Source organism: Pseudomonas quasicaspiana (assembly GCF_021147825.1).
Lineage (GTDB): Bacteria > Pseudomonadota > Gammaproteobacteria > Pseudomonadales > Pseudomonadaceae > Aquipseudomonas > Aquipseudomonas quasicaspiana.
In genome coordinates this window covers 1-57,671 of the sequence record NZ_JAGTPI010000025.1, presented here as the reverse complement: position 1 = coordinate 57,671, position 57,671 = coordinate 1, and the positions used below count along the sequence as shown (strand labels likewise).

The 57,671-nt window shown below is 56.4% G+C and carries 44 protein-coding genes (1 of these 44 running past the window's edge); 31 read left to right on the top strand and 13 right to left on the bottom strand.

Translation table 11 applies throughout. The annotated features are described in order from the left end of the window. On the bottom strand, positions 1-5,881 hold the 5' portion of the coding sequence (locus KDX30_RS16030; RefSeq protein ID WP_231676883.1) for a hypothetical protein. 491 nt of this gene lie to the left of the window's left edge; only the first 5,881 of its 6,372 coding nucleotides appear in the window; the start codon lies at positions 5,879-5,881; its stop codon lies beyond the left edge, outside the window. Between the two features lie 408 nt (positions 5,882-6,289). Between KDX30_RS16030 and KDX30_RS16025 the strand changes: the two genes are divergently transcribed. After that, positions 6,290-6,892 carry a class I SAM-dependent methyltransferase gene (locus KDX30_RS16025; RefSeq protein ID WP_122705383.1) on the top strand — a complete coding sequence of 201 codons (603 nt, stop codon included), beginning with the start codon at positions 6,290-6,292 and terminating at the stop codon, positions 6,890-6,892. Between the two features lie 197 nt (positions 6,893-7,089). Here KDX30_RS16025 and KDX30_RS16020 read toward each other — a convergent pair whose 3' ends face one another. Beyond that, complete coding sequence (locus KDX30_RS16020; protein WP_231676882.1) at positions 7,090-8,001, bottom strand: class I SAM-dependent methyltransferase; 912 nt, start codon at positions 7,999-8,001, stop codon at positions 7,090-7,092. A gap of 220 nt (positions 8,002-8,221) precedes the next feature. Here KDX30_RS16020 and KDX30_RS16015 point away from each other — a divergent pair, with 220 nt between their 5' ends. The 3 genes from KDX30_RS16015 to KDX30_RS16005 are packed head-to-tail and all read left to right on the top strand — an operon-like array spanning position 8,222 to position 12,116. After that, on the top strand, positions 8,222-9,238 hold the full coding sequence (locus tag KDX30_RS16015) for a glycosyltransferase family 2 protein (protein ID WP_231676881.1): 1,017 nt from the start codon (positions 8,222-8,224) through the stop codon (positions 9,236-9,238). After that, positions 9,214-9,573, top strand: coding sequence for an EamA family transporter (locus KDX30_RS16010; RefSeq protein ID WP_231676880.1), 360 nt, complete (start codon positions 9,214-9,216; stop codon positions 9,571-9,573). The genes KDX30_RS16015 and KDX30_RS16010 overlap by 25 nt, the downstream gene beginning before the upstream one ends. After that, positions 9,570-12,116: a DUF7657 domain-containing protein gene (locus tag KDX30_RS16005; RefSeq protein ID WP_231676879.1), complete on the top strand. Its 2,547-nt coding sequence runs from the start codon at positions 9,570-9,572 to the stop codon at positions 12,114-12,116. Before KDX30_RS16010 ends, KDX30_RS16005 begins: the two co-directional genes overlap by 4 nt. A gap of 2 nt (positions 12,117-12,118) precedes the next feature. Here the strand turns inward: KDX30_RS16005 and KDX30_RS16000 are convergent, their stop codons facing one another. From KDX30_RS16000 to KDX30_RS15985, 4 genes are all read right to left on the bottom strand, one after another. Then, positions 12,119-16,480, bottom strand: coding sequence for a glycosyltransferase (locus tag KDX30_RS16000; protein WP_231676878.1), 4,362 nt, complete (start codon positions 16,478-16,480; stop codon positions 12,119-12,121). After that, positions 16,446-17,840 (bottom strand): ABC transporter ATP-binding protein, encoded by a 1,395-nt coding sequence (locus KDX30_RS15995; protein ID WP_231676877.1) that lies wholly within the window; start codon positions 17,838-17,840, stop codon positions 16,446-16,448. Before KDX30_RS15995 ends, KDX30_RS16000 begins: the two co-directional genes overlap by 35 nt. Continuing rightward, the gene (locus KDX30_RS15990; RefSeq protein WP_231676876.1) at positions 17,830-18,576 is read right to left on the bottom strand and encodes an ABC transporter permease; all 747 of its coding nucleotides are present in this window, start codon (positions 18,574-18,576) and stop codon (positions 17,830-17,832) included. Before KDX30_RS15990 ends, KDX30_RS15995 begins: the two co-directional genes overlap by 11 nt. A 121-nt stretch (positions 18,577-18,697) precedes the next feature. Further along, a complete protein-coding gene (locus tag KDX30_RS15985) occupies positions 18,698-19,597 on the bottom strand; it encodes a glycosyltransferase family 2 protein (RefSeq protein WP_231676875.1) in 900 nt (299 codons plus the stop codon). A 507-nt stretch (positions 19,598-20,104) separates the two neighbouring features. Between KDX30_RS15985 and KDX30_RS15980 the strand changes: the two genes are divergently transcribed. Beyond that, positions 20,105-20,896, top strand: coding sequence for a substrate-binding domain-containing protein (locus KDX30_RS15980; protein ID WP_231676874.1), 792 nt, complete (start codon positions 20,105-20,107; stop codon positions 20,894-20,896). A gap of 135 nt (positions 20,897-21,031) precedes the next feature. Here the strand turns inward: KDX30_RS15980 and KDX30_RS15975 are convergent, their stop codons facing one another. Next, the gene (locus tag KDX30_RS15975) at positions 21,032-21,490 is read right to left on the bottom strand and encodes a metallophosphoesterase family protein (RefSeq protein WP_231676873.1); all 459 of its coding nucleotides are present in this window, start codon (positions 21,488-21,490) and stop codon (positions 21,032-21,034) included. Positions 21,491-22,128: 638 nt separating this feature from the next. On the opposite strand from KDX30_RS15975, the gene KDX30_RS15970 reads away from it, so the two are divergent. The 8 genes from KDX30_RS15970 to KDX30_RS15935 all read left to right on the top strand — a co-directional run bounded on the left by KDX30_RS15970 (position 22,129) and on the right by KDX30_RS15935 (position 30,503). Continuing rightward, a complete protein-coding gene (locus KDX30_RS15970; protein ID WP_027900142.1) occupies positions 22,129-23,382 on the top strand; it encodes an OprD family porin in 1,254 nt (417 codons plus the stop codon). A 281-nt stretch (positions 23,383-23,663) separates the two neighbouring features. Next, a complete protein-coding gene (locus KDX30_RS15965) occupies positions 23,664-24,491 on the top strand; it encodes an NAD-dependent epimerase/dehydratase family protein (RefSeq protein ID WP_231676872.1) in 828 nt (275 codons plus the stop codon). 35 nt (positions 24,492-24,526) lie between these two features. After that, positions 24,527-25,414 carry a glucurono-1,5-lactonase gene (locus KDX30_RS15960; protein ID WP_231676871.1) on the top strand — a complete coding sequence of 296 codons (888 nt, stop codon included), beginning with the start codon at positions 24,527-24,529 and terminating at the stop codon, positions 25,412-25,414. A 54-nt stretch (positions 25,415-25,468) separates the two neighbouring features. After that, positions 25,469-26,479 (top strand): TRAP transporter substrate-binding protein, encoded by a 1,011-nt coding sequence (locus tag KDX30_RS15955; RefSeq protein WP_122705407.1) that lies wholly within the window; start codon positions 25,469-25,471, stop codon positions 26,477-26,479. Positions 26,480-26,554: 75 nt separating this feature from the next. Continuing rightward, positions 26,555-27,082 carry a TRAP transporter small permease gene (locus KDX30_RS15950; RefSeq protein WP_231676870.1) on the top strand — a complete coding sequence of 176 codons (528 nt, stop codon included), beginning with the start codon at positions 26,555-26,557 and terminating at the stop codon, positions 27,080-27,082. Next, positions 27,083-28,363 (top strand): TRAP transporter large permease, encoded by a 1,281-nt coding sequence (locus KDX30_RS15945; protein WP_027900137.1) that lies wholly within the window; start codon positions 27,083-27,085, stop codon positions 28,361-28,363. Between the two features lie 324 nt (positions 28,364-28,687). Then, positions 28,688-29,602, top strand: a complete 915-nt coding sequence (locus KDX30_RS15940) for an EamA family transporter (protein ID WP_231676869.1) — start codon at positions 28,688-28,690, stop codon at positions 29,600-29,602. A gap of 31 nt (positions 29,603-29,633) precedes the next feature. After that, positions 29,634-30,503, top strand: a complete 870-nt coding sequence (locus KDX30_RS15935) for an aldose 1-epimerase (protein WP_231676868.1) — start codon at positions 29,634-29,636, stop codon at positions 30,501-30,503. 148 nt (positions 30,504-30,651) lie between these two features. On the opposite strand, the gene KDX30_RS15930 is transcribed toward KDX30_RS15935, so the two are convergent. Continuing rightward, positions 30,652-31,365: a cupin domain-containing protein gene (locus KDX30_RS15930; RefSeq protein ID WP_231676867.1), complete on the bottom strand. Its 714-nt coding sequence runs from the start codon at positions 31,363-31,365 to the stop codon at positions 30,652-30,654. A 15-nt stretch (positions 31,366-31,380) separates the two neighbouring features. Continuing rightward, complete coding sequence (locus tag KDX30_RS15925; protein WP_231676866.1) at positions 31,381-32,244, bottom strand: GNAT family N-acetyltransferase; 864 nt, start codon at positions 32,242-32,244, stop codon at positions 31,381-31,383. 207 nt (positions 32,245-32,451) lie between these two features. On the opposite strand from KDX30_RS15925, the gene KDX30_RS15920 reads away from it, so the two are divergent. The 11 genes from KDX30_RS15920 to argE all read left to right on the top strand — a co-directional run bounded on the left by KDX30_RS15920 (position 32,452) and on the right by argE (position 45,791). After that, complete coding sequence (locus KDX30_RS15920) at positions 32,452-33,924, top strand: aldehyde dehydrogenase family protein (RefSeq protein ID WP_231676865.1); 1,473 nt, start codon at positions 32,452-32,454, stop codon at positions 33,922-33,924. A gap of 466 nt (positions 33,925-34,390) precedes the next feature. Next, positions 34,391-35,059: a haloacid dehalogenase type II gene (locus tag KDX30_RS15915; protein ID WP_231676864.1), complete on the top strand. Its 669-nt coding sequence runs from the start codon at positions 34,391-34,393 to the stop codon at positions 35,057-35,059. A gap of 48 nt (positions 35,060-35,107) precedes the next feature. Beyond that, on the top strand, positions 35,108-36,382 hold the full coding sequence (locus tag KDX30_RS15910; RefSeq protein ID WP_231676863.1) for an NAD(P)/FAD-dependent oxidoreductase: 1,275 nt from the start codon (positions 35,108-35,110) through the stop codon (positions 36,380-36,382). Positions 36,383-36,476: 94 nt separating this feature from the next. Continuing rightward, positions 36,477-38,114: an ABC transporter substrate-binding protein gene (locus tag KDX30_RS15905; protein ID WP_231676862.1), complete on the top strand. Its 1,638-nt coding sequence runs from the start codon at positions 36,477-36,479 to the stop codon at positions 38,112-38,114. 34 nt (positions 38,115-38,148) lie between these two features. Next, positions 38,149-39,105, top strand: a complete 957-nt coding sequence (locus KDX30_RS15900) for an ABC transporter permease (RefSeq protein ID WP_231676861.1) — start codon at positions 38,149-38,151, stop codon at positions 39,103-39,105. Continuing rightward, the gene (locus KDX30_RS15895; RefSeq protein ID WP_122706587.1) at positions 39,102-39,977 is read left to right on the top strand and encodes an ABC transporter permease; all 876 of its coding nucleotides are present in this window, start codon (positions 39,102-39,104) and stop codon (positions 39,975-39,977) included. Before KDX30_RS15900 ends, KDX30_RS15895 begins: the two co-directional genes overlap by 4 nt. A 1-nt stretch (position 39,978) precedes the next feature. Continuing rightward, positions 39,979-41,823: an ABC transporter ATP-binding protein gene (locus tag KDX30_RS15890; RefSeq protein ID WP_231676860.1), complete on the top strand. Its 1,845-nt coding sequence runs from the start codon at positions 39,979-39,981 to the stop codon at positions 41,821-41,823. Continuing rightward, the gene (locus KDX30_RS15885; RefSeq protein ID WP_231676859.1) at positions 41,820-42,128 is read left to right on the top strand and encodes a (2Fe-2S)-binding protein; all 309 of its coding nucleotides are present in this window, start codon (positions 41,820-41,822) and stop codon (positions 42,126-42,128) included. The genes KDX30_RS15890 and KDX30_RS15885 overlap by 4 nt, the downstream gene beginning before the upstream one ends. Continuing rightward, a complete protein-coding gene (locus KDX30_RS15880; RefSeq protein ID WP_231676858.1) occupies positions 42,110-43,486 on the top strand; it encodes an FAD/NAD(P)-dependent oxidoreductase in 1,377 nt (458 codons plus the stop codon). Before KDX30_RS15885 ends, KDX30_RS15880 begins: the two co-directional genes overlap by 19 nt. Beyond that, positions 43,483-44,637, top strand: coding sequence for an NAD(P)/FAD-dependent oxidoreductase (locus KDX30_RS15875; RefSeq protein ID WP_231667356.1), 1,155 nt, complete (start codon positions 43,483-43,485; stop codon positions 44,635-44,637). Before KDX30_RS15880 ends, KDX30_RS15875 begins: the two co-directional genes overlap by 4 nt. Further along, positions 44,634-45,791, top strand: a complete 1,158-nt coding sequence (argE, locus tag KDX30_RS15870) for an acetylornithine deacetylase (RefSeq protein ID WP_122394613.1) — start codon at positions 44,634-44,636, stop codon at positions 45,789-45,791. Before KDX30_RS15875 ends, argE begins: the two co-directional genes overlap by 4 nt. Before the next feature lie 155 nt (positions 45,792-45,946). Here the strand turns inward: argE and KDX30_RS15865 are convergent, their stop codons facing one another. From KDX30_RS15865 to KDX30_RS15850, 4 genes are all read right to left on the bottom strand, one after another. Then, positions 45,947-46,873 carry a 2-hydroxyacid dehydrogenase gene (locus KDX30_RS15865; protein WP_027901151.1) on the bottom strand — a complete coding sequence of 309 codons (927 nt, stop codon included), beginning with the start codon at positions 46,871-46,873 and terminating at the stop codon, positions 45,947-45,949. Between the two features lie 422 nt (positions 46,874-47,295). Continuing rightward, the gene (aroA, locus tag KDX30_RS15860; RefSeq protein ID WP_231676857.1) at positions 47,296-48,558 is read right to left on the bottom strand and encodes a 3-phosphoshikimate 1-carboxyvinyltransferase; all 1,263 of its coding nucleotides are present in this window, start codon (positions 48,556-48,558) and stop codon (positions 47,296-47,298) included. A 52-nt stretch (positions 48,559-48,610) separates the two neighbouring features. Beyond that, the gene (locus KDX30_RS15855; protein WP_099268999.1) at positions 48,611-49,564 is read right to left on the bottom strand and encodes a GGDEF domain-containing protein; all 954 of its coding nucleotides are present in this window, start codon (positions 49,562-49,564) and stop codon (positions 48,611-48,613) included. A gap of 3 nt (positions 49,565-49,567) precedes the next feature. Continuing rightward, positions 49,568-50,566, bottom strand: a complete 999-nt coding sequence (locus KDX30_RS15850) for a response regulator (RefSeq protein ID WP_231676856.1) — start codon at positions 50,564-50,566, stop codon at positions 49,568-49,570. A 646-nt stretch (positions 50,567-51,212) separates the two neighbouring features. Between KDX30_RS15850 and KDX30_RS15845 the strand changes: the two genes are divergently transcribed. The 7 genes from KDX30_RS15845 to KDX30_RS15815 all read left to right on the top strand — a co-directional run bounded on the left by KDX30_RS15845 (position 51,213) and on the right by KDX30_RS15815 (position 57,401). Continuing rightward, positions 51,213-52,178: a glycosyltransferase family 2 protein gene (locus KDX30_RS15845; RefSeq protein ID WP_231676855.1), complete on the top strand. Its 966-nt coding sequence runs from the start codon at positions 51,213-51,215 to the stop codon at positions 52,176-52,178. 2 nt (positions 52,179-52,180) lie between these two features. Next, positions 52,181-52,897: a class I SAM-dependent methyltransferase gene (locus KDX30_RS15840; RefSeq protein WP_231676854.1), complete on the top strand. Its 717-nt coding sequence runs from the start codon at positions 52,181-52,183 to the stop codon at positions 52,895-52,897. A 34-nt stretch (positions 52,898-52,931) separates the two neighbouring features. Further along, a complete protein-coding gene (locus KDX30_RS15835) occupies positions 52,932-53,327 on the top strand; it encodes a GtrA family protein (protein ID WP_264760298.1) in 396 nt (131 codons plus the stop codon). A gap of 57 nt (positions 53,328-53,384) precedes the next feature. Next, a complete protein-coding gene (locus KDX30_RS15830) occupies positions 53,385-54,887 on the top strand; it encodes a hypothetical protein (protein ID WP_231676853.1) in 1,503 nt (500 codons plus the stop codon). Between the two features lie 344 nt (positions 54,888-55,231). After that, positions 55,232-55,972, top strand: coding sequence for a PAS domain-containing protein (locus KDX30_RS15825; RefSeq protein WP_231676852.1), 741 nt, complete (start codon positions 55,232-55,234; stop codon positions 55,970-55,972). 12 nt (positions 55,973-55,984) lie between these two features. After that, positions 55,985-56,758, top strand: a complete 774-nt coding sequence (locus KDX30_RS15820; RefSeq protein ID WP_231676851.1) for a sensor histidine kinase — start codon at positions 55,985-55,987, stop codon at positions 56,756-56,758. Beyond that, positions 56,748-57,401 (top strand): response regulator transcription factor, encoded by a 654-nt coding sequence (locus KDX30_RS15815; RefSeq protein WP_231676850.1) that lies wholly within the window; start codon positions 56,748-56,750, stop codon positions 57,399-57,401. The genes KDX30_RS15820 and KDX30_RS15815 overlap by 11 nt, the downstream gene beginning before the upstream one ends. Positions 57,402-57,671: the final 270 nt, after the last annotated feature.

The window sequence follows — 57,671 nt, the reverse complement described above, 5'->3', positions numbered from 1 at the left end:
TACCCAGGTCGCTCAGGTGGAACATCTCGCCCTTGTCGCTGATGCCATCGTTGTTGGCATCGACCCAGACCTGCAGCGACGCGAAGAGTGCGTCAGAACTGTTGACGACACCATCGTGGTTGCTGTCCAGGCTTTTCAGTGCTTCGAAGCCGTCTTTGGCCAGCGAACCATCCGCCAGTTTGAACGAAGAACCGAACAGCTCGGAACCATCGTTGACCTTGCCATCGCCGTTCAGGTCGATGGTCAACAGACCATCACCACCGGCAGTCCAGCCAGTCGTTTCCTTCACGCCATCAGCGTTCAGGTCGAACTTCACGCCTGAGGTCAGGTGCGAGGTTTGCACTCCGTCACCGTTGAGATCCAGAACCAGCGGCGTGGACAGGGCCAGCGCGTCGATCTGGGTGGCAGTCATCGCTTGCAGTTGTGCCGTGGTGAACGAATCGACCTGAGTCATATCCAGGTGCGACAGTTGCGCCGTGGTCAGAGCCTGAACCTGAGTGGTGGTCAAGGCGGCGACTTGAGCGGTAGTCAGCGCCGCCATGTCTGTCGTCTCGATCGCCGCGACCTGAGCCGTGGTCAGGGCCGCCACATCGGCGGTTTCCAGTGCGCTGATCTGGGTCGGTTTCAGTGCAACGATCTGCGCAGTGGTCAGTGCTGCAACCTGAGCCGTGGTCAGTGCAACCAGTTGAGCCGAGGTCAGCGCACCGATATCGGCAGTTTCCAGAGCCGCCACTTGCGTGGTGGTCAGGGCTGCTATTTGCGTTGGCTTCAAGGCCGCGACTTGTGCAGTGCTCAAGGCCACGATATGCGCTGTGGTCAGGGCCGCTATATCAGCAGTTTCCATGGCCGCGATCTGAGTCACTTTCAGCGCTGCAACCTGAGCAGTGCTCAGAGCAGCCACTTGAGCGGTGGTCAGGGCTACGACACCTGCAGTAGTCAGGGAGTCGATATCCGCTGTCTCCAGAGCCGCCACTTGCGTGGTGGTCAGGTTGGCCACCTGAGCGGTGGTCAGCGCTGCAACCTGGGCAGAGGTCAGGGCCACGATTTGCGCCGTGGTCAGGGCCGCCGCTTGAGCAGTGGTCAGGGCTGCAATGGAGGTCACTGGCAGCGCGGCAATATCAGCAGTTTCCAGAGCCGCCACTTGCGCGGTGGTCATGGCTGCGATTTGCGTAGCTTTCAGAGCCGCTACCTGTGCGGTGGTCAGTGCCACGATCTGACCGGTGGTCAGAGCCGCCACATCTGCGGTTTCCAGAGCTGCGATCTGAGTCACTTTCAGCGCTGCAACTTGTGCAGTGGTCAGGTTAGCCACTTGTGCGGTGGTCAACGCGACGATGCCGGCGGTGGTCAGTGAGCCGATGTCGGCAGTCTGCATGGCTGCCACTTGCGTGGTAGTCAGGTTTGCAACCTGAGCCGTGCTCAACGCTGCCACTTGAGCGGTGGTCAAGGCCACGATCTGGTCGGTGGTCAGAGCAGCAGCATCAGCAGTTTGCAGGGCAGCAATCTGGATCACGGTCAGTGCGGCAACCTGAGCGGTGGTCAGCGCAGCAACTTGAGCAGTAGTCAGCGCTACGACGCCGGCAGTGGTCAGGCCAACGATGTCGTTGGTCTGCAAGGCCGCCACTTGCGTGGTGGTCAGGTTAGCCACTTGAGCAGTGGTCAACGCTGCAACCTGAGTAGAGCTCAGAGCCACGATTTGCGCCGTGGTCAGGGCCGCTGCCTGAGCAGTGGTCAACGCTGCAACCTGTACCGCTGTCAGCGCTGCAACATCAGCAGTTTCCAGAGCCGCCACTTGTGCGGTGGTCAGGGCTGCGATTTGCGTAGCTTTCAACGCCGCTACTTGTGCGGTAGTCAACGCCACGACCTGACCGGTGGTCAGAGCCGCCACATCGGCAGTTTCCAGAGCTGCGACCTGAGCCACATTGAGCGCTGCAACTTGTGCAGTGGTCAGTGCAGCTACTTGGGCAGTAGTCAAAGCCACGATGCCTGCGGTAGTCAGTGAGGCAATATCGGCCGTCTGCATGGCTGCCACTTGAGTGGTAGTCAGGTTTGCAACCTGAGCAGTGGTCAATGCCGCCACTTGAGCGGTAGTCAACGCAACGATCTGGTCGGTGGTCAGCGCAGCGGCATCAGCCGTTTGCAGTGCTGCAATCTGAGTCACTTTCAACGCTGCAACTTGTGCAGTGGTCAGGGCTGCTACTTGAGCGGTGGTCAAAGCAACGATGCCAGCAGTGGTCAGGCCGCCGATATCGGCAGTCTGAATGGCCGCCACTTGCGTGGTGGTCAGGTTAGCCACTTGGGCAGTCGTCAATGCTGCGATCTGGGCAGAGCTCAGCGCTGCGACTTGCGCAGTGGTCAGGGCCGCCGCTTGCGTGGTGGTCAACGCTGCAACTTGCACCGCTGTCAAAGCTGCTACATCGGCAGTTTCCAGAGCCGCTACTTGCGCGGTGGTCAGGGCTGCGATTTGAGTAGCCTTCAGCGCTACGATCTGGGCCGTGGTCAATGCCACAACCTGGCCGGTGGTCAGAGCGGCCACATCAGCGGTTTCCAGGGCTGCGATCTGAGTCACTTTCAACGCTGCAACCTGTGCCGTGGTCAGAGCTGCGACTTGACCGGTGGTCAAGGCCACGATGCCTGCGGTGGTCAACGAACCCACATCAGCTGTTTCCAGGGCTGCCACTTGAGCGGTAGTCAGGTTGGCAACCTGAGCGGTGGTCAAGGCTGCTACTTGGCCAGTGGTCAAGGCAACGATCTGGGCGGTGGTCAACGCTGCTACATCAGCAGTTTGCATCGCCGCGATCTGGGTCACTTTCAGAGCTGCGACTTGCGCCGTAGTCAGGGCCGCGACTTGATCGGTGGTCAACGCCACGATACCAGCAGTGGTCAGGCCGCCGATATCGGCAGTCTGAATGGCTGCTACCTGCGCAGTGGTCAGGTTAGCCACTTGAGCAGTGGTCAGTGCGCCGACCTGGGCAGAGGTCAGGGCCACGATCTGAGCGGTGCTCAACGCTGCCGCTTGAGCCGTGGTCAGGCCTGCGATTTGTGCAGTAGTCAAAGCTGCGATATCAGCAGTTTCCAGAGCCGCCAGTTGCGCGGTGGTCAAGGCTGCGATTTGCGTGGCTTTCAGCGCAACGATTTGTGCTGTGGTCAGTGCGACGACTTGAGCGGTAGTCAGGGCCGCTACGTCAGCGGTTTCCAGTGCGGCAATCTGAGTAACTTTCAGAGCACCAACCTGAGCAGTGGTCAGGGCAGCTACCTGCGCGGTGGTCAGAGCCACTACGCCAGCGGTGGTCAGGCCGCCAATATCAGCAGTCTGAATCGCCGCCACTTGGGTGGTGGTCAGGTTGGCGACCTGAGCGGTCGTCAGCGCTGCAACCTGGGCAGAGGTCAGGGCCACGATTTGTGCCGTGGTCAGAGCCGCTGCTTGAGTGGTGGTCAGAGCTGCAACAGAAGCTGGAGTCAGCGCGGCGATATCGGCAGTTTCCAGGGCCGCCACTTGCGCAGTGGTCAGGGCTGCGATCTGCGTAGCTTTCAGCGCAACAACTTGTGCGGTAGTCAGAGCCACGATTTGCGCAGTGGTCAGGGCTGCCACATCAGCAGTGGTCAAGGCCGCGATCTGAGTCGCTTTCAGTGCAGCAACCTGTGCAGTGGTCAGCGCTGCTACTTGAGCGGTGCTCAATGCGACAACACCAGCCGTAGTCAGCGAAGCGATGTCAGCTGTCTGCATGGCTGCCACTTGAGTGGTAGTCAGGTTGGCAACCTGGGCGGTGGTCAACGCCGCTACTTGAGCGGTAGTCAACGCAACGATCTGGTCGGTGGTCAACGCAGCAGCATCAACGGTTTGCAGTGCAGCTACCTGAGTCAGGCTCAGTGCGGCAACCTGAGCAGTCGTCAGCGCAGCAACCTGAGCAGTGGTCAACGCCACGATGCCTGCGGTGGTCAAGCCGATGATGTCGTTGGTCTGCAAGGCCGCCACTTGGGTGGTGGTCAGGTTGGCGACTTGAGCAGTCGTCAATGCAGCCACTTGAGCCGAGCTCAAGGCAACGATCTGTGCAGTCGTGAGTGCAGCAGCCTGAGTAGTGGTCAGACCAGCGATCTGAGCAGGGGTCAGCGCTGCAATGTCAGCCGTTTCCAGTGCTGCCAGTTGAGTGGTGGTCAGCGCGGCAATTTGCGTGGCTTTCAGAGCGCCGATCTGGGCGGTGGTCAAAGCAACGATTTGCGCGGTGGTCAGGGCCGCTACATCAGCGGTTTCCAGCGCGGCAATCTGAGCGACTTTAAGTGCTGCAACCTGTGCAGTGGTCAACGCAGCTACTTGAGCGGTGCCCAACGCGACAATGCCAGCCGTAGTCAGCGAAGCGACATCAGCTGTCTGCATGGCTGCCACTTGAGTGGTAGTCAGGTTGGCAACCTGGGCGGTGGTCAGCGCCGCTACTTGAGCGGTGGTCAGCGCCACGACCTGGTCGGTGGTCAGCGCAGCAGCATCAGCGGTTTGCAGTGCAGCAACCTGAGTCACGCTCAGTGCAGCAACCTGGGCGGTGGTCAGGGCAGCAACCTGAGCGGTAGTCAGGGCCACGATGCCAGCGGTGGTCAAGCCGATGATGTCGTTAGTCTGCAGGGCAGCCACTTGAGTAGTGGTCAGGTTTGAGACTTGAGCGGTGGTCAGTGCAGCCACTTGAGCGGAGGTCAAAGCGACGATCTGTGCAGTGGTCAGCGCCGCTGCTTGAGTCGTGGTCAGGCCTGCGACTTGTACAGGGGTCAACGCTGCAATATCAGCAGTTTCCAGAGCCGCCAGTTGCGTAGTGGTCAGTGCTGCGATTTGGGTGGCTTTCAATGCAACCACTTGGGCAGTGGTCAGGGCCACGATTTGCGCAGTGGTCAGGGCCGCTACATCAGCGGTTTCCAGCGCGGCAATCTGAGCAACTTTAAGTGAAGCAACCTGAGCGGTGGTCAGAGCAGCCACTTGAGCGGTAGTCAGCGCCACGACGCCAGCAGTGGTCAGGCCACCGAGGTCAGCGGTCTGCAAAGCAGCCACTTGGGTGGTGGTCAGGTTGGCTACTTGCGCAGTCGTCAGCGCGGCAACCTGAGCAGAGGTCAGTGCGACGATTTGTGCGGTAGTCAGAGCAGCCGCTTGAGCGGTGGTCAAGGCTGCAACTTGCACGGCTGTCAAAGCCGCTACATCAGCAGTTTCCAGAGCCGCCACTTGCGCAGTGCTCAGGGCAGCAATTTGCGTAGCCTTCAGAGCCACTACCTGAGCAGTGGTCAGCGCGACGATTTGATCTGTGGTCAGAGCCGCTACGTCAGCGGTTTCCAGCGCGGTGACTTGGGCGGCTTTGAGTGCAGCAACCTGAGCAGTGGTCAGGCTTGCCACTTGTGCAGTGGTCAGCGCCACGACCTGGGCGGTAGTCAGCGAGGCAACATCGGCAGTCTGCATGGCCGCCACCTGGGTGGTGGTCAGCGCGGCGACTTGAGTCACTTTCAGTGCTGCTACTTGTGCAGTGGTCAGCGCCACGACCTGAGCGGTGGTCAGCGCGGCAGTCTGTGCAGTGGTCAACGCGGCGACGGCTGTCACGGTCAACGCAGCGACATCGGCTGTTTCGAACGCTGCCACTTGAGCAGTGGTCAGGTTAGCCACCTGAGCGGTGGTCAGCGACGGGATTTGTGCAGTGGTCAGCGCAACAATCTGACCTGTGGTCAGCGCTGGAATTTGCACAGTGGACAGAGCGGCAACGTTTGCCTTGGTAATCACAGCGATCTGCGCAGTCGTGAGCGCTGCAACCTGAGCTGTACTCATGGCTGCAATGTCAACGGTACCGAGTCCCGCAATGGTTGTTGTACTCAAGGCGGCAATTTGCGCGGTGGTCAACGAAGAAATAAAACTAGCCATATTCGTATCCTGTTTAGGTCATTAACCGCGCTGCCAGCGACGCCGCCGTAGCCTCGAAAACGGGCCGGGGAGCCCATGTGTCATCAATAGCGACCGTCCGTGGAAAATCCTTAAGAATATTTAAGGGTGGCGTTGTGCCTTTTTTGATCTTTTAGTTATTAGCACGCCCTCTTTTAGAGGCTGAGCTCATAAACAGTGACATCATATAGCCACCTTAAAAATTTGTTCACTTTACTTTTATTACTGCCGATAAACGGTGTACGCCCCGGTAACCTTGACCACTCAAGGGACTTAACCTAGTGTGCGTTTGACCTCCCAAGCGCCGCCGACCACCTCGTCCGGCCTGACGGAGAACGCTTCCACGCCCCCCTTTGGCACGTGCAAAGGGCCTTGATCGAGTAACTGATTGTGAAAACCTTCCTCCATGTAGGTTGCGGTCCAAAGAACAAAAGCGGCACGACCAAGGGCTTCGCCTCGCCGGAGTGGCAGGAGCTGCGTTTTGATATCGATGAGAGTGTGAATCCGGATATCGTGGGGACGATGACCGACATGTCCCAGGTTAAAGACGCGTCGGTGGATGCCTTGTTCTCAAGCCACAACATCGAGCACCTCTACCCTCATGAGGTGCCAGTAGCGTTGGCAGAGTTCAAGCGCGTGCTCAAGCCAGGCGGCTTCGTCGTCATCACCTGCCCGGACCTGCAATCGGTCTGCGCGCTAGTGGCCGAAGACAAACTGACCGACCCGGCCTACATCTCGCCAGCCGGCCCGATTGCGCCGATCGATATCCTGTACGGACATCGTCCGGCCATGGCCAATGGCAATGTGTACATGGCGCACCGTTGCGGTTTCACCAAGAAAGTCCTGACCGGCAGCTTCCAGGCAGCTGGCTTCGACCTGGTGCTGCCCATCCAGCGCGCTCACCCGGCCTACGACCTATGGGCAATCGCAGCCCTTGCTCCGCTCACCGAGCAGGAAGTCGTGGACATTGCCAACCAGCACTTCCCGGCCTGATATGCGAGGTTAGTCGGGGGTATTGGGAACTCAGAGTGACGAGCGGAAGTTGTTTCGCTCGTTTGCTCAATCGAGCCAATCGATGTGCTGGTAAGCTAGCTGCAATATGAAACGCGTCAACCTTCAACAAACAACTCAGCCATCCCGCAAGCTTTTCCCAGGCCAGCGACTGCCAAGGTCCTTTGCTGAGCATCTGCTCAACATTTGCGCGCAATCACGTAGATGATATCGCTTGGGAGCAACTTCAAAATCGGTAGCGAAATAGCCACTGCGCAGTAAATGAACACTTTCGAAAGCCTTCCCATTTTTCCAGTGTAGGAAATCCGAGTGTACAGACCTGCCAGGCTCAACACAGGCAGCCTGCCTCCAGCTACGCTCACAAATCCGTAGCATTTGAGGAGCTCTGCAAGATTAGACTCGTTGAAGTAATGGACATGAGGCGACGGCAGCCCCTTCTGCCAGAGCCGGTCGAAGAAACCTGTATATCCAGCGCTAGCGAAAAGTCTGGAAAGCCGATAGAACACGCCACTGCTGCTGGGCAAATTCACGACCAGATAGCCCCCATCGTTCAGTCGGTCATGGCACGCATTCAGCACATCAACAACAGGCGGAATATGTTCAAGGACGTCATTAAACACAATGACATCGAATTTTTCTGACGCGATCAGTACATCCGGAAAATAGCCATTGCGCACAGGCAGACCCCGCGCAGCCGTTGATTGATAAATGGCTTCATCGGGCTCGATCCCAAGCACCTCAAATGCAGGCATGGCGGTTTCAATAAACCAGCCGTGGGCACAGCCCACGTCCAGCAACCTCCCTCCCCCAGGCTTGAGCGTTCTGATGGCACTCAACAATGTTCTGAAATTACTGACTCGAAGCTCCCGTAAACCGGTCTCCCTCGCGGACTCATCGATATTTTCATGAGCGGAATGTTCATTGATAGTGGGCGCTAGCGTAGATTTTTCATAGGCGCATAGCGGGCATGAAAAGTGCCATTCCTGAACAGTTTCTTTTAAGCCTCCTGAGCAAACAGGACAATGAGAGATCAGCACTGGGCATTTTCCTTTCTGTAAAGATAGAGTATAAAAACGCGCCTGGATCAGCACTGTAAATCCAGCGTTACAATTAAGACCTGCGCCCTGTATTTGCTGTAATAAATATGGACACAACCCTCATCTAAAATTATCTTGCGCTCCCGTCGCCGGTTGCTACACCGGCAATACACCCCGTATAGTAATAACGTACTACACAGACTTTCGCTCATCAGTATTAGCGTTGTTTTTTCTGGATCGGTTATTGATCATTTAGCAGAAGGCAGCCAATACAATGACGTCAAATCTGGTTTATCTGGATCCAAGAGTCGCGGTAGTCATTCCTTGCTTCAACGTTTGCAAACACATACTGACCGTCATTCAACTGATTGGCCGTGAAGTAACCCGCATTTATGTCATTGATGACTGCTGCCCGGAGGGCACCGGCCAATTCGTCAACGATCGGTGTACCGACCCTCGTGTGAGAGTGATTTTTAACGCCGAAAACCAAGGCGTTGGAGGCGCCGTAATGACCGGTTATAAAGCAGCCCTGGCCGAAGAGATGGATATCATCGTCAAAGTTGACGGCGACGGACAAATGAATCCCGCGCTGATTCCTGACTTCATCGCGCCTATTCTTTCCGGGGAAGCGGATTATACGAAAGGCAACCGCTTCTTCGACCTGGAAGAAATACGGCAGATGCCCACCACTCGCCTCCTGGGAAACACTGCGCTTTCTTTCATGACCAAACTGTCCTCAGGCTACTGGGATCTCTTCGACCCCACCAACGGTTACACCGCGATTCACTCAGATGTCGTTCGCCACTTGCCTCTTAACAAAATCAGCACCCGCTACTTTTTTGAAACCGACATGTTGTTTCGTCTTAATACCCTCAGGGCCGTCGTTGTCGACGTTCCGATGGATGCACAATACGCTGACGAAGTCAGCAACCTGAAAATTTCCAGAGTCGCAGGCGAGTTTCTGGCAAAAAATATTCGCAACACAACCAAGCGTATCTTTTATAACTATTACCTTCGCGATATGTCATTAGCGTCCTTCGAACTGCCTGTGGGCATCGGATTATTAGTATTTGGAACAGGCTTCGGCATAGGGCACTGGATTGATTCAATTAACACAGGCATCGTGACCTCCGCTGGCACTGTCATGCTCTCTGCTCTGCCTGTTTTGCTAGGCACACAGTTGATACTCGCTTTCATTGGTTATGATGTTCAGTCCATCCCCAAGCGCCCCCTTCACTTAAAACATCACCACTTCAATAAGTCCGAATGGAAAAGAACAATCCAACCATGACCTACTTTATTGCGTTTCTCTGTGTCCTGGGTCTCGCAGCCGGGCAAGTCCTTTTTAAACTCAGCGCCACTGCATTGAATAAAACGGGATCTGTCACTGACCCGACCGCGATGAGTTATTTTTTTGTCGCACTTGGCTTATATGGCCTGACGACAATCGGGTGGGTATGGATACTGCAGAAAATTGAACTGGGCCGCATTTATCCATTCATGGCATTGGCGTTCGTGATTGTGCCCATGGCGAGTCATTTACTGCTGGGTGAGAAGTTTCAACCCCAATACTTCATCGGTGTCGCACTCATCATCGCGGGTATTGTGATTGCGGTGCGAGCATGAAAACAAAAAAGGGACCGCTAATGCTCCGCTCCTACGCCGCCCTGTTTCAGGGTCCTCTCAAGACTTTATGTACACCGTGCCTGGTCATACTTAGTCTATTTCTATCTGGTACGAGCTGGGCATCCTCTCCCCCAACCGAAACAAAAGTCATTGGGTATGGCCATGTCGACTCTGTCACTTTCGACGGCCAGCGTGTTACCGCATTAGGGTGGGCGGCGGACGTTCAGGTTGACCAGCCCATCAACATGATAAATATCTTCCTTAACGGCCAAGCGGTGTATATCGGCTCCTTTGAGCGCTTTCCCAGGCCAGACGTCGCTAGCGTGACAAGCAGACCTGACTGGCTTAACTCAGGATGGAAAGCGTCTTTTGAGTTACCCGATGAGGTAGAACCTGGCGAATATGCTGTTTCCGCCAATACCCGTACTAGAGTCGGTGAGTCGTTTGTGCTGGTCCCCTCTGCCGCTGCGCAAACACTTTCCATTCCGCAAACTCACAAGAATCACAAAAAGCTGGTCCTCACAGTGAAGCTGACCCTGCTCGGAGGAATTCTTTTCCTGATCGCAGGTTTCATCAAATCGGCGGTTAGCACCCAAGGGATTAATCGAAGGTTTTCTACCGGCCTATCTGAGCCCGCCATGTTCACTGCATTGGTGCTGCTCGTCTCATGCCTCTTCGTGGGCATGGGATTGACAGGGTCCTCATTATCACTGGGCCAGGCCAGCTCACCGATTATAGAAATGGATGGCACCAACATCATGGGCCAGGATCAACCAATACGCAGCGATGAGTGGATGGTTCAAACCCCTTTGGCGATTGCCCAATTCAACCATGTACCACGATTTCCGGTGGTCAATAGAAACATTGGCGAAGATGGCCAAAACATGATGGTCACCAGCATGACCAGTGTTCCTGTCGCTCATATCACAGCACTGGCGAAACCAGCGACATGGGGATTCTTCGTTTTCGACTTGAGGCGCGCGCTGTCATGGAACTGGATCTTCCCGATTGTCAGCTGCTTCCTTGTTCTGGCGTTTGTACTCAATAGGCTTTCAGAAACGCACTGGAAACAAGGCTTCCTGTTTTCAGCTCTGTTTTGTTGTGCGCCTTACGTCGTCGCGTGGTCATTTTGGCCGGCCTACACAGTGTTCTTCCCTTGTGTGATATTTCTCTGCGCACTGAAAATCCTCACGACCTCGTCTGTCAGCAAACTGATCACACTGGGCGTGTTGTCAGGCATCGCAATCGCCGGATTCTTTTTGATTCTGTACCCGCCCTGGCAAGTTTCGGTCGGCTACGTGTTCGTCGCGCTGACCTTGGGGGTTTTAATCAGGGACAAGCTTTATAAGCGACTGACCATGCCGAGAGTAATCACCTATCTATCTTCCGCCGGGGTAGCCGGCATCATCATCGCGGCATGGTGGCTAGATGCGAGCGAGACCGTTCAAGCAATGGCTCAAACGGTCTATCCGGGGCAACGGCTGACAGTCGGTGGAACGGCGACGCTCCCTTTGGTACTGAGAGGTTTTACAAATATTCCGACATTGCTGCAGTTGAACAGCCTGATGAGTAATCAAAGCGAGATCGCCAGCTTTTACTATCTGCTATTGCCATTGGCTGCGCTTGTAGCACTACGAGCGGTACAGAATAGCCTCTCAGCCGTTGAGTGGTCGCTCACAGCTATATGCGGCGTATTGCTTTATTACATGTTTGTCGGGCTACCGGCGAATCTCGCTAAATACTCATTATGGGGAAGCTCATCACCCTATCGGGCTGACCTGGCCTTAGGCTTGGCCTGCTTGATGCTTACTCATCTTTTACTGAATAAAAAAAATCAGCCGGAGGAGGCAACTCAGACCACTCAGGTCTTCGCCTTTGTAGTGTCCACTGCATGGGTCTACGTCGTATATCGCAGCCTGAGCCAACTGGACAGCTCGCTCACGTCGGGTATGCCGTCGAGCCTGACCATACTGATACTGCTCGTCACTGCAGCCCTTGGCTATACGTTGCTGACCAATCAATTCAAACCTTTCATCCTTATGAGCCTGGGACTTTCACTGGCCACCACCGTGAGTTTTCACCCCATTAACATTGCACCCGCCAAAGCTGGTCTGCAGGCAACGCACGCAGCCGCGAATACATTGACCAGCACGCTGAAAGGTAAAAGGGTCGTTGTTCTGGAGAGCACGACGCCCGCCATGTTTCTCATCGCATCTGGAGTAGCCGTGATAAACGGGGTGAATTACGTCCCACAGAAGACACTGTGGAGCAGGATGGACCCAGAAGGAAAACAGAGCAGTATTTACAACCGATACCAGCATCTCGCATTCACTGGAGCTCAGGCTCCGACCGAACCCTACCGACTCAGTAACCCCCATCCTGATATCGTCATGGTGACCCTGAATCTGGCAACGTTCGATTTTCGTCTGACGGGTGCCAACGTTGTCCTCGCTCCTGAGAACGACAAATCAAGACTTGATGAAAACAAAGGGCTTTCGTTTGCAGGTACAGCCACTGGCTGGAGCTGGTTCACTGTCAAATAAAGCTAAACCCGCGGCGGCCACGCCAGGCCAAAATCTTCGTGGTCCAGAGTCAAATTGGGGTTGTAGGCATAGTCCGCTTTGATCTCTGGCCACCTTGAGAGCATGTAATCGACTTCCTGCTTGAAGCGCTTTTTCTTGAGCCGTGTATCTTCTGCGCCGCGAGTGGCCGACTCGTGGTGATATAGCTCTGCGAACGGCGTAAACACATTTACATAACCGGCTTCCCGCAGACGCAAACAGAAGTCGACGTCATTGAAAGCGACTTTAAGGCTAACTTCGTCCAGCCCGTTTACCTGCTCGAAAACCGACTTCCTTATGACCATGCACGCTGCGGTCACCGCGGACATTTCCTGAATCAAGGAGGCACGACAGAAATAACCGTACTCGCCTCTGGGCAAGCATTTATGGGAGTGTCCGGCGACCCCACCAATACCGACGATGACGCCACCATGCTGAAGCCGGTCATCGGGATACCAGAGTCGAGCGCCCACCGCTCCCACACCAGGCAGCAGCGCAAATGAGACCATTTCATCCAGCCATTCGGGACTGATGACCTCAATGTCGTTATTGATCAGCCCCACCAGTTCGCCACGTGCCTGGCTCACCGCGAGGTTATTCAGCGCCGAATAATTGAACGGTCGCTCATCGCGTATCACCAGCACATCAGCCTCGCCTTCAAGCTCCGCAAAGTAGCGAAGCGATTCATCGTCGTCAGAGCCGTTGTCCACGAGAATGATTTCGTAGTTTTCATAGGTCGTCAGCAGCCGAATGCTCTCGATGCACTGCTTGACCAGTGCATGCGCATTGCGCGTTGGGATGATGAGACTGACCAATGGCAAAACCTCTGGCAACCGATGACGAACCCGATACAACCCCATGGGCAGCAATTCTGCGTGAGCAGCCATGGCTTGACGTTGCAAATGTTCATTCAGCGCCTTGAGGCCAGCCTCTGCAGCATAAGGCTTTTGATCACCCCCTTGGGCAGTGCTGCCCGGATGGATGCGCCAGTGATAAAGCACTCGTGGGATATGGATGATCTGTCCGGGCTGCAATTGCTCCGTGCAGCGCATGGCCAGGTCATAATCCTGCGCGCCCTCGAACCCCAGGCGAAAACCTCCGACCCGCTCGACAATGTCGCGCCGGTAGACGGCCAAGTGACAGATCATGTTTTGCGAGCGAAACAAAAAAACGTTCCAGTCAGGCTTGAAATAAGCGCTGCTGCGGTTGCCCTGCAAATCGATCTTGTCTTCGTCCGAATAGATCAGACCCACTCCTGGACTTTCCAGAATAGTGCGTGCCACCCAGTACAGAGCGTGCTCTGCGATCAGGTCATCGTTGTCCATCAGCGCAAGGTACTCGCCGCTGGAGAGCTCTATCGCTGAGTTACTGGCCGCGCAGATGTGGCCATTGTGTTCGCGAAAAACCACCTTGATCTGTGGGTCATCAAGCTGTTCAAGGTATCGCCGGACATCTGCACGGGTAGAAGCGTCATCTGCAATGCATAGCTCCCAATGGGGATAGAGCTGATAGCGGACGCTCGCAATGGCCGCGCACAGTAAATCCAGTGGCGGATCGAATACTGGCATGATGATGGAGATCAGCGGCAGTTTTTCCCACGTACGAATATGCTCGGTTATTTCCCAGCGCGACTGAACAGTCAAGGTGTCATAGCGCTTGATCCAGGCGGCATAGTCATGGCGGCCGGGCACTTCTGTACCTGGCGGCTTTTCGCCCTGTCCGTGATCCGTACTGCTGAACCAGCGTACGCGGTCAGCGAGCCCCTTTAGCCCGTGCTGCATGAGGACGCGAATAACCCTGGCCATGGTGGCCGACACCCCGCCGCCACGCTGGACCATCGAAGGGACCAATGTCGAGATACGCTTGACGCGCCGGATGGCACTCATCGATTTACGCACAGGGGCTGAAAGTCTGCGGCTGTATGAAGATTCCAGCGCAATGACGTGCAGATTCAAATGATGGATGTGGGTATCTTTTTCGATCTGCAGGGTCAGCAATTCTTGCTTGAGGCGTTCAATCTGAGTGCTTTGCTCATTGGCAAGGCAGACCTGATCGCTTAAAAGGCGCTCGACGGTCTCTGTTGTTTCATGCCCCTTCTCAATGGCACTACTGGCCACCCCATGCGTGCCACTTCTTATACCCCCAACGCTCTTGTCAAACGCCTGGATTTGCTCAGCCGCCGATGCCTGTGAGGTCTGGAGCGCCTGTTGATACTGGCTGATGGCATTGAGCTCAACACTGACCAGCCTGGCCATGACTTCATCTGTGTAAAGCACCAGATCCAGCTGCAGGCTGAACTGCTCGATATCACCAATTAAAGCCAGGTCAATCGGTAACTCCAGATAGGGATCATCATCCAGGCTCAGGAAGAAGACCGGCGTACCGGACTTGTCGACCTTCATCAGCCCGGAGGTAGCAATCAGACTCTCGACCTCACGATCCCATGCCCACACTTCGTTATTGCCCCTGAGCAGCCGGACATTATCCAGCGCAAACGATACCTTCTGATCCACCGGGTCGAGCCTTAAACGCCGTGGACGAGACCGCATCGTCGCGAAGGAAAAATGCAGCTGTTGATGTCCGGGGACCAAGGTGTGTGCGATAGATAAGTACTCTTTGAATTCGCCATCTCCATTGCTGTAGTAGAGCTTGGCTTGCAGAGGAGCCTGAGCGGGCACAACCTTCTGGTTGATTGGCTCATCGGGTTTCCAATCGAGGAAATCACTGGCTGCACGTCCGGTCACAAACGCTTGAAACTCTGCCTCGCGGCCGATGTACCGGGTCAGGTCAGCGTCTGAAACCAAAATACCGGCTCTACGCAAACTCTCACGAACAAAAAAACGGCGAGTGGGCGGTATGGTGCTCGGGTGGAACGGGGTGGCATTGGCAATCAGCAACAGCAATGCGCGCAGCAGGAGATGCCCCAACTCCACGCCCCCGGAAATTTCCCATTCAACATCGATCAGTGATGGTTCGTCATCTTCAGTAATCAGGATATTGTGGGGAACGGCATCGATGAATGTATCAGGGAGCCTTTCATTGGCCTGAGTCAGTGCGAGCGGCTTATTCTCTGCGTTAAGCAGCGTTCTCAATACGTGCAGGTATTGATCGAGAAAGAGGCCAATGTCGTGAATATTCCAATCAGGGGTAGTCGCGATGTTCAGAAACAACTGACTCAACGGTTTACCGTTGACGTACGCATCCACCTTGGAAAGACGGTGCCGAAAATCGCCTGCATAGGCGTCATGTACTGAGCTGACCAAGGCCACATGGTGAACTTCAATGCCGCTCGTCGTACTGACAAAACGGGTTTCTTTGCAAAACACAGGCTTTCGATTGGTATTGTAGTGATACGCCAGAACTTCGGGATTCAGCGTCGCGGCATCCGAGCGAGTAGCCGCTACCAGAAACGAATTGGCAAGCTCTGTGCCCAGCCCGTTTTCAATCACCACAGGCCACGTGCGCTCCAGGTTGAAGCCGGTCACACCAGGCAGTTGAGGGTCTTTTTTGACGTTCTGCCAAGCGAGCGCTGCTGCGTCAAATGACTCGATCTCAAAGCCATGCTCGGTGGTTATCGAGTTAGAGAGTTTGTAATCCGGAGCTGGATAGAGAAACTCAGCATGATAAAAGCCCGCTAGCCGGAGCAGGCTGTCCAGCTTTTTACGGCCGAATGTTTGCGGTTGACCTTTGATGTATCGGCCCTCAATGCCATACATAGGCACGGCGATATGGTCCTCTGGCGCGCCAGCGAAGTACTTCAAGCCCATTTGGTTCTCGATGGCTAGAATCAGCTTGCCATCAGGCGACAGAAAGTCATGAACACGTTTAAGCATACTGAGCACGGGGTCGCTGTCGCGGCTGAACACACTCGCATATTCCAGTACGCCGATTAGCGTGATGACATCGAATTTCTCATCACTTAAAAAATCATCGAAACGCTCGGCGACAATCCGCACATTTGGCAAATCCCGGGTGCGGCTGGCTACAATCTGCGCACGGCGAATACTGCCCTCCAGACTCAGAACCGTACCGCCACATTCCCCAAGGTAGCGACTGATAGCACCGCACCCGGCACCGATTTCAAGTACGTGCCCCGAAAGGTATTGCTCAAAAGGACGCAGAATATTGGCCCGTGCCGTGCCTAGGTGATAGAGCGACGCCCAGTCAGAGCAATGCTGGCCAAGTTCTGTGGATAACACTGAAAGGTCTTCAGCCTCCCGGATAATCCGCGCAATTCGCTCTTCGCTTTCATCACCGTCGCTGTAAGAAAGCCCCTGATAGTCGTCGCGTACCCATATGCCGGTTTCAGAATTAAAGCGGTATCCCTTCTCTTGCAGCTTGATCATTTTCAGGCACCTGATCGATATCCATAGTGACGGCCAGATCTATAAGGCCAAGCGCTTGCGGGGTTGGAGGCACGACAAAGTGAATTGAGTCGTAGCGGCGATCATGGGGAACGATGTCCTCCCCCCTGCGAGAGGCAACACCGACGGAAATGAAGTAGTCGCCACTGGCAAGCCGGTTGACGAACGTCAGAGAAGCGATGGCATCGGAATCGGCCGCGCCAAGCGATTGAGTTGCTGGACAGGAGAGCAACAAAGAGTTGGTGCCATAGACTGTCACGCCCTCCTTGGTTTTTACCGTGAAACCAAGGATGGGATTGACGACCATTTGGTGGAAGCGAATAGCCAGATGCAAAACCACTTCGGCACCAGGCTCAATGAACGCAGGAAAGCAGCGATCATTGGCGACGAGATGAAAGTCCAGCACGCTGGCGGCACCATCCCCCCAGCGATACTCATGGGCGTTGAATCCGTCACGGGTGGCATAAGCGCCAGACTCGAAGAGCAACCGCGTTTTTGCATCCAGCCGGGAAGAATCCAGTGAGGGCACAGCAGCCAATTTCCCTGAACGGGCCTGCAGCAGCTCGGCAGGCTTGTCCCGGCCAAAAAGGATATCCAGATAACGGTTAATGACAGTTCTTGGCGACCCAACCATTTCTAACCGGCCCTGCTCCAGCAGAACTGCGCGATCGCAGTGAGTTACCACCTGCTCGCTGGCGTGAGTAACCAGCAGAATACTGGTCCCGTTGTTTTTCAATTGCCGCAAGCGTTCGAAGCACTTGGCCTGAAAACGTGCGTCTCCCACAGAAAGAGCCTCATCGACGATCAGGATGTCGGGATCGACCTGAGCCTGTACGGCGAAGGCAAGGCGTACCACCATCCCGCTGGAATAGGCCTTGACCGGTTGTTCGATAAATTCACCAATATCGGCAAACCCGGCGATGGCATCAAAACGCTGGTCTACCTCGTCACGACTGAGCCCCAGCACCGCCGCGTTCATGTAAACATTTTCCCGCCCGGTGAACTCGGGGTTGAAGCCAGACCCCAACTCCAGCAGCGCGGCTATCCGCCCACGGGTCTGAACGACGCCAACGGTGGGCGTCAAGGTGCCGCAAATAATTTGCAGCAACGTGGACTTACCTGAACCGTTGCGCCCCACGATGCCAACGGTCTCACCACGTCGAACCTCGAAATCAATATCGCGCAGGGCCCAGAACTCTCTGCCGTAGGCGGTAACCTCTGATCCAAGTTTGCGTTGCAGGCGGGGAATGATGGAGTGTTTCAAACGATCGAAGGGTTTGTCGTAGGTATGAAAGCATTTGGATATGCCGGACACACTGATAACGTTTTCTTCAGATGACATCGGCAAACCCCTTGCGGGTTTTCTGGAAAAACCAGAACCCCGCGGTGGCAATCACTACTGCGATCAACATCGCCCACGCGAGGCTTTCCCACTGCGGGAATTTCCCGAACAGCAGCACATTGCGGCTTTCTTCGATGATGTACGTTAACGGGTTCAGTTTTAGCCAGGGTTGATACACCTGAGGCAACGCAGCCACTGGATAAAGCACGGGCGACAGGAACAACAGCACTGTGGTCAGCACCACAATCACTTGCCCCACATCCCGGAGGTAAACACCCAAGGCAGCCAGCCCCCAACTAATCCCCAGAGTTGCAATGATTAATGGCAGCAATATCAGCGGAAAAAACAGTGCACTGAACTGCAACTGATTCGTTAACAAAAATTGTGCGACTAACAGAACGATCAAACTGATACAGGTATGAAACAGCGCCGAGCCCAGTGTCACGACCATCAGGATTTCCAGTGGAAAGACGACCCTCTTTACATAACTGCTGTTTAAGATGATCAACGTGGGCGAGCGGTTGGCGCACTCTGAAAATAATCCATGCACAATCATTCCTACGAATAACAGGATTGCAAAACCGCCTTTGCCCGTTTCCTGCCCAACCCAGCGAGCTTGAAATATTTCCGAAAAGACAAAGGTGTATACAGCGAGCATCAAGACCGGGTTGAAGAAAGACCACGCCAGCCCCAACACCGAACCCCGATAACGACCGATGACCTCTCGTTTGGTCATGACCAGTATCAGTTGACGGTAGTGCCACAGGCTGTGAACAAGGCTCAGAGGACCGGCCCCAGTGATGCGGCGAGGGGGTATGTTAATAAGAAGTTCCTTAATAAGTTATCGGGAGCAGTGTTCAAACCCCGTTGATGAGGGTGGCCAGCAGCAGCCCCAGATTGCCCAGCAATGTCTGGCGGTAGACGCCTGAACGCTTGAGACTGAGCAGGCGACCAGGAAAGTGTCGGGAGCGCAGTGCCTTGAATGCCTCCAGAGTGAGACGATTCTCGTCAGTAAGGCGATGCTGAATCGTCTCCAGGCCCGCGATATTGACCGCATTCCAGTGTCGAAAGCGGCCCTGAAAAAGCATGCGAATCCGAACTATCCGTGCAGCCCATCCGCGATTTGAACCGACCAGATTGGCCCCGTGCTGCCGGTAGTGGACATAAGGGGTCACGTCATAGAAGACATTGCCGCCTACACCCGTTATCAGTATGTAAGCCCACCAGTCGTGGGAAACGATATCCAGATGTTGTCCGGCCTCTTCCAGTAGAAGTCGCGCTGCGTGGTTCAAGACCATGGTATTGCCGCCACCGATATTCTGAACCAGTGCATTGGCAAACGACGGTGGACGCCGAAACAGTGGCGAATATCCCAATACCTGCCCCCGCTGATCGACCAGTTCGGTACGACCAAAATACAACGCCGGAATGGACGCAGGGACGCTGTGCAGCCAGGCCAACGCTGCCTGTAACTTTCGTTCATCCCAGACATCATCCTGATCACACCAGGCGTAATAACTCGCTGACAGTTCTTTATTGCACACTGTCGAAATAAAGTTACGCGCAAACCCCCTTTGAGGCCCTCGCCACAAGCTGACTTTATCTTCACCCCAGAGGTATCGATAACGGTTGGTTATATTAACCGTGGCATCTTCTGAGCCATCATCAGAGATCGCGACATGCCAATCCTGACACGTTTGTTTTTTGATAGACGCCAGCTGCTTCTCCAGAAAACCCTGCCCGTTGTAAGTGCACATGAGTATCAAAACTGAAACACATACTGGAGGTCGCTGTGTCACGTCTCCATTGCGGCAGCTTAATGGCGCCATGGCTACCGCATTACAACGTCCACCTAGGCAGTCATTAGTTAAGGAACACTCAGAGATTTCATCTACACGCGAACAACCATGAATACTGCACGAGGTTCCGGGCAAATGATCGTTGATCATTGTCGGGTCACCTTGGCAAAGGGTAGTGCCTATTTGTGTCAGTCAGTGTGGCAGTCTAAACACACTTTAGTCTGGCAGAGCGATGAGTGGTCGCTATAACTGCAATTCGTTGAAGTTTATCGCTTAATTAATCATTGGCGGCAGTTACAGTTTGACGCGTGTTAAGTTTATGAAACATAAACTGTATCACCCGCTTAACTACCACTGTTCATAAGCGTGTCTTCAGTCGTGGATTTTTCGGGTCGATAACCGCGCAATATTAGTGGCTTTGCCACATAATCGTCGGGTTTTCTCCACTGCAAGGTCTATCTTCACATGCCAAAAATTCTTTCCTGCCTGCTCGGCGCTGTCCTTTCCTTCTCTCCTGTGGCACTGGTCAGCGCCGCGACGGTAGCCAAGCCTGTTTCTCTGGTCGTCCTCAGTTCCGGCGGCATCATGGGCGCGTTCAACGCGATAAGCAGCGATTATGAGCAGCGTACGGGCGTGCGTCTGGTGGCGGAGGCTGCGCCGTCAATGGGTGCTACGCCCCAAGCGATACCTAACCGCCTGGCTCGCAATGAACCTGCCGACGTTGTTCTCATGGTTGGCTCGGCACTGGATAAACTGATCAAGAACGGCCAGATCGATCCCAAGAGCCGCGTCGATCTGGGGAAATCCTACATTGCCATGGCCGTGCGTCACGGTGCCCCCAAGCCTGATATCAGCACCATGGAAGCCTTCAAGCAGACGCTGATTGATTCAACCTCCATCGCTTATTCGGACAGTGCCAGCGGCGTTTACCTGTCCCGTGTGCTCTTCAATCAGATGCATATAGGTGAGCTGATGCAGACCAAAAGCCGCATGATTCCTGCTACCCCGGTGGGTGAAGTGGTCGCACGTGGTGAGGCCCAGCTTGGCTTTCAGCAGTTGAGCGAGCTCAAGCAGGTTGAGGGCATCGACATCGTTGGTTTGATTCCCGATCAGGCGCAACAAATGACCCTGTATTCAGGCGGGGTTTCGTCGCGCAGTACTCATCCGGAACAGGCTAAACAGTTGCTGGAATACCTGGGCTCGCAGGCTGCAGCTGACGCGATCAAAAAAAGCGGGCTGGATCCGGTGGCGAAGTAACGGCTCATTATTGCCTGAGCTGACGCAATTTGTAGGAGCTGCCGAAGGCTGCGATGACGGCGTGTAAGGGAAAAAACATCGCAGCCTTCGGCAGCTCCTACAAGGATATCGTCAAGCCAAAGACTTAGAGATCGTTCACACCACCAACTCAATCAGCTCGGCCCTTATGCCTTGCTCGTCGATATGCAGCAAAGCGACTGAAATCGGTAATTTGAAACGCCGAGGACCAGCGCTGCCCGGGTTGATGAATAACACGCCAGCCCGCTGTTCGATCAGCGGTTTGTGGGAGTGCCCAACAACGACAACGCGGATGTCGTCAGGCAATGACTGGGGAACATCAGCGGGGATGTGAGTGACGTAAATGCCAATGCCTTGCGCCCGCAGGACCGCCGAATAAGGGACGTCGCTGGCCCATGCATCGTCCTGGTCGTTATTGCCGCGCACAACAGTCAGCGGCGCGATGGCGCGCAATTCTTCCAGAATCTCAGCCTTGCCAATGTCACCGGCATGAATCAGTTGCTCACAGCCTTTGAGTGCATCCAGCGCCTGCGGGCGCAACAGGCCGTGCGTGTCGGAGATCAGGCCAATTTTCATGATCGGGGCTCGTGCTTCCTGAACGTAAGGGACTGAGCATATCGGTAAATGGGGGCTCTGGCACATCGCGCGACCAGTGAGTCCGTGGGACCGAATTTATTCGGGAAAGCGGCATTCCGCACGGTACATAGACTGGGAACGTACCACCCCTTCGCGAATGAATTCGCTCCCACAGAACCATGTCTGCAGGCCAGCATGGAATATCCCACAGTCAAATGCCAACCGCCCGTCTCGCACCTGCTGCGATACCGGGAGCACGGCCTAAAGGCTTATTGACAAACATCAGGCGGACTGCAAATATCGCGAAAAGTTGTACGACGACAGATAACAAAAATAACAATAATCAGGGAATCACACGTATGACGAACCTCGTTCGCACCCCGCAATACTCGCGCATAAAGCGTCCCTTACACTCAGTGTCCAGCGGTAGCTTTTGCTCGCGCTCCCGATCAAGTCCGGGATCCCCCCTCTTTTATCAAATTCGCTGACGGTTAATCCGTTTCGAAGTGAAGACTCGTCTGCAGTAGCGGCCCGAGTCTGAAGCCCCAGCATGGGGGCACCTTGCACTTTTCCACAGGACAGGCCGTTCAAGTGCCGGAGGAGAAGTGCTTTGTCAAAAAAATGGGAGCACAACAATAATGAGATCTAAAAACAAGCGTTCGCTGGCCCTTCTCGGGCTGGGCACCATGAGCCTGACGTTCCCGCTGATGGGCATGGCCGAAGGTTTTGTAGACGATACCAAAGCGACGCTGACTTTTCGTAATGCCTACTTCAACCGTAACTTCGTCGACCCGGCGAATGCGCAGAGCAAGGCGGAAGAGTGGACACAAAGTTTTATTCTTGATGCCAAATCCGGGTTCACTCAAGGCGTAGTCGGTTTCGGGATCGATGTTCTGGGCATGTACTCGGTGAAACTCGATGGCGGCAAAGGCACGGGCGGTACGCAACTGCTGCCGATCCACGATGACGGTCGTCCGGCCGATGACTTTGGACGCCTGGGTGTCGCGGCCAAAGCGAAGGTTTCCAAAACTGAATTGAAAGTCGGCGAGTGGATGCCGGTTCTGCCAATCCTGCGCTCGGATGACGGCCGTTCGCTGCCACAGACGTTCCGTGGTGGGCAGATCACCTCCAAAGAACTCGATGGCCTGACCTTGTACGGTGGTCAGTTCAGGGGCAACAGCCCGCGTAACGATGCGAGCATGGAAGACATGTCGCTCAATGGCCGGGGTGCTTTCCAGTCTGATCGCTTCAACTTTGGTGGCGGTGAATACGCCTTCAATGAAAAGCGCACCCAGGTTGGCCTGTGGTATGCCCAACTCGAAGACATCTACAACCAGAAGTTCATCAACGTGCTGCACAGCCAGCCTATTGGTGACGTGACGCTGGGCGCGAACCTGGGTTACTTCTGGGGTAATGAAGACGGCAACAAACTGGCTGGCGATCTGGACAACAAAACCGCATACGCTTTGTTGTCTGCCAAATACAAGGGCAACACCTTGTACGTGGGCCTGCAGAAAGTCAGCGGTGATGACGGCTGGTTCCGGGTCAACGGGACGAGCGGCGGCACGCTGGCAAACGATAGCTACAACGCCAGCTATGACAACGCCAAGGAAAAATCCTGGCAACTGCGTCACGACCTGGACTTCGCCATCTTCGGCGTGCCCGGCATGACTTTGATGAACCGCTACATCAGCGGTGACAACGTCCACACTGGCGCGATCACCGATGGCAAGGAATGGGGTCGGGAGTCAGAACTGGCGTACACCGTACAAAGCGGCACGTTCAAGAGCCTGAACTTCCGGTGGCGCAATTCTTCCATTCGTCGCGACTTCAGCACCAACGAGTTCGACGAAAACCGGGTATTCATCAGCTATCCGCTGTCGCTGCTTTAAGCAACAAACTCTACTCCCTGTAGGAGCTGCCGGAGGCTGCGAAGCATTTGTTCTGACACACCGCCATCGCAGCCTTCGGCAGCTCCTACAAGTATCCTGTTGGCCGGGCGACTGTGGTGTGTCAGAGATACAAGACGATCCCGGCGGTCGTTCGTCTTCGTCTCGCCAACCAGCCATCATTTCGACCTAAGTCGCGTTGACAAAGCCATACACGACTGCAAATAATCACCGGAAGTCATACGACAACAGATGACAACTAATAAGAATTGCAAGGGAATCTCATGACAACGACTCATACCGCCCAAACTCCCTTCAATCGCCTGCTACTGACAGGTGCAGCAGGCGGTCTGGGCAAGGTTCTGCGACAAAGTCTGCGGCCTTACGCCAAGGTCCTGCGACTGTCCGATATCAGCGAAATGGCCCCCGCCGTTGACGCCAGCGAAGAAGTACAACCCTGCGATCTCTCCGACAAGCAAGCCGTTCATCAACTGGTTGAAGGTGTAGACGCAATCCTGCATTTCGGCGGCGTCTCGGTAGAGCGTCCGTTTGAAGAGATCCTCGGTGCGAATATCAGCGGTGTCTTCCATATCTACGAAGCCGCCCGTCGCCACGGCGTGAAGCGTATTATTTTCGCCAGCTCCAACCATGTCATTGGTTTCTACAAGCAGGATGAGACCATCGACGCGCTCTCCCCTCGCCGTCCGGACAGTTACTACGGTCTGTCCAAATCATACGGCGAGGACATGGCCAGCTTCTATTTCGACCGCTACGGCATCGAAACCGTGAGCATCCGCATTGGCTCGTCGTTCCCGGAACCGCAAAACCGCCGAATGATGAGCACCTGGCTAAGCTTCGACGACCTGACGCAACTCATCGAGCGCTCGCTGTATGCGCCGAACGTCGGCCACACCATCGTCTATGGTGCTTCCGCCAACAGCAACGTGTGGTGGGATAACCGGTACGCCGCCCACCTCGGCTACCACCCCAAGGACAGCTCGGAAGTTTTCCAGGACAAAGTTGAAGCGCAGCCGATGCCTGCTGCTGACGACCCGGCGATGGTTTATCAGGGTGGCGCCTTCGTTGCATCAGGCCCCTTCGGCGACGACTGAGAACCGATAAAAAAACAATAAAAGGACAGGGCGACATGGATGCTGAATTGATTCTCGACGCACAAAACGCCACGGGTGAAAGCCCGGTGTGGAGCGCCAGGGACAAGGCTCTTTATTGGGTTGATATCCCGGCGGGTAAGCTTCATCGCTGGGACTCGGCCCATGACAGCACCCAAAGCTGGAAAGCACCGCAAATGCTCGCCTGCATCGCTCGTTACGATAACGGCGACTGGATTGCCGGTATGGAAGACGGTCTGTATCGCCTGACCGAAAGCGCCGACGGCACCTTGAGCAGTCGTTCTCTGGCCAGCGTCGATCATGCGTTGCCTGGCATGCGCTTCAACGATGGACGCTGTGATCGCCAGGGCCGCTTCTGGGCCGGCACCATGTTGATGGACATGGCCGCAGGCGCATCGGTCGGCGCGATGTATCGTTACAGCGCAGGCCAGAGCGAAGCGCTCACGGCACAACTCACTGACTTCATCGTACCCAACGGCCTGGCGTTCAGCCCGGACGGCAAGATCATGTACTTGTCCGACTCGCACCCCAGCGTGCAAAAGATCTGGGCGTTCGATTACGACACCGACAGCGGCACGCCCCACAACCGCCGCCTCTTCGTGGACATGAACCACTATCTGGGCCGCCCTGATGGCGCAGCGGTCGATGCCGAAGGCTGCTACTGGATCTGCGGCAATGATGCGGGGCTGATTCACCGCTTCACACCGACTGGCAAGCTTGACCAGTCACTGGTTGTGCCGGTGAAGAAACCCACTATGTGCGCCTTCGGCGGATCGAATCTGGACACGCTGTTCGTGACCTCGATTCGTCCCGGTGGCGACATCAGCGACCAGCCACTGGCCGGTGGCGTCTTTGCCCTGAGACCCGGAATCAAAGGCTTGGAGGAGCCTGCCTTCAAGGGCTAATGCATCACACACAAATCCACCAGCACCACAAAAACAACAAAACTGGAGTTATCCATGGATTTCAAACGCAAGCTTCTCATCGCCGCACTTCCACTGGCCTTCTGTATGTCGGGCCTGGCCCAGGCAGAAGTCAAAATCAAATTCGCCGAAGTTCACCCCGCCGGCTATGCCCCGGTAGTGGCCGAACAGAACATGGGCAAAAAGCTAGAAGAGCAGTCCAAAGGTGAGATTAGCTTCAAGATGTACCCCGGCGGCGTGCTCGGTTCAGAGAAAGAAGTGGTTGAGCAGGTACAGAGCAACGCCATCCAGATGACCCGTGTCAGCCTGGGCATCGTTGGCCCGGTAGTGCCTGACGTGAACGTCTTCAACCTGCCGTTCGTATTCCGCGATCAGGCGCACATGCGCACCATCATCGACGGTGAAATCGGTCAGGAAATTCTCGACAAGATCACCAACTCGAACTTCAACATGGTCGCACTGGCGTGGATGGATGGCGGCACTCGCAACCTGTACACCAAGAAGCCGGTGCGCCAGATCTCAGATCTCAAGGGCATGAAGATCCGTGTTCAAGGCAACCCGGTATTCATCGAGACCATCAATGACATGGGCGGCAACGGTATCGCCATGGCCACCGGCGAAATTTTCAGCGCTTTGCAGACTGGCGTTATCGACGGTGCAGAGAACAACCCGCCGACTTACTACCAGCACAACCACTATCAGAACGCCAAGTTCTTCACCATCACCGAGCACTTGATCCTGCCTGAGCCGATCGTGATGGCCAAAGACACCTGGAACAAGCTCAAGCCTGACCAGCAGGCACTGGTGAAAAAGCTGGCCCGTGAGGCTCAGGCTGAAGAGCGCGTGCTGTGGGACAAATCTTCTGCCGATGCTGAAACCAAACTCAAGGCCGCTGGCGTGGAATTCATCACGCTGACGCCTGAGCAGAAGAAAGCCTTCTACGACGCCACCCAGCCGGTTCGCGACAAGTTCGGTGCACCTTACAAAGACTTGATCAGCCGTATCGAGGCTGTGCAAACCGACGCATCCCTGGCCGCCAAAAACTAAGCAGCCTGACAAGCCAGTCCGATAACGCCGCGGGGGCGAGTGCAAGCTCGCTCGCCGCCGCAGTGGTGAGCCTCCATGAAAAATACGCTGCTACGTCTCAACGATGTTCTTTATCGGGTCTGCATCGGAATCGCCGGTATGTCGATTCTGATCATGACGCTGATTATTCCATGGGGCATTTTTGCCCGTTATGTCCTGGGCAGCGGCTCCAGTTGGCCAGAACCCACTGCCATCCTGTTGATGGTTGTGTTCACTTTCTTCGGAGCTGCAGCCAGCTACCGTGCCGGGGCACACATGGCCGTCTCGATGGCCGTCGATCGTATGCCCGCTCAGGTGCGCAAAATAGCTGCGGTGGTGGTGCAGGTTCTGATGGCCACCGTTGCCCTGTTCATGATCATCAAAGGCTTCAAGCTTTGCGGTACGACCTGGAATCAGTACGTCGGGGAGTTGCCCTTCCTGCGCGTTGGCATCTCCTACCTGCCGATTCCGATTGGCGGCATCGTGACCCTGATTTTCGTCCTTGAGAGAATTTTTCTGGGCGACCAAAGCCACCGGGCTGTCATGCGGTTCGACGTGATTGAAGAAAGTGAAGGGGCCGCATAAATGGACGCTCTTATACTGTTAGGCAGCTTTATCGCGCTGATCCTGATCGGCATGCCGGTCGCTTACGCGCTGGGGCTTTCAGCGCTGATTGGCGCATGGTGGATTGAGATCCCTGCTGATGCACTGATGATTCAGATCGCAGGCGGCGTAAACAAATTCTCCCTGCTGGCGATCCCGTTCTTCGTCCTCGCGGGTGCGATCATGGCCGAAGGCGGAATGTCTCGAAGGCTCGTGGCGTTTGCTGCGGTACTGGTCGGTTTCGTACGCGGCGGCCTGTCGCTGGTGAACATCGTTGCATCGACCTTCTTCGGCGCTATCTCCGGCTCCTCGGTCGCAGACACCGCCTCGGTAGGTTCGGTACTGATTCCGGAAATGGAACGCGCAGGTTATCCCCGTGACTACTCCACGGCCGTGACGGTCAGCGGCTCGGTTCAGGCCTTGCTGACACCGCCGAGCCACAACTCGGTGCTGTACTCGCTGGCGGCGGGCGGCACGGTCTCCATTGCTTCGCTGTTCATGGCCGGTATCGGTCCGGGTCTGCTGCTCAGCGCGGTGATGATGGGCCTGTGCATGATCTTCGCCCGCAAGCGCAACTACCCGAAAGGTGAAGTGATCCCGTTGCGCCAGGCGATCAAAATCGCCGGTGAAGCACTCTGGGGTCTGATGGCCATGGTCATCATCCTCGGCGGTATCCTGTCGGGTATTTTCACGGCGACCGAGTCGGCGGCGATTGCCGTGGTCTGGTCGTTCTTCGTCACCATGTTCATCTACCGCGACTACAAATGGCGTGACCTGCCCAAGCTGATGCACCGGGCGGCGCGTACCATTTCCATCGTGATGATCCTGATCGGTTTCGCCGCCAGCTTCGGCTACATCCTGACGCTGATGGAAATACCGATGAAGATCACCACAGCGTTCCTGACGCTGTCGGATAACCGTTACGTGATCCTGATGTGTATCAACGTCATGTTGTTGCTGCTGGGCACGGTGATGGACATGGCGCCGTTGATCCTGATCCTGACGCCAATCCTGCTGCCCGTGATCGTCGGTGTGGGCGTAGACCCTGTGCACTTCGGCATGATCATGCTGGTGAATCTGGGTATCGGCTTGATTACACCGCCGGTTGGCGCGGTGCTGTTCGTGGGTGCTGCGGTGGGTAAAGTCACCATCGAAGCCACCGTGAAAGCCCTGCTGCCGTTCTACGTAGCATTGTTCCTGGTGCTGATGCTGGTGACCTACATCCCTGCAATCTCCCTGTGGTTGCCGAGTGTGGTGTTGTAAGAAACACCGATGATCCAGGGTTGGAACGATGATTTGTGGGAGCCGCCCCGGTGTCCCTGACACCACGCTGTCGCGCAGCAAACACGGACCCTGTAGGAGTGAGCTTGCTCGCGATTCGGCCTGTCAGTCGATGAATATATTGCCTGTACTGGAGCTATCGCGAGCAAGCTCACTCCTACAGTAAAAAGCATTCCAAATCAGATAGTTATATTTTTTTTGATAGGAGCGAGGCTTGCCCGCGATAAGGTACACACCGATCGCGAGCAAGCTCAGCTCCCACCGTTGCCTGGATTCGCGCCCCCCAGCCAAGGAGGCTGGTTGCTCATGTCTGCTCCTGCTTTGTTTCCCCGCCACATCGCTGTATTGCTCCTCGCCCTTCTCGCCTGTGCTTTTGCAGGCAATCACATCGCCGCGCGTATCGCCTTTGACCATGACACCGGCCTGCTGCTGGCGATTCTGTGTCGCTCGGGCGTGACCTTGCTGGTCCTTACTGGCCTGGTGCTCTGGCAGCGGGAACGCCCGAACCTGACCGCCAGAACGTGGCGCTGGCAATTGCTGCTGGGCGTGCTGATCGCAGCACAAAGTTTCTGCATCTACTCGGCTGTCGCTCGCATTCCAGTCGCGCTGGCGTTGCTGATCGCCAACGTGGCTCCCATCCTGTTGGTCTTGCTCACATGGGCGTTAGGCGGCGCAAGGCCGACCGCTCGTGCCGCGTTGCTGATGGGTTTTATTCTGATTGGTCTGGTCTTTGCGCTGGACGTACCAGAGCGCCTGTCCAGCCAGCACAGTACCGAAGCTCAGTGGCTCGAAGGCATTGCCTTCGGCTTTGGCGCTGCCGGGGTTTTCGCCTGTGCGCTGTGGATAACCGACCATAAACTCTCGTCCTTACGCGGCACCGTACGCAGCATGCTGACCATGTTGATTGTGTTCAGCGCCGCTGCATTGGCGGGTTTCAGCGGCGTGCTGCCTGGAGGTGTTTCATTGCCATCCACCGCCACCGGCTGGACAGCACTGGCCTGTCTGGTCACGCTTTATGGCGTTGGGTTTTCCCTGCTGTTCATTTGCGTCAACCGTCTGGACATGGCCCGCAACGCGCCGGTGATGAACATCGAACCGGTGGCGAGTCTGTTGTTTGGCTGGTTAATCCTTGATCAATTGCTCAGCGGCGGCCAGATCATTGGCGGCCTGATCGTGGTCACCGGTATTGTGCTGCTGACCTGGCGGCGTAAAACGGCTTGAGCCCTCATCTGTACTCATACGGCGAATCATCATGCTCCCGGCAATCCTGACGCTTGAAGATGGCATCACCCGACTGACGCTCGCCCCGCAAACCGGCGGCAGCATTGTTAACTGGAATGTGATCGCCAGCGGCCAACCGCTACTGCGCCCCAGCAATTACGAAGCACTGGGTGCCGGGACTGCACGGAAGCTGGCCTGCTATCCGCTGGCACCGTGGTCCAACCGGATCAGCAACGGAGGATTTGAAAGTCCCGATGGCTGGCTCGCGCTTGAGCCCAACAGCCCCAACGACGCGTTGCCGATTCATGGCAGTGCCTGGCAGCAGCCATGGGAAGTGATTGAGCAAAGTGCGCAACATGCCTGCCTGCAACTGAACAGCAGCATCCCTTTTGCTTATCGCGCGCAACTGCACTTCAGCCTGCTGGACGGCACGCTGAGCATCATGCTGCAGGTGACCCACCTGGACGCGCGGGCCGCCTGGCACGGGCTGGGCTTGCATCCTTATCTGCCACGCACCGCCAACACCCGGTTACGGGCCACGGCGTCACAGGTCTGGCTGACCGATGAAACCGGGCTGCCTACTGAACTGGAAAATATACCGGCCGCATGGAACTTCAATGCGTTGAACAGCCTGCCGCAAACTCGTCTGGATAACGGTTTTACCGAATGGGATGGCAGTGCCCTGATCAGCCAGCCGGACCTGGGTTATGAGCTTGAATGCCGGGCGACGGGCAGTGAGTTCTTTCTGGTGTTCTGCCCGCCCGGGCTGGATTTTTTCTGCTTCGAGCCGGTCAGCCACCCGGTGAATGCCCACCATTTGCCGGGGCATCCAGGGTTGCGGCTGTTGCGACAGGGAGAGTCGGCTGAGCTGGGTTTCAGCCTGAGTTACCGCGCGCTGTAACAATTTCATTCAGGCGGATCGCAAATCCCTGTGGGAGCCGGGCTTGCCCGCGATATAGGCGACGCGGTTTCATGGCTATAACGCGTTATCGTTCTTCGCGGGCAAGCCTCGCTCCAACAGGGAAACGTATTCCAAACGATACGGCCAATCAAACCACCACGTAGTACTTGCGCACATACACCATGCTTTCCCATGCGCAGCTCGCGCCTAGCGGAACAAACACGGTGTCGCCGGTGTTCACGATCAGCGCTTCGCCGTCTACACCGGTGAGCGTCACCTGACCTTCGATCAGATGCATCAACTCATGCACTTTGTGCGGTCGGCCGCCACGGGCATAAGGTGTCGAGTCCCAGACGCCGATGCGCAGGGGGCTGTTCGAGGCTTCATAGGCGTTGTGTGAGCGGCACTGAGGCGTCGGGCCAATCAGGATGCTGGCCTCGGGGGCTGCCGAAGGTGCCAGTGGAACTCGCTTGTCGATCCAGGTCAGCGCCGGTTGCGTCGATGGCGCGGAGTCACTGATTGCGCAAAAAACCCAAAGGCTGCCATCTGCCGCATCAACCTGACAGGCGACTCCCTGCTCCACTACAACGCTTTCGCCGGGGCCGACTTCGAGGGTTTCACCGTTAACGTGCAGGCTGACACACCCGCGGTGGACAACCAACATTTCCGTGAATGGATACGATTGACTGCTACGTACGCCACTGGCGCTGACCAATCCGGCACTTACGCCATCATCAGCGACATAAGCGATATCACGCACGTCGGCAAACGGATCGCCAGCGCTCAAAGCACCGCGCTTCAACGGTGCATCGGTTTGACTGCCGTCAGCGCGGACCAACAACAAAGCTTTTAGCTGTGACATTAAACACTCTCCGGATTAGCCAACGGCCTGGGTGACGAGGGCAAACTGTGCGACGCCAGCAGTGGCCTGCGGAGCCTTGCCTTTAGCCATTTGTGTGACGCTGTCGACAGCTTTAAGACCTGCAGCATCCAGCCAGTCTGCCAAGCCGCTATTCGTAGGAATATCGATACGCACAAAGGAATACGGCACTCGCGACAGCAACTGACTGATCAGGTACCTGGCCTGCTCTACGTTTTGAGCGATCACCGGGCCGATGCACAGGCCGCGACCAAAAGGGCGCAATAGAGCAAACGCCTGTAATTGCCCATTGCGCTCGATAGCTGCCGAGTGTTCTACGCTCGGCAGCAGGTCCTTGAGGACCGCAGTGCGATCAAGCCCGCTGCCCGCGTTGGCCAACTCGAACAGGCGCTTGTAATCCGCCTGGCCCACTGAGCGGCAGCTTTCGCTGAACGCGAGCGCGGGCGCTGACGGTGCTTCGGCTGGAGCCTGACCCTGACGTTGTTCGACGCTGCCGAAATCAACAAATCCCAAACTGGCGTACAGCGGGGCTCCGGCCAGGGTCGCGTTGAGAACAGGAATACGAGGTGTGGCGGCCTCAATCGCCAGGTTCATCAGTTGACGACCAATCCCCTTGCCCTGATATTCGTCGCTGACGATCACCAGACCAATGGTTGAGAAATCCCCCTGATGGCAAGTGAATGCACTGCCGATCACCCGCCCCTTGCCTTCCGCAACGAAACCCTCGCTAACGCGTTGCAGCATCGCCCAGTCCTCACGACGATGCGGCCATTTCAACTGCACTGAAAGTTGGTGTGCAGCATCCACATCGGCCGCAGTCATAGGGCGATAGGAACATGAAGAACGTTGCGAGTCAGCCATGAAAAGCTCTCCGGTCAAAGGGGCACTAATGCCTGTATCCCATCTGCTTACCGCTCATGGCAAGAGCTCCGGAACGATTCGGCAGATTGCACAAAGCGCGCTGCCGTTTACCACAGTTACTGCTTAAATCGACACTAAGGTCGGCAGCAAATGCTTGGGCTTTTTTCCTAGGATGGACGTCTCGCTTTTTATCGGCTGGAGTCCTTCATGGATAGCTTCGATCCTCGTCAAATTTCTGTTCGCAGCGCGCACTTCATCGGCGGTCATTATCGCGATGCCCAGTCAGGCATGGACGTCTCACGCCCCTCCGACGGACAGGTCTACGCCGGGCTGCCGATTGCTGACGCGGACATGGTGGACGAAGCGGTCAGCAATGCCTGGCAGGCGTTCAAGCACAGTGACTGGGCCAGCCGCCCGCCGCGCGAGCGAGCCCGGGTCATGCGTCGTTGGGCCGACTTGATTGAAGCCGATGGCGCGATCCTGGGGCCGCTGGAAGCAGTCGGTTCGACACGGCCCCACAAAGACGTGCTCGCCTGGGACATTCCTTATGTCGCCGAAGGGATTCGTTTTTTCGCAGAGCTGGCAGACAAGCATGGCGGCGAAGTGGCGGCGACTCAAAGCGACCGGCTGGGCATGCAGATCGCCGAGCCTTACGGCGTGATTGCCGCCATTGCACCGTGGAACTTCCCGCTGAGTATGGGCCACTGGAAAGTCGCCCCGGCGCTGGCAGCGGGTAACGCCGTAGTACTCAAACCTTCGGAACTGACGCCATTTTCCAGCCTGCGCTTTGCCGAGTTGGCCGTGCAGGCCGGGCTCCCTGCCGGGATGTTCAACGTGGTTCAGGGTGACGGACGCACCACAGGCGACGCGCTGTGTCGTCATCCGCGCATCTCGAAAGTAACCTTCACCGGTTCGACGGCCACAGGCTCCAGCATCATGTCCACTTGCGCACTGGTCGGTCCCAAACCCGTGACACTGGAGCTGGGCGGTAAAAGCCCGCAACTGGTGTTTGCTGACGTGCCTGATCTGGCCAAAACCGCACGCACCGTTGCGCTAGCCATTACCGGTAATGCCGGACAGGTGTGTGTTTCGGGTTCACGACTGTTGATAGAACGCTCGATCATGGCGCCGTTCATTGAGCATCTTCAGGGCTACTTCGCTTCTTTGCGCCCCGGCCCGACCTGGTCACCCGACGCAACGCTGCCGCCGATCATCTCCCATTTACAGGCCAGCCGCATCGACAACATCGTCCAGCGTGCGCGCCAGGCCGGAGCCGAAGTGCTGGCCGGTGGCAGGCTGTTCGAAGGCATGGGCGGCGCTTATTACCAACCGACATTGCTGACCGCAGTGGACAGCCAAAGCCCGGCAGTCTGCGAAGAGATTTTCGGCCCAGTGCTGACCATTCAGCCATTCGACACCGAAGAACAGGCGCTGCAACTGGCCGAACACGACACCTATGGTCTGTGCGCAGGCGTGCATACGGCTGACCTGAATCGCGCGCTACGACTGATTCGCAAGCTGGAAGTCGGCACCGTCTGGGTCAACCGCTACGGGCGCAGCAACGATTACATCCTGCCAACCGGGGGCTATAAACGCTCCGGCATTGGCAAGGACCTGGGACGTGAAGCGTTTGAAGCCAATCTGCGCTTTAAAAGCGTGTTGATCGATATCGCGGAGTAACAGCAATACGATTTCTGTGGGAGCCGGGCTTGCCCGCGATAAGGCTGGACGCGATAGTCCTGATATTTGCATCGGCCTTATCGCGGGCAAGCCCGGCTCCCACAGGAACTACGCAATTTCAGGACTATGTCTACAACACAACGGGAGCAGCTTTCTGGCTGCTCCCGTTTTTTATTGGCTTGACGCAGTTTGTGCTGCGCTGGCACAGCATCTGTTCGGCTTCAGCACCATAAGTGCTCATAAAGGCACATAAACACGAGGCCCGCACAAGGCTGGAGCGCTCCGCAAAGTGTGCTGAGGGCAACCCCTAAAACGGCGTTTTCTATCAAGCAGCCGACGCTTTTAACGTCATCTGCTGATTTCACGGTGTTGTAATGAAGGTGTGGTGCAGCGTTGCATCACGCGCTTTGAATCCGAAGCACAGAGATGCCTCGCCCAGACTTAACGAACTTCAGGACCGCACTCAATGAGCTTTCTTCGTCCCAAATTCATTACGTTCGATTGCTACGGTACGTTGACCAACTTCCACATGGGCGCCATGACCCGCGAAATCTTCGCGGACCGTGTCCCCGCTGAACGCATGGAAGAGTTCGTCAAGGATTTCTCCGCCTATCGCCTGGATCAAGTCATGGGCGACTGGGTGCCTTACGACGAAATCATCAAGACTGCGCTGGAACGTACCTGTAAACGTTGGGGTATCGAATACCGCCAGGAAGGCCAGCTTTACTACGAAGCGGTTCCAACATGGGGTCCGCACGCCGACGTTCCGGCAGGTCTGGCAAAAATTGCCGACAAGATCCCTCTGGTGATTTTCTCCAACGCCAGCGACAGCCAGATCATGTCCAACGTGAACATGCTCGGCGCGCCGTTCCACAAAGTCTTCACCGCTGAACAGGCTCAGGCCTACAAGCCTCGCCTCCGTGCGTTCGAGTTCATGCTCGACAACCTCGGCTGCGGCCCGCAGGACGTGCTGCACGTTTCCTCGAGCTTCCGTTACGACCTGTTCCCGGCGCATGACATGAAGATCAAGAACCGCGCATTCGTTGCCCGGGGCCATGACGTGCCTGCCAACGAGTCCTACGGCTATCACACCCTCAAGGACATCGGCGGCTTGCCTGCGCTGGTCGGCCTGTAATCCGCATTGCCCACGGTTTCCGGTAACGCCACAGGTAAGGACAGCACCATGCGAAGTGAATCCTACTGGCTTGATACCGCACCGGCATTTGCCGGGGCGCAGACCGGCGCGGTAGAGGGCCAGGTGGATGTCGCCATTGTCGGGGGCGGCTTTACCGGCCTCTCGGCAGCCCGCGCCCTGGCGATGAAAGGCGCAAGCGTAGCGGTCCTGGAAGCTGACCGGGTGATCGGCGAAGCGTCCGGGCGTAACGGTGGCCAGTGCAATACCGGCGTGGCTCAGGATTATTCAGCGCTGACCGCCAGTCTGGGCGCCGACCAGGCCCGCGCGTATTACCTGGCTTACGAAAGCGCTGTAAAGAGTGTCGTCGCGGTGGTTGAGCAGGAGCAGATTGCATGTGACATGACCCGTAACGGCAAGCTGAAACTGGCCGCCAAACCGATGCACTTCGACGGCATGGCCCGCACCTGCGAGCTGATCCGTCGGGAAGTGGACGCGGACGTCGAGCTTCTGTCCGCGCAAGAAACCCGTGCCGAAGTGGACTCGGCTGAATTCCACGGCGGCTTGTTACAGCGCAACGGCGTGCAGATGCATGTCGGGCGCTTTGGTGTCGGGCTGGCCGATGCTGCCGTGCGTCACGGCGCACAGGTTTTCCAGAACGCCGCAGTAAAAAGCTGGAAAGCCAACGCTTCAGGCTATCTGCTCAACACGGCCAAGGGCTCTATTCAGGCCAAACAGATCCTGCTGGCGACCGGTGCTTGCCAGCATGGCGGTCCCGGCTGGTATCGACGGCGCATCGTGCCGGTGGGCAGCTTTGTGATTGTGACCGAGGTGCTGCCGCAGACTTTGATCGATCAATTGTTGCCGCAGCATCGCGCCTACGTCACCAGCCGCATGATCGGCAATTACTTCCGCCTGACGCCGGACAACCGTTTGCTGTTTGGCGGCCGGGCGCGCTTTGCCATGTCCAACGCAACCTCCGACGCCAAGAGCGGCAAGGTATTGCGTGCCGCCATGGTGCAAATGTTCCCGCAACTGGCCAGCGCCAAAGTGGATTACTGCTGGGGCGGTCTGGTGGACATGACCTCCGACCGCTTGCCCCGTGCGGGTGAACATGAAGGCGTTTTTTACTCCATGGGCTACAGCGGCCACGGCGTACAGATGTCCGTCCACATGGGCCAGGTCATGGCCGACGTCATGGATGGCAATCCGCAAGCCAACCCGTGGCGCGAGCTTGACTGGCCAGCCGTTCCAGGACATTTCGGCACCCCGTGGTTCCTGCCGTTGGTGGGCGCGTGGTATCGATTTCAGGATGCCCGGCACTAGATTTTGCGCTTCACCGTCGTTGTGTGCGTTTCAAGGACGCTCGGGTCAACCGCGAGCAACTCATGCATTCCCTTAATCGACAGGTAGAACTGATATGGCTGACAACAAAGACGATTCCCCATTGATCTCAGGCCAGGATAGCCTGCGCGTATTCGAAGGGCTCAATCGCGGTCTTTCACGTCGTGATGCATTACGTATGCTGGGCGTTGCTGGCGTCGTCGCCAGCGGTGCGACGAGTCTGTTCGGTGCCGCGGGCAAAGTCTTCGCCGACGAAGCGGCAGCGCCTGGCAAAGGCAAACCCGGTGGGCGTATTCGTGTAGCAGGCATGTCCAGTTCTACCGCCGACACCCTCGACCCCGCCAAAGGCGCACTGTCCACCGACTATGTTCGGCACTTCATGTTCTATAACGGCCTGACCCGCTTCGACTCCCATCTGGTGCCGCAGATGGAGCTGGCCGAGCGCATCGAAAGCGACGACGCCACCCTGTGGACCGTGACACTGCGCAAGGACGTTACGTTTCACAACGGCAAACCGCTGACACCTGCCGACGTGGTCTTCTCGCTGAACCGCCATAAAGACCCGCTGACCGGTTCAAAGGTCATGCCGTTGATGGCTCAGGTCAGTGAAGTCAAAGCCAGCGGTCCGAACGAAGTACAAATCCGCCTCAGCGCCGCCAACGCCGAGCTGCCGTCGATTCTGGCGGTATCGCACTTGTTGATCGTTCCGGAAGGCACCACCGACTTCAATCAGGGCATCGGCACCGGACCGTTCAAGGTCAAGGAGTTCAACCCGGGCGTGCGCTCGATCAGCGTGCGCAACCCGAACTACTGGAAGCCGGGCCTGCCCTATCTGGACGAAATCGAATTCATCGCGATTGGCGACGAGCCTTCACGGGTCAACGCGCTGCTGTCCGGCGACGTGCACCTGATCAACGAGGTCAACCCACGCTCTACCGCGCGCATCACTGCCAGTGCCAAGCACAGCGTGTTCGATGCCCCCTCGGGCAACTACACAGACTTGATCATCCGTCAGGACCAGATGCCGGGGCAGAACCCGGACTTCACCCTGGCGATGAAGTACCTGCTGGACCGCGAACAGGTCAAATCGGCAGTGTTCCGGGGCTACGCCCGCGTGGGTAATGACACGCCAATTTCTCCAGGGTCGCGCTACTTCAACGCTGATTTGCCGCAGCGCATGTACGACCCGGAAAAAGCCCGCTTCCACCTGAAAAAAGCCGGTATGGAAAAAATCACCATGGCTGTGGCGGCATCACCTGCGGCTACCGGCTCAGTGGACATTGCAGTGCTGCTGCAACAGTCCGCCAAGGAGGCAGGCCTGACCCTCAACGTCAACCGTCTGCCCAGTGACGGCTACTGGTCCAACCACTGGATGAAGCACCCGCTGAGTTTCGGCAACATCAACCCACGGCCGAACGCCGACGTGATCTTCTCGCAATTCTTCCAGTCCACTGCGCCCTGGAACGAATCGGCCTGGAAGAACGAGCAGTTCGACCAGTTGCTGATGCTGGCACGCGGTGAAACCGACGAAGCCAAGCGCGCCAAGATGTATGGCGACATGCAGACGCTGGTTCATGACCACTGCGGGATCGGCATACCGGTGTTCATCAGTAATATCGACGGTGTCGACAAGCGCATCAAAGGCTACGGCAGTAACCCGCTCGGCGGCTTCATGGGCTACATGTTCAGCGAGCAGATCTGGCTGGATGCTTGATTGCGGGTAGTTTCCCCTTTGCCGGAGCAATGCCATGAATAGCAACACACTCTGGTTGATCGGCAAGCGCTTCGGCGCTGCGATCCTGACCTTGCTGATCGTTTCCATGGTGGTCTTCGCCATTACGGCGGTGCTACCCGGCGACGCCGCTCAAGCAGCCCTCGGGCAATTCGCGACGCCTGAACAGGTCGCGGCATTGCGGATAAAAATGGGCCTGGATCAACCGGGTGTGGTGCGCTATCTGAGCTGGTTGATGAACCTGCTCAGTGGCAATTTTGGCGAGTCGGCGTCCAACGCCATGCCGGTTGCCGAACTGGTTGGCAGCCGCTTCCCCAACACTTTGATGCTGGCCGGGGCCACCGCGCTGGTTTCAGTCCCGGTGGCATTGGTGCTGGGCATCGGTTCGGCCATGGGCCGTGGCGGCCGACTGGACAGCGCATTGAGTTTCATCACGCTGGCGCTGGTCGCGGTACCGGAGTTTCTGGTGGCGACCCTCGCGGTGCTGATTTTCGCGGTTAACCTGGGCTGGCTGTCGGCGTTGTCCTATGCCAGCGATACCCACTCCCCTCTGGAATTCATCCGCACTTATGCACTGCCGGTGATGACCCTGTGCTGCGTGATTGTTGCGCAAATGGCACGCATGACCCGCGCGGCCGTCATTGATCAACTGGACAGCCCGTACGTGGAAATGGCCCGCCTGAAAGGCGTCAGCCCGGTGCGCATCGTATTGCGCCACGCGTTACTCAATGCCATCGGTCCCATTGCCAATGCCATCGCATTGAGCCTGTCGTACCTGCTTGGCGGTGTGGTGATCGTCGAGACCATCTTCAACTACCCGGGTGTCGCCAGCTTGATGGTCGACGCCGTGACCAACCGGGACATGGCCCTGGTTCAAGCCTGCACCATGTTGTTCTGCTCAGCGTATCTAGGCCTGGTGCTGATTGCCGACCTGTGCGCCATCCTTTCCAACCCGAGGCTGAGAACCCAATGAATAACCTCATTGTAAAATCGACGCCACCCGGTGCTGATCTGTCATTGGGCAAGGTCGCGCACAGCACATCATGGCTGGGTCTGGCGGGTGCATTCGTGTGCATCTTCTGGCTATTGGTGGCGCTGTTAGGGCCATGGCTAGCACCTCACCCGGTCGGTGAAGTGGTGTCCAACAACGTATTCGACAGCATGAGCGGCATGTACCCCTTTGGCACCGATTATCTGGGCCGCGACATGCTCAGCCGGGTGCTGGCCGGATCGCGCTTCACTGTCGGTCTGGCGCTGATTTCCGCTGTGCTGGCGAGCGGTCTGGGCACCAGCCTGGCGCTGCTTGCCGTGGTCGTACCGAAATGGCTGGATGAAGTGATCAGCCGCCTGATGGACGCTTTTATCTCGATCCCCAGCAAGATGCTGGCGCTGATCATGGTCTCCGCGTTTGGCTCATCGGTCACGCTGCTGATCACTACCGCAGTGCTGAGCTTTGCTCCCGGCGCATTCCGGATCGCTCGTAGTCTGGCGGTCAACATCGAAGCGCTGGAGTACGTGCAAGTCGCCCGCACCCGCGGCGAGCGCCGCTTGTACATCGCCTGTGTGGAAATCCTGCCCAACATGCTCAATCCGGTGCTGACCGATCTGGGCTTGCGCTTCGGTTTCATCGTGCTGCTGCTCAGTGGCATGAGCTTTCTCGGCCTTGGCGTGCAACCGCCCGACGCCGACCTGGGTTCGCTGGTTCGGGAAAATATCGGCGGTTTGAATCAAGGCGCGCCTGCCATCGTGATTCCGGCGCTGGCCATCGGCACCCTGACGATCGGAGTGAATCTGTTCATCGACAGGCTCTCGTCACGGCGCAGCCGACGTTCCGGGGGGCATTGATATGAGCCAATTGATCAAGGTCCAGGACCTGCGAGTCGTCGCCAGCGCAGACAGCGGCGACATTGAGATCGTCAAAGGCGTGAGCTTCGCCCTGGAAAAAGGTGAAGTGCTGGCGCTGATCGGTGAGTCCGGCTCTGGCAAAACCACGATTGCGTTGGCCTTGCTCGGCTATGCCCGACGCGGCTGCCGTCTGGCCAGTGGCACGGTGCAGATCGCCGAACACAACATGCTCGACTTGCCGGAAAGCATCCTGCAAGGGCTGCGCGGCAATCGGGTTTCGTACATTGCACAGAGCGCAGCCGCGGCCTTCAACCCGGCAAAAAGACTGATAGACCAGGTGATCGAAGGCGCGTTGATTCACGGGTTGGGCAAGCGCGCGGCGCTGGAAGCCAAAGCCATCGAACTGTTTCGCGACCTCTCGCTACCCAATCCGGAACAGATTGGTCAGCGCTTCCCGCACCAGGTCTCCGGCGGCCAACTGCAGCGGGTCATGGCGGCCATGGCACTGATCAGCGATCCGTTGCTAGTGATCCTTGACGAACCCACGACCGCACTGGACGTCACCACTCAGATCGATGTGTTGCGCGCTTTCAAGCGTGTGGTGCGTGAGCGCGGGGCGACGGCGGTCTACGTCTCTCACGACCTGGCCGTAGTGGCGCAAATGGCCGATCAGATTGTGGTACTCAAGGGTGGCCAGATCGTCGAGCAAAGCAACACCGCGGCGCTGCTCAAAGGCCCGGAGCATCCTTACACTCGAAGCCTGCTGGCCGCCGCAAGGCCGGATGCAACATTGCGCCCGGCCAGTGAGGTTGCACAAGACAAGCCGTTGCTGACCATCACGGGCATGTCTGCCGGTTATGGCAATAAAGACCTGCAGGGCAGGCCGATGATTCGCGTGCTGGAAGACATTGATCTGACCATCAACCGGGGTCAGGCGATCGGTGTAATTGGCGAGTCAGGCTCCGGCAAGTCCACCCTGGCTCGGGTCGTAGCCGGTTTACTCGATCCCGCGCGGGGCAGCTTGAAATTTGATGGCGAGCCGCTGTCAGGCGACCTGGCCGGTCGTACGGACGACCAGTTCCGGCGCATTCAAATGGTCTTCCAGAATGCCGACACCGCGCTGAATCCAATGCACAGCATCAGCACTATTCTCGGCCGCCCATTGAAGATGTACTTCAATCTCAAAGGGGCTGCCTTGCGCGAGCGTATCGATGAATTGCTCGATCTGGTGCGCCTGCCCCGGGACATGGCTGAACGACGCCCCGGCGAACTGTCTGGCGGACAAAAGCAGCGCGTCAATCTGGCTCGCGCACTGGCCGCCAAACCAGACCTGATCCTCTGCGATGAAGTGACGTCAGCACTGGACACTGTGGTCGGCGCAGCGATTCTCGAATTGCTGGGCGACTTGCGCCGGGAACTGGGTGTCTCCTATCTGTTCATCAGCCATGACATCTCCACCGTCCGGGCGTTGTGCGACGACATCGTGGTGATGTACAGCGGTCACAAGGTCGAAGAAGGCAGCCGCGAATCCTTCAGCCAGACACCGTTTCATCCCTACACCGACCTGCTTGTGCATTCGGTTCCCGAATTGCGTCAGGGTTGGCTGGAAACCTGCGGCACCACCACTTGCGGTACGCTGCCAACCATCAGCGCGCCGACCAACACACGGGAACTGTGTACCTTTTTGAACCGCTGCCCGCAACGCGTCGAAGGCCTGTGCAACCGCACCGCGCCGGGTCGCCGCGAGATCACTGGTGGCAGTCAGGTGCTCTGCCATCTGGACAGCGGCGAACTGCGGCAAAATCAACAAGAACTGGAAAACATGATCGTGGGGGCCTACGCATGAACGGGCGTTTTGTAAGGCTGGGCGAGCGCGACCGAACCACCGTGAATCTCGTGGTAGATGGCTCGCCGATTGAAGCGTTGCAAGGCGACACCTTGATGGTGGCGCTGCTGACCCAAGGCGTATCGCTGCGCCAGTCGGAGTTCGATCCGGGACGTCGCGCAGGGTTCTGTCTGATGGGCGCGTGTCAGGACTGTTGGGTCTGGACTCGCTCTGGGGAGCGTTTGCGTGCCTGCTCCAGCGAGGCCCGCGAGGGTCTGGATATTGTCACCACACAACCGGAGGCGACATGGCCACTCCACGGGTAGTCATTGTAGGGGCCGGACCAGCCGGTACACGTTGCGCACAGACGCTCCTCGCCGCCGGGATCAAACCGATCCTGATCGATGAAAATCGCCGCGATGGTGGGCAAATCTATCGTCGTCAGCCTGAAGGTTTCAAACGAGATTACGCGGCGCTGTACGGTTCCGAAGCCGACAAGGCGCGGGATCTGCACCAGAGCTTTGACCGCCTGCGCGAACACATCGACTACCGTCCCGACACGCTGGTCTGGAACCTCAGCCAGGGTCAACTGTGCTGCGTCCATCAGGGCCAGCATTCAGTTCTCAACTACGACGCGCTGATTCTCTGCACCGGTGCCACTGACCGGCTGATGCCCATCAACGGCTGGCAACTGGCCGGGACTTACAGCCTCGGCGGCGCGCAGATTGCACTCAAGGCGCAATCCGTTTCCATCGGCCACAAAGTCGTGTTCATGGGCAGCGGTCCTTTGTTATATCTGGTCGCCAGCCAATACGTGAAGGCCGGTGCCGAAGTCGCTGCGGTGCTGGACACCTCGCCGCTGAGCAAGCGGATCATGGCCACGCCCAAACTGCTGGCGCGCCCCGGCGTGCTGCTCGAAGGGATGAAGCTACTCGCGCGCCTGCGCAGCGCCAAGGTGCCGGTCCATTTGGGTGTCGAGCCTTTGCAGGTACTGGGCGACGCTCAGGCCGGTGTCAGTGGTGTGCGCTTCAAGGACGGCAAAGGCACCCCGCAACAGCTGGATTGCGACGCCGTGGCCCTGGGATATCACCTGCGACCGGAAACCCAACTGGCCGATCTGGCCGGGTGCCGCCTGCGCTTCGACGAGGTTTCCAGCCAGTGGCTGCTGGACGTCGATGAAGCAGGCCGCACCTCGGTCAGCGGTGTTTATGCCGCAGGCGACGGGGCGAAAATTCGTGGCGCGGACGCCGCTGAGCAAGCTGGGCGTCTGGCGGCGCTGGCAGTTCTGCAGGACCTGAAACTTCCGGTAGATGTCGCCGTGATGCAAACGCAAACGCGCCAGCTGGCCGTCATGGATCGCTTCCGGGTCGGGCTCGCCGAGGCCTTTCCATGGCCGTCGGCACAAGCCAGGGCGCTGCCTGACGAAGCGATTGTCTGCCGCTGCGAAATGATCAGCGCAGGCGAACTACGTGGCGTAGTCCAGGAAAAAGGTGCCTGTGAAGTCAACCGTGCCAAAGCCTTCAGCCGGGTGGGAATGGGCCGTTGCCAGGGGCGTTATTGTTCGCAGGCCGGGGCAGAAGTGATCGCCGCCGAAGCGGGCGTCGCCGTGGAGCTGGTCGGCCGTCAGCGTGGACAGGCACCGATCAAGCCGTTGTCGATGCTTACTGATGAGGTCGTGTCATGAAACAGCAAAAATCCGATGTACTGATTGTCGGCGGCGGCTTCATGGGCTCGGCTACGGCGTTTTTCCTGCGCCAGCGTGGCCAGTCGGTGACGTTGCTGGAACGCGACATGATCGGCCAGTACGCCAGCGGCGTTAACTTCGGCAACGTGCGGCGCCAGGGTCGTTTCCTGGGCCAACTGGAACTGGCCAACCGCTCCCGCGCCTTGTGGGGCCGTCTGCCGGAGCTGATTGGCGAGGATCTGGAGTTTCTGCCGAGCGGCCACATGCGCGTCTGCTATCGCGAGGATGAAATCGCCGAGCTGGAAGCCTATGCCGCAGCACCCGAAGCCCGCGAGCTGGACCTGCGTATTTACAGTGGCCGCGAACTGCATCAGCGTTTTCCATTCCTTGGGCCGGTGGTCAAAGGCGGCTCTTACGCGCCTCACGATGGTCACGCCAATCCACGGCTGGCGGCCCCCGCATTTGCCCGCGCAGCGATCCGCGCCGGAGCGCGCATTGAAGAACGCACTGAAGTCACCGAGGTGCAGAAAGTCGGCAGCCAGTTTGAAGTCACGACCCGCGACGGTCGGGTGTTCAGCGCCGATCAGTTGCTGATTACCGCAGGCGCCTGGGGACAAAAGCTGTCCACACAGTTCGGCGAGCCGGTGCCACTGGAAACGTTTGGCCCGCAGATGGCAGTCACCGAACCCGTGCCCTACGCCCTGCCAACGGTCATTGGCGTCTACACCAAAATCGCCGAGGAGGTGATTTATTTCCGCCAGATCCCCCGCGGCAACATCATCATTGGCGGCGGCTTTCGCAGCAAACCGGACATGGTCAACAAACGGGCCGTGGTCGAACCACGCAGCACCATCAATCAATTGCAGCAGATGCGGCGTTTATTGCCCGGCGTCGCCAACCTGAACATCATCCGGGTATGGAGCGGCATCGAAGGCTATCTTCCGGATTCGCTGCCAGTCATGGGCCGTAGCGGCAATGTCGATGGCCTGTTTTACGCGTTCGGCTTCTGCGGCCACGGCTTTCAGCTCGGCCCTGGTGTCGGCGATGTGATGGCCGAATTGCTCAGTACCGGCAGCACCAGCACCTCGATTGCGCCTTTCGATATCCGTCGCTTTGCCAGCGCCAGCAATCAACAGAGCAAAGCCTCATGAAGCCGCGTGTACGGGAGATATTCAACCGCCTGCTGGCATTCGATACCGTGTCATCTCAGCCGAACATGGCTCTCATTGAATACGTGCGGGATCTGCTGGCTGCCAAAGGGATTGACGCGCTGATCGTCAAGGATGAAACCGGGCTCAAAGCCAATCTGTTCGCCAGCACCGGACCAAAAGATCAGCCGGGGATTTTGCTCTCTGGCCACACCGATGTGGTGCCGGTCGCGGGCCAGGCCTGGACCATGCCAGCGTTTCAGGCCACCGAGCGCGACGGGCGGATTTACGGGCGCGGCAGTTGCGACATGAAGGGCTTCATCGCCTTGGCTATTGATTGCATGCTCGATGCCGCCGACCTGAACCTGACCCGCCCGCTGCAACTGGCGTTGTCCCACGACGAAGAAATCGGCTGCGTGGGTGTGCGACGCTTGCTGGACGTGTTGCATCTGGCGCCGCAACGGCCGTTTCTGTGCATCGTCGGTGAACCGACCAACATGCAGTTTGCGCTGGGTCACAAAGGTAAAAGCTCTTTCCGGACCTTCTGTCGCGGCCAGGAAGCGCACTCCTCTCTCGCACCGCTGGCCGTCAACGCCATTCATCTGGCAAGCGATTTCATTGCCTCGCTGCGTCTCAGTCAAAAGCAACTGCAACAACATGGCGCACAGGACGCCGACTACGACATTCCGTACAGCACGGTGCATGTCGGTCGGATCGACGGCGGCAAGGCGCTGAACATCGTGCCGAATCTTTGCACGCTGGATTTCGAACTGCGCAATCTCAATGCGGATGATCCAGAACTGTTTCTCGACCAGTTACGCGAACAGGCTGAAGCCATCGTTCACGAAGCACGCAAGGTCTCGGCAGTGGCCGCCATCGAGATCGAAACCCTGAACGAGTATCCCGGTCTGGACACTCATCCCAGCGTTGAAGCCGTGCGTTTGCTGCAAGCGTTTGCCCCGGCGGAAACCTCACGCGTCAAGGTGTCCTACGGTACCGAAGGCGGCCTGTTCGCTCAGCGTCTGAATGTTCCGGTTGTGGTCTGCGGCCCTGGTTCCATCGAGCAAGCGCACAAGCCGGACGAGTTTATCGAGGTCAGTCAAATGATTGCCGGGGAGAAATTTTTAGGCGGTTTGCTGGGATCGTTGATGCGTTGATGTGATCGCGATTCCTGTTGGAGAGATGTCCCTGTGGGAGCAGAGCTTGCTCGCGATAAGGCTGGAAGCTATTTACTTTAGATCGCATCCAGCCTTATCGCGGGCAAGCCCTGCTCCCACAGGGATTGTATTTACAGATCAATGTAGAATCGCCATCAATACCCCTGCCCGCGATCCACCTGACCCAGCATCGGCTCGCCACGCTCGAAGCGGCGAATGTTTTCCAGCAGGCCGGGGAACGCACTGTCAGGCTGGGTCATCGCAGCAATATGCGGCGTAAGCAGTATCTGCGGGTGATTCCAGAATGGATGCGCAGGATCAGCAGGCTCCTGTTGCAATACATCCAGCACTGCCGCGCTGAGCTGCCCGCTGTCCAGCACCTGCAGCAGATCCTGCTCAATCAAATGCCCACCGCGCCCCATGTTCACCAGCGCAGCGCCTTCAGGCATCTGCTCGAATAACTCGCGATTGAGAATGCCCGTGGTCTGCTCGGTCAACGGCAGTACGCATACCAGAATGTCGCACTGCCCCAGAAATGCGGACAACTGTGCGCTGCCCGCATAACACGCGACACCTTCAATCTGATGCTCACTGCGCGCCCAGCCCGATAACTCGAAGCCGAAATTCTGCAAGCTGGCGAGAATCTGTTGCGCCTGTAATCCCAGGCCCATGACACCGACTCGACGTTTGCTGGCTGGCACCAGCCGATGCGCCTGCCAATGGCTTTCAATCTGTTGCTGCCGATAACGCAACATGTCCCGGTGCAGGCTCAATACCGCGAAGCACGCGTATTCACACATGCCCCGACCAATCCCCGGATCCAGCAAGCGCACTACTGGCAATGTATCGGGAAGGCGGCTCAGATCCAGTTGATCGACACCCGCCGACAAGGCAAACACCACCTGCAAGTTCGGCAACAGAGTTTGCACGTCATCAGGGGCGAGCCAGGCGGCAAGGTAAGTGATGTCCTGCGGATCGCCAATATCAGGCCAGGCACGCCACTCGATATCGGGGGCATGTTCGGCAAACAGAGCCTTCCACTGCTCGCCCCTTGCGGGATCAGCTTTATAGAGCAACGCCATGAATGAGTCCTGAACGTGAAGGTGTCATTCATGATGCCTGAGATGCAAAGCAGCATTGGCTGAAAGGACCGCGTTTACGGCGTAGCGTGCTGTTTATGGGAGATGGCGCGACAGATTCAAGCATGTAAACGATGAACCTGTAGGAGCTGCCGAAGGCTGCGATTGCGGCCTGTCTGCTAAACAGCTTTCGCAGCTTTCGGCAGCCCTTATCAAACAACGAATAACTATCTGATTTAAATGCTTTTTACTGTAGGAGCGCTTGGTCTGGGAAGATAGCGACAGCAGAGGCGATAGAGTCATCGACTGACAGACCGAATCGCGGGCAAGCGCGCTCCTACAGGTCCTATGTTTGCCGTGAGACAGCGCGGTGTCATGGACAGCGGGACAGTTCCTACAGGAGAAGCATTTCGAGTCAAATAACCTCAATCCTGCCGCTGAACCTTGACCCCCAACGATTGCAACGCATCCCAATAACCGGGGTAGGTCTTGCCGACGCAGTCAGGGTCCTGAATCCGGATACCGGCGATTTTCAGTCCGGCGAGGGCGAAACACATGGCGATGCGGTGATCAGCGTGGGTATCGATCAACGCATCCACGGTGCGACCTGCCAACTGAGGATCGGCGTGGACGATCAGGTCGTCACCCTCTTCCACCGCCAGCCCCGGCGCAATGGCACACAAGCCGTGGGACAGCGCGGAGATGCGGTCACATTCCTTGACCCGCAGATTCGCGATGCCCACGAAGCGGACCGGCTGATTGTTGAAAGCTGCGAGCACGGCCAGTGTCGGAATCGCGTCCTGCATTTGCGAACCGTTGATAACGGACGGCATGTTCGGGAAACGCTCGATCAACTGACTGGCTAAGGCATCAGGCTGAGTGAAATCTTCAGTGGCGACACCCAGATCAATTGTACCGCCGGTGATGGCCTGCGCCGCCCATAAGTAAGTCGCTGCCGACGCATCCGGCTCGATATGAAAATCCGTCGCCTTGTAGCCGGTAGCCAGGACTTTCCAGGCGGTGTCGCTGATCACTTCGACTTCAGCACCAAAGGCTTTCATCGCGGCCAGTGTCAGGTCTACGTAACCGCGCGCGCCAATATCACTGCCGGTCAGCGCCACTTCAATTGGCCCCTTGCCACAGGCACCCGCCATCAACAGTGCCGAGACGTATTGGCTGGAAAGGTTACCGTCGATTTCGATACGCCCGGCCGCCAGACCGCCCTGCCCTTTGATCGCCACCGGTGGGCAGCCAGTCGGCGAGCTGACCTCGACGCCCATGCGCTGCAAGGCATCAACCAGTGGGCCGATTGGACGCTTGCGCATGTATTCGTCGCCATCAACGACAAAGTCACCCTGGAAGTTAGCCAGTGCCGCCGTCAGAAAACGCGTTGCAGTGCCCGCGTTACCCAGAAACAGCGCTTGTCCGGGCGCATGCCACTGGCCGTTGCTGGTGACCACAAAGGTGCTGTCGTCCGGCTCATCAACCTGCACGCCCATGAGGCGCAAGGCTTCTGACATCACGCGCGTGTCGTCACTCTTGAGCGCACCGCTCAAACGGCTGGTGCCTTTGGCCAGGCCAGCCAGCAACAGCGCGCGATTAGTGATGGATTTCGAGCCCGGCGGGCTCACACGCCCGATCAATGGCTGGTCGACAGGGGTTACGGTGAGAGTGGATTGTGGTCGCATGATGTCCGTGATCGTCGCCGGAAAAACACCGATGCTACCAGCAATCGGCGCCTTATTCGTCCACCGAAGCCTGATTGCGACCGTTTTTCTTCGCTTGATGAAGTGCCTGTTCGGCCCACGCAATGACAGTGCTGTAATCAGTCGTCGGCCTGGAGAGGTCAGCAGCGCCCAGGCTGATCGTGCACTTGATCGCGTGCCCTTCGTAATGCACGGTCTCAGCCTCGACCGCCAGACGCAGCCGCTCACAGAACACTGCAGCACCGGCCTTGTTGGTATCCGGCATCAGGACAGCAAACTCTTCGCCACCATAACGCCCGGCGATGTCTGCATTGCGGATATGGCTACGCAGGACCTCAGCGACACGCTGAATCACTTTATCGCCCGCCTGATGACCATACGTATCGTTGATCCGCTTGAGATGGTCGATATCACACATCACCAGCGAGGACACCGCGCCGTATCGGCTATGGCGGGCGTATTCAAGCTTGAGCAGCTCTTCCCAGTGACCCCGGTTATAGAGGCCGGTAAGACGGTCGGTGCTGGAAAGTTTCTGCAGTTCACTGTTGGCCGTCTGCAACAGATGCCGGTTACTGGCAACGTCGGTCACGTCGTAGATCACCAGACAGATATGGGTAATCTCGCTGGTGGTCGAGCGCAGCGGGAACATCGTGGTGTTCTGGTACATGAAGTCTTCCCGGCCAGTGATTGGCTGGTAATTCTTGAACCGCACCAGATATGGCCGCTGCTCCCAGATGGTGAACGCAGGCGTACCCAGAGTAATCACGTTGTCGACTTTCTTGCTGAACCACATCGGGTTGAGCTCAGGGAACAACTTGAAGATCGACTGTCCGGCCGCGTCATACGGCACCACGCCGGAGCGGTTTTCCATGAACGTATTCCAGACCTGGACCCGGTAGTCGCGGTCGAGCACTACGATCCCCACGTCGATGTTCTGGGTGACCGTCAGTAACCAATGAAGCTCTTTGATATCGATCTGATTACTCATGGGTCAGCTCATCAAGTACGCAAGTTTTTTAGTCAGACGGTCTACCGAATCTTCGGTGAACAGCATGAGCAAATCGAAGTTGATGCTATGCCCTTCAACGCTGTAGCTGATCTCTACGGCCAGGGTTTTCTGCCAGCGTGCCTGGTTGATCCGGATCAGGTCGTCAATCCCGCCCTGAGAACCCAACATCTGCGGGTGCCCCTGGGAGAACTCTACGTCGATCTGCTCGGCAATGCCGCTCAGGCAGGCACCGATCAGAATCGTGGACAGATCGAGGAGCATTTCCTCGTCGGTGTAATCCGCCGAGTCGCGATGCATCAGCGAGCCCATGTCCGCGATGTCCGAATCATGAAAAATCAACAACGCCTCGCCCGCGATGCCACCACCGATATACCCCTGACAGATGGCGGTCAACCGCTCACTGGTGTGTGCATCGGCCAACGCCATGTGCAGCTCACCCACTTCGAACATGTTGACGGTGGGTACCGGCAACTGCACGAACACGCCCAATACCTTGGCCAGCAAGGCTGCGGCCCGGCCCATGGCGACGTTGATGGTTTCGCGGAATGCATCCTGAAAGCTGATGATTGCGCCTGTCATGGCGGGCGCGATGGTAGGGACTGGCGCAGGCTCACCCAGCAAGCCCAATCGGGTCAGGGTGTTTTTCAGTTCATCGGGATCAGCCGGCTTTTTGATAAATGCCAGCGCGCCCAACTCCATGACGCGGCGCACAGCCTCGTCCTGAACGTCGCCGGAGACGACGATGATCTTCGCCTCAAGATTTTCTGCGCGAATCGCCGCCAGCGTCTGATAGCCATCCATGACCGGCATGGTCAAATCCAGCAGCATGACCTGGCCCAGTCCACGGCGCACCGCTTCAAGGCCTTCGAGCCCATTGGTCGCCTGCGTGACCGACACGCCCCACTCGGCAGGTAAAGCCCTGAGCAACTGCTTGCGGGCCATGTTCGAGTCGTCGCAAATCACCAAGGGAATCATCGGCATTGCATTGTTTCTCACTGCAAAAGAGTTCTGGCGCAAGTATCAGCGGGTTTGATTTCATGAGCGAGTGTTCGAACGGTATTGAACAAAGGCGTGTTAAACGATTTTTTCGGGTTTAACTGGCGTCAAATATTCGTTCAAATACTTGTTCGTGTTTTTGGATGCAATATTTGTGCTCAGATGTAGTATCGCTGCAAGAAGATACGGCCCTCGTTTGCGAGCGACCTCAAAATGCCCCCGTACAGCTCAGCGCTTCTCTGAGAAGCTTTTCATCCGTGGACTCTGTCCAGGTCGGCTCATCAGCCCAAAAATCGGATCGCCGTTTATACATATTCACTCTTCACTCGGTAGTTTTGTACCGGGCAATGTACCCTGATGAGCAAACGATTGCCAAAGAGGCAGACCGCCTTTATCCATACAGCTCCCCCCAATCGGTAGTTCTTCCATCCGACCGCAACACTCAGAACTTAACGGGACTCCAGCGAGAATCTGCCTCGACAAGCAGTAGTTGCGCACGTCTACGATCATCAGGAGAGCTTTATCTGCCGCAGATAGAAGATGACTCAAACCGGGCGACAAGGTAATATCGCGCAAATTTTTCAACTGATCTGGCGTGCAGTCAGGGATGTGTTCACGTACAGGGCAACGCATGTTGATGAATGAGTCGGACTCTAGCAACGCTGTCGCACTTTCGCTTGTAGTACCGGTATATAACGAAGCGGAAGCGGTTAGTATATTTATAGAAGCCGTCGGCAATGTATTTAATGGCGATGAGTCAGTTTCTCTCGAAATAATTTTCGTGAATGACGGCAGCCAGGATGAAACGCTGGAGCACCTGCAAGCTGCAATGCTTGTGGATTCACGCATAAGGATTGTCGATCTCAGCCGTAATTTTGGTAAAGAGGCGGCGCTTTCAGCCGGTCTGCAATACGCTACCGGACAGGTAATCGTCCCCCTGGATGTGGACCTTCAAGACCCTCCAGAGCTTATTCCTTCGATGATTGAAAAGTGGCGCGAAGGCTATGAAGTGGTATTGGGGCAGCGTGTTAATAGAGACTCTGATTCGTGGGCAAAACGCTCATCTGCTAATTTGTTCTATCGTGTTCACAACAAAATCGCCAGTCCAAAAATCCCGGAGAATGTCGGAGATTTTCGACTGATGGATCGCGGTGTCGTGGAGGCGCTAAAAGAGTTCCCTGAATCGCGTCGATTCATGAAAGGTCTCTTCGCATGGGTGGGCTTTCGTACAACGTCAATAGAGTATGCGAGACCTGAACGCTGCGCTGGGGAGAGCAAATTCAACGGGTGGAAACTTTGGAACTTTGCTCTGGAGGGCTTCACTAGTTTCAGCACTGACCCTTTACGGGTCTGGACCTATCTCGGGCTGACTTGCTCATTCATATCCTTTCTTTATGCATCTTTCATTGCAGTCAATGTGGTATTGCACGGTGTGGACGTGCCTGGATATGCATCACTAATGGTAGCGGTTACATTCCTGGGTGGGTTGCAATTGATTGGCATCGGTGTACTGGGTGAGTACCTCGGCAGAACTTATATTGAATCGAAACGACGTCCTATTTTTGTAGTACGTCGAACCTATGGAAGTAAGAAGTAATTATGGATCTTAAAGAGACTGACATTCTCGGCGCTGAAATCGGCCATCACTGGTATTACAATTCCAAAGTCAAAGCCATGGATAAATTTCTTGGCGACCTAGCTGTGAACAGAGTACTCGATGTGGGCGCTGGCTCAGGCTTTTTTTCGAGGCACTTGCTTGAAAACACCTCAGCAAGTGAAGCCTGGTGCGTCGATATCAGTTATGAAGCTGATGCTGATGAATCCGTCGCGGGAAAGCCAATATACTTGAGACGTTCATGCGGCCCTCTGGAAGCGGATCTGGTACTACTTATGGATGTTCTCGAGCATGTTGACGACGACATAGGCCTTTTGAAGGAATATGTAGACAAAGTGCCCCTTGGCTCCAGATTTCTCATGACAGTCCCGGCCTTTCAGTTTCTTTGGAGTGGGCATGACGATTTTTTGGATCACAAACGACGCTATACCCTCCCTCAACTTGAGTCGGTCGCCGCAGCAGCCGGCCTGAAAGTTTCAAAGGGCGCCTATTACTTTGGCGGAGTATTTCCAATCGCCGCTCTGCTAAGGATAATCGAACGCCTGAAACGCCGTAAGCAACACGCAGCATCGCAACTGGCTAAACATGGGCCTCTAGTGAATGGTGCACTCAAAGCTATCTGTAGTGCGGAACTACCCTTCATGGGGGTTAACCGGCTTGCTGGATTGACGGTATTTTGCATTGCCGAGAAAATAAAATAATGTACATTCAAGCATCTTTTTCTAGTTTCCAGCCATGACTAACGCGAACCACAAGCTTAAATCTCCAGGCCTAAGCAAGGCCCTCAGATTCGCAGTAACAGGGCTATTCATTACCCTACTTCATATCGCAGTGGCAATGCTAATGGTGGAGGTGCTAATCGCCAGCCCTTCAGTAGCAAATGGAGTTGCGTTCGGGGTATCAGCGCTGACCTCGTACATGATAAACACGCTATGGAGCTTCTCTGCCCGCCTGCAGGGTTACACCCTGATCAGGTTCATATGTGTTTCTCTGATCGGGTTTGCTGTCTCGATGTTGATCGCGCGATTGGCACAACAAGTAGGCTTGGATTATCGGATAGGCATAGCTGGAGTAGTGTTTATCGTTCCTGTGCTGACGTTTTTGCTACATAGCAAGTGGACTTATCGATAGAGTTGTATTGACGCCGGAGCAGGGATCGCAAGAGTACCTTCTCCCTTAGGATTGAACATGAATACGTGGACAAATTTTTTTATGATCAGCGGAAACATGAAAGAGCCTCGCTGGACTTTTATCAATGTTCTGCTAATCATTGCCGTGACGTCAACAACACTTCTCGGGCTGAGTGGCTTTTTTACCATGGGTACCGACCTGTGGGATGGAGTTATTGCCGCGCACGCTGTTAACATTGACCGGCCAGACATTTACCATGAGTGGTTTGGGGAGGCCGGACTATTTTTCACCCCCCTCATTTATGACGTTATTTATTATGGTCACGGGCTGATTGGGTACGAAAAGCTGGCAAAATTTTTTACTATATTATTTTTAGGCCTTGCATCAATAGAAGTATCTAAGATTATCAAGCGTTACTTTCAGGTACCGCCAAGTATCGCAAACTATGCAGCACTCCTATTTTTTCTCTCTCCTGCGTGGGTCCTGTATTACTCAAACATCTATCTCATGCATTCGTTCAGCCTATTCCTTACGCTGATATGCACACGCCACCTATTAGAGCGACGGCTTGTATGGCTGACCTTACCGGTCCTGCTGCTTTCTTTCCAACAATCGTCAGATGCTCCATTAGCGATTTCGCTGATTCTCCTTAGTAGCGTTTATATTCATACAAGCACCAAGGAGCGCATCATTAATGCAGCAGCCATCGTATTTATCGTTATAGGCTTCTTCCTACTGCGAAAACTATTTCCCACGCACGGACTTTACGCCAACTACAACAAAATAGACCCACAGAACATATTAAACATCAAAGACTATTTAAGGTACTTAAAATACTTCATCACCCTGTATTTCCCTTTTTTCGCAATAGCAACGGCGTTGATTATTTTCAGCCGAAATTTTATCATGGGTAAGAGCCTAGCCATTTTAATCGCAGGGATCATGCTGAACTGTGTTGCCTATGTTGCTGTTGGAAAAATTCCTTACTTTTCAGAAATAGGATCAATGCACGGTGAGTCGTTGAGATTTACATTTACCAGCACCGTCTTCGCGGCACTCCTGATACCTATCGTATGGCAAGCTTCAGCGTTCTACCCTAAAGTCAGAACCCCTATAATAGTCGCGCTGATGATTTATGCATGTACGATTAATATATTCGCTCATCAGGGAAAGATGAAAGAGGTACTTTTCCAGCGTGGCATGATTGCTGAGCTCATGAAAATTCCAGACCTACCCGAATGTGTAGTCAATATACATAGTGAAGGCGTCGCAGTATTGACAATATATGAATACGGAGATATTTTCTATAAAGCTTATGGAAAGACGGCACACCTTATTTTAGGGGCATCTCTATCTCCCCAAGATGACAGCAATAAACTTTACCAAGACTTTCCCACGGAAAGATATCGCTATAAATATTTCATTCCGCAGCAACAGCCGAGCTGTACCGTAGGGCTTAACGTCAAAACAAATCTTGCAAAACTACCACTACCAAGCACGCTATACCACTACTTTTCGGGTGACAACTCCGATATTGTCGACCTAAACCCCTTTCGCTAGAAGTTCATTAGCAAGCGGCCTCGCGTGTGGAGATCGCGACTCAATTGCGTAATTCTCCTTGAGCTGCTGAGTTTGCAACGCCTGACAAAACTTGAGTACTTCAGTAGGTGAAGCCGACGCAACGGAGGGCAGCAGAGAATCCATGCCATTCACCGCCCCATCGCAACCGACAGCACAAGCGTTCCAAAAATAACCATTCTGACTATAGGTTGAAACAACGGCGCCGCTTAAAATTCGTCTCACACTGGCACGCGGTCGTCGTTGTTTTTCCGTTGCGCCCATTCAAGGATCAGAAGCTGTCCAGTGCGGTTGTCGGCCAGCATTCAAGGGCATGATGCGTTCATATGAATACACCCGCTACGTTGCCTGCCGGGCATGCCGCTGCAGCCCCCAAAGCCCGCTCTTCATCCTTATTGCTTCGCCTGGGCGCTGTCGCCATTACCACTGCGGTGTTCATCATCGATACGGTGACTTCACTGGACGTTGCGGTGGCGGTGCTTTATGTCATGGTCATTCTGTTGTCGGTGAACATTTTCAGTCGCCATGGTTTGACTATCGTCGCCTTGAGCTGCCTGTTTCTGACGATCATTTCCTTTTTGCTGACCCACGGCCAGGACGCCGAGTTACCCGCCGTCGCCCGTTGCCTGGTGAGCATCGCCGCAATCGGAATTACCACTGTGCTGGCGCGCAGCAACAAGGCGGTCAATGACCGGTTACAGGAGCAGGTCTGCCTGCTCGCCGAGGCGCATCAGGCATTGCGTCGCAGCGAAGCTTTTCTGATTGATGCCCAGCGTCTGAGCCGGACCGGCAGCGTCGGCTTTCGGGTGCCTGATCTGGAGATGCACTGGTCGGAAGAAACTCAGCGGATTTTCGAGTACGAAGCGGGTGCTCACGCGTCCATAGACCGTGTCCTGCAAAGAACCCATCCCGATGACCTGGCCCTCGTGCTGGATTGCATTGCTCAGGCACGAAAACTGACCCCTGACCTGAGCGTCGAGCACCGTCTGCTGATGCCTGACGGACGCATCAAACATCTGCACATGCTCGCGCACCTGACCCACGATCAGGACGGCAACTGCGAATAGGTCGGGGCCTTGATGGACGTGACCGCGTCCAGGCAGGCCGAAGAAGCGCTGCACCGCTCACAGACCGAACTGGCCCATGTCACCCGCGTCACGACCCTGGGCGAACTGACCGCCTCGATTGCTCATGAAGTGAATCAACCTCTGGCGGCGGTCACGACCAACGCCGAAGCGTCGCTGCGCTGGCTCAATCGCAGAGAACCGGATATCACCGAAGCCGCGCAGGCACTGGAGCGCATTCTCAGTGAAACCTTCAGGGCCAGTGAAGTGATCCGGCGTATTCGCGCCTTGTCGCGTAAAGCCGACCCGCAAAGAGCCCCCGTGGACTTGCGGGAAATCATCGAGGACTCAGTGAGTCTGGTCGCTCGGGAAATCCAACGCGCCCGGGTCGAACTGGTGCAGGACATCGCCCGCGATGTACCCAGGGTCATGGGCGACCGCATTCAGTTGCAGCAAGTACTGGTCAATCTGTTGATCAACGGTATACAGGCCATGGGCGGCAATCAGGGCTCGCTACGCAAGATGAGCGTGCGCTTGCACCATGAGTCGCAAAATGAAGTAGTGGTAGAGGTGCGCGACAGTGGGCCGGGTATTCAGCCCGACGACATGGGACGTCTGTTCAATGCGTTTTTCACTACAAAACCTGAAGGCATGGGAATGGGATTGTCTATCTGCCGCTCGATCATCGACGCACACGGCGGCAGGATCTGGGCCCAGAGCAAGCTTGGCGAAGGGGCAGTGCTGCTTTTCGCCCTCCCCGGAGAACCAGAGCCTCCTCATGAACGATGACCATCCGATGAACCTGAGCGCTGTCAAAATCAGCCACGATCCGATCGTTTTCATCGTTGATGACGACGCAGCCCTGCGCGATGCGTTGAGCAGCCTGCTGCGCTCCATCGGCCTACGGGTCGAGACGTTCCCTTCCGTGGTCGACTTCACTCAGTTTCAGCGGCCGGATGTACCCAGTTGCCTGGTACTCGATGTTCGCCTGCAAGGCACCAGCGGTCTGGATTTCCAGAACGAACTGGTGCGCGCCAACATCGACCTGCCCATTGTGTTCATGACCGGCCACGGCGACATCGCCATGACGGTACGCGCCATGAAAGCGGGTGCCGTAGACTTCCTGGCCAAACCGCTCCGTGAGCAGGACTTGCTGAACGCAGTGTCTGCGGCGCTGGAAAAAGACAAAAGCGTTCGGCAGGCCAACAGGAACGTCCATGAAATACGCACTCGTTTCGAAACTCTGACGCCACGCGAGAAAGAGATCATGGCCCTGGCGGCTTCAGGCCTGATGAACAAACAGATCGCCGGTGAAATAGGCCTGAGCGAAATCACCGTCAAAATCCACCGCGGCCATGCCATGAAGAAAATGAACGCAAAGTCATTTGCGGAGCTGGTGCGCATGGCCGAGACGCTGGAGTTGGGGAAGTGATGTGGTACCTGGTCTGGGCCGCATTCCTGACGGCACAGATACATCCAATGTACCGGACCCTTCGCGAATAAATTCGCTCCCACGGATTTTCGTACGGCTTCAGGTTCATGAAGAGCCTGTGGGACCGAATTCATTCGGGAAGGCGGCATTCCTGACGACACAGCTACATCGAATGTACCGGACCCTTCGCGAATAAATTCGCTCCCACGGATTTTCGTACGGCTTCAGGTTCATGAAGAGCCTGTGGGACCGAATTCATTCGGGAAGGCG

Coding starts and splice junctions, on each gene's coding strand:
- KDX30_RS15940 (WP_231676869.1), top strand. CDS start 28,688: ATGTCTGCTCCTGCTTTGTTTCCCCGCCACATCGCTGTATTGCTCCTC.
- KDX30_RS15820 (WP_231676851.1), top strand. CDS start 55,985: ATGGACGTGACCGCGTCCAGGCAGGCCGAAGAAGCGCTGCACCGCTCA.
- KDX30_RS16005 (WP_231676879.1), top strand. CDS start 9,570: ATGAAAACAAAAAAGGGACCGCTAATGCTCCGCTCCTACGCCGCCCTG.
- KDX30_RS15980 (WP_231676874.1), top strand. CDS start 20,105: ATGCCAAAAATTCTTTCCTGCCTGCTCGGCGCTGTCCTTTCCTTCTCT.
- KDX30_RS15995 (WP_231676877.1), bottom strand. CDS start 17,840: ATGTCATCTGAAGAAAACGTTATCAGTGTGTCCGGCATATCCAAATGC.
- KDX30_RS15935 (WP_231676868.1), top strand. CDS start 29,634: ATGCTCCCGGCAATCCTGACGCTTGAAGATGGCATCACCCGACTGACG.
- KDX30_RS15985 (WP_231676875.1), bottom strand. CDS start 19,597: ATGTGCACTTACAACGGGCAGGGTTTTCTGGAGAAGCAGCTGGCGTCT.
- KDX30_RS15825 (WP_231676852.1), top strand. CDS start 55,232: ATGAATACACCCGCTACGTTGCCTGCCGGGCATGCCGCTGCAGCCCCC.
- KDX30_RS15900 (WP_231676861.1), top strand. CDS start 38,149: ATGAATAGCAACACACTCTGGTTGATCGGCAAGCGCTTCGGCGCTGCG.
- KDX30_RS15895 (WP_122706587.1), top strand. CDS start 39,102: ATGAATAACCTCATTGTAAAATCGACGCCACCCGGTGCTGATCTGTCA.
- KDX30_RS15865 (WP_027901151.1), bottom strand. CDS start 46,873: ATGGCGTTGCTCTATAAAGCTGATCCCGCAAGGGGCGAGCAGTGGAAG.
- KDX30_RS15815 (WP_231676850.1), top strand. CDS start 56,748: ATGAACGATGACCATCCGATGAACCTGAGCGCTGTCAAAATCAGCCAC.
- KDX30_RS15890 (WP_231676860.1), top strand. CDS start 39,979: ATGAGCCAATTGATCAAGGTCCAGGACCTGCGAGTCGTCGCCAGCGCA.
- KDX30_RS15945 (WP_027900137.1), top strand. CDS start 27,083: ATGGACGCTCTTATACTGTTAGGCAGCTTTATCGCGCTGATCCTGATC.
- KDX30_RS15960 (WP_231676871.1), top strand. CDS start 24,527: ATGGATGCTGAATTGATTCTCGACGCACAAAACGCCACGGGTGAAAGC.
- aroA (WP_231676857.1), bottom strand. CDS start 48,558: ATGCGACCACAATCCACTCTCACCGTAACCCCTGTCGACCAGCCATTG.
- argE (WP_122394613.1), top strand. CDS start 44,634: ATGAAGCCGCGTGTACGGGAGATATTCAACCGCCTGCTGGCATTCGAT.
- KDX30_RS16015 (WP_231676881.1), top strand. CDS start 8,222: ATGACGTCAAATCTGGTTTATCTGGATCCAAGAGTCGCGGTAGTCATT.
- KDX30_RS15840 (WP_231676854.1), top strand. CDS start 52,181: ATGGATCTTAAAGAGACTGACATTCTCGGCGCTGAAATCGGCCATCAC.
- KDX30_RS15835 (WP_264760298.1), top strand. CDS start 52,932: ATGACTAACGCGAACCACAAGCTTAAATCTCCAGGCCTAAGCAAGGCC.
- KDX30_RS15910 (WP_231676863.1), top strand. CDS start 35,108: ATGCGAAGTGAATCCTACTGGCTTGATACCGCACCGGCATTTGCCGGG.
- KDX30_RS15950 (WP_231676870.1), top strand. CDS start 26,555: ATGAAAAATACGCTGCTACGTCTCAACGATGTTCTTTATCGGGTCTGC.
- KDX30_RS15990 (WP_231676876.1), bottom strand. CDS start 18,576: ATGACCAAACGAGAGGTCATCGGTCGTTATCGGGGTTCGGTGTTGGGG.
- KDX30_RS15905 (WP_231676862.1), top strand. CDS start 36,477: ATGGCTGACAACAAAGACGATTCCCCATTGATCTCAGGCCAGGATAGC.
- KDX30_RS15885 (WP_231676859.1), top strand. CDS start 41,820: ATGAACGGGCGTTTTGTAAGGCTGGGCGAGCGCGACCGAACCACCGTG.
- KDX30_RS15915 (WP_231676864.1), top strand. CDS start 34,391: ATGAGCTTTCTTCGTCCCAAATTCATTACGTTCGATTGCTACGGTACG.
- KDX30_RS15830 (WP_231676853.1), top strand. CDS start 53,385: ATGAATACGTGGACAAATTTTTTTATGATCAGCGGAAACATGAAAGAG.
- KDX30_RS15965 (WP_231676872.1), top strand. CDS start 23,664: ATGACAACGACTCATACCGCCCAAACTCCCTTCAATCGCCTGCTACTG.
- KDX30_RS15845 (WP_231676855.1), top strand. CDS start 51,213: ATGTTGATGAATGAGTCGGACTCTAGCAACGCTGTCGCACTTTCGCTT.
- KDX30_RS15970 (WP_027900142.1), top strand. CDS start 22,129: ATGAGATCTAAAAACAAGCGTTCGCTGGCCCTTCTCGGGCTGGGCACC.
- KDX30_RS16010 (WP_231676880.1), top strand. CDS start 9,214: ATGGAAAAGAACAATCCAACCATGACCTACTTTATTGCGTTTCTCTGT.
- KDX30_RS16000 (WP_231676878.1), bottom strand. CDS start 16,480: ATGATCAAGCTGCAAGAGAAGGGATACCGCTTTAATTCTGAAACCGGC.
- KDX30_RS15955 (WP_122705407.1), top strand. CDS start 25,469: ATGGATTTCAAACGCAAGCTTCTCATCGCCGCACTTCCACTGGCCTTC.
- KDX30_RS15930 (WP_231676867.1), bottom strand. CDS start 31,365: ATGTCACAGCTAAAAGCTTTGTTGTTGGTCCGCGCTGACGGCAGTCAA.
- KDX30_RS15875 (WP_231667356.1), top strand. CDS start 43,483: ATGAAACAGCAAAAATCCGATGTACTGATTGTCGGCGGCGGCTTCATG.
- KDX30_RS15925 (WP_231676866.1), bottom strand. CDS start 32,244: ATGGCTGACTCGCAACGTTCTTCATGTTCCTATCGCCCTATGACTGCG.
- KDX30_RS15855 (WP_099268999.1), bottom strand. CDS start 49,564: ATGAGTAATCAGATCGATATCAAAGAGCTTCATTGGTTACTGACGGTC.
- KDX30_RS15975 (WP_231676873.1), bottom strand. CDS start 21,490: ATGAAAATTGGCCTGATCTCCGACACGCACGGCCTGTTGCGCCCGCAG.
- KDX30_RS15850 (WP_231676856.1), bottom strand. CDS start 50,566: ATGCCGATGATTCCCTTGGTGATTTGCGACGACTCGAACATGGCCCGC.
- KDX30_RS15920 (WP_231676865.1), top strand. CDS start 32,452: ATGGATAGCTTCGATCCTCGTCAAATTTCTGTTCGCAGCGCGCACTTC.
- KDX30_RS15880 (WP_231676858.1), top strand. CDS start 42,110: ATGGCCACTCCACGGGTAGTCATTGTAGGGGCCGGACCAGCCGGTACA.